At 71.6% G+C, this 57,070-nt stretch carries 50 protein-coding genes and 1 pseudogene (1 of these 51 only partly in view); 26 read left to right on the plus strand and 25 right to left on the minus strand.

What is annotated here, in order from left to right; translation table 11 throughout:
- Both PCC79_RS09295 and PCC79_RS09300 read right to left on the minus strand, forming a co-directional pair.
- A protein-coding gene (locus PCC79_RS09295) for an S-layer homology domain-containing protein (RefSeq protein ID WP_342371657.1) crosses the window boundary here: on the minus strand, positions 1-774 show its beginning. 4,890 nt of this gene lie to the left of the window's left edge; the window shows 774 of its 5,664 coding nt (coding positions 1-774); the start codon lies at positions 772-774; its stop codon lies off the left edge, out of view.
- An 85-nt stretch (positions 775-859) separates the two neighbouring features.
- The gene (locus PCC79_RS09300) at positions 860-3,328 is read right to left on the minus strand and encodes a glycoside hydrolase family 2 TIM barrel-domain containing protein (RefSeq protein WP_342371658.1); all 2,469 of its coding nucleotides are present in this window, start codon (positions 3,326-3,328) and stop codon (positions 860-862) included.
- Between the two features lie 170 nt (positions 3,329-3,498).
- Between PCC79_RS09300 and PCC79_RS09305 the strand changes: the two genes are divergently transcribed.
- Together PCC79_RS09305 and PCC79_RS09310 are read left to right on the plus strand one after the other, a co-directional pair.
- Positions 3,499-4,134, plus strand: coding sequence for an ACT domain-containing protein (locus PCC79_RS09305; RefSeq protein ID WP_342371659.1), 636 nt, complete (start codon positions 3,499-3,501; stop codon positions 4,132-4,134).
- Between the two features lie 563 nt (positions 4,135-4,697).
- Positions 4,698-5,225, plus strand: a complete 528-nt coding sequence (locus PCC79_RS09310) for a DUF2231 domain-containing protein (RefSeq protein ID WP_232547795.1) — start codon at positions 4,698-4,700, stop codon at positions 5,223-5,225.
- A 121-nt stretch (positions 5,226-5,346) separates the two neighbouring features.
- Here PCC79_RS09310 and PCC79_RS09315 read toward each other — a convergent pair whose 3' ends face one another.
- Positions 5,347-5,553, minus strand: coding sequence for a hypothetical protein (locus PCC79_RS09315; RefSeq protein WP_232547794.1), 207 nt, complete (start codon positions 5,551-5,553; stop codon positions 5,347-5,349).
- 28 nt (positions 5,554-5,581) lie between these two features.
- A complete protein-coding gene (gene ligA, locus PCC79_RS09320; protein ID WP_342371660.1) occupies positions 5,582-7,621 on the minus strand; it encodes an NAD-dependent DNA ligase LigA in 2,040 nt (679 codons plus the stop codon).
- A 119-nt stretch (positions 7,622-7,740) separates the two neighbouring features.
- Between ligA and PCC79_RS09325 the strand changes: the two genes are divergently transcribed.
- The 5 genes from PCC79_RS09325 to PCC79_RS09345 all read left to right on the plus strand — a co-directional run bounded on the left by PCC79_RS09325 (position 7,741) and on the right by PCC79_RS09345 (position 13,043).
- On the plus strand, positions 7,741-9,702 hold the full coding sequence (locus tag PCC79_RS09325) for a M6 family metalloprotease domain-containing protein (protein WP_342371661.1): 1,962 nt from the start codon (positions 7,741-7,743) through the stop codon (positions 9,700-9,702).
- Between the two features lie 5 nt (positions 9,703-9,707).
- Positions 9,708-10,424 (plus strand): hypothetical protein, encoded by a 717-nt coding sequence (locus PCC79_RS09330; protein WP_232547791.1) that lies wholly within the window; start codon positions 9,708-9,710, stop codon positions 10,422-10,424.
- Positions 10,421-11,326: an ATP-grasp domain-containing protein gene (locus PCC79_RS09335; RefSeq protein WP_232547790.1), complete on the plus strand. Its 906-nt coding sequence runs from the start codon at positions 10,421-10,423 to the stop codon at positions 11,324-11,326. The genes PCC79_RS09330 and PCC79_RS09335 overlap by 4 nt, the downstream gene beginning before the upstream one ends.
- Before the next feature lie 25 nt (positions 11,327-11,351).
- On the plus strand, positions 11,352-11,678 hold the full coding sequence (locus PCC79_RS09340; protein ID WP_232547789.1) for a hypothetical protein: 327 nt from the start codon (positions 11,352-11,354) through the stop codon (positions 11,676-11,678).
- 141 nt (positions 11,679-11,819) lie between these two features.
- The gene (locus PCC79_RS09345) at positions 11,820-13,043 is read left to right on the plus strand and encodes an S-layer homology domain-containing protein (protein WP_342371662.1); all 1,224 of its coding nucleotides are present in this window, start codon (positions 11,820-11,822) and stop codon (positions 13,041-13,043) included.
- Positions 13,044-13,094: 51 nt separating this feature from the next.
- Here PCC79_RS09345 and PCC79_RS09350 read toward each other — a convergent pair whose 3' ends face one another.
- From PCC79_RS09350 to PCC79_RS09360, 3 genes are read right to left on the minus strand one after another with little or no spacing between them, the layout of a single operon-like run.
- Entirely contained in the window at positions 13,095-14,063 is a 969-nt protein-coding gene (locus PCC79_RS09350) for a methionine synthase vitamin-B12 independent (protein ID WP_232547787.1), read from the minus strand.
- A complete protein-coding gene (mnmA, locus tag PCC79_RS09355) occupies positions 14,063-15,136 on the minus strand; it encodes a tRNA 2-thiouridine(34) synthase MnmA (RefSeq protein ID WP_332836144.1) in 1,074 nt (357 codons plus the stop codon). Before mnmA ends, PCC79_RS09350 begins: the two co-directional genes overlap by 1 nt.
- A gap of 39 nt (positions 15,137-15,175) precedes the next feature.
- The gene (locus PCC79_RS09360; protein WP_232547786.1) at positions 15,176-16,306 is read right to left on the minus strand and encodes a cysteine desulfurase family protein; all 1,131 of its coding nucleotides are present in this window, start codon (positions 16,304-16,306) and stop codon (positions 15,176-15,178) included.
- A 118-nt stretch (positions 16,307-16,424) separates the two neighbouring features.
- Between PCC79_RS09360 and glgX the strand changes: the two genes are divergently transcribed.
- The 6 genes and pseudogenes from glgX to PCC79_RS09390 all read left to right on the plus strand — a co-directional run bounded on the left by glgX (position 16,425) and on the right by PCC79_RS09390 (position 26,076).
- Entirely contained in the window at positions 16,425-18,548 is a 2,124-nt protein-coding gene (glgX, locus tag PCC79_RS09365; RefSeq protein WP_232547785.1) for a glycogen debranching protein GlgX, read from the plus strand.
- A 60-nt stretch (positions 18,549-18,608) separates the two neighbouring features.
- Positions 18,609-20,669: a maltotransferase domain-containing protein gene (locus tag PCC79_RS09370; RefSeq protein ID WP_416046548.1), complete on the plus strand. Its 2,061-nt coding sequence runs from the start codon at positions 18,609-18,611 to the stop codon at positions 20,667-20,669.
- 23 nt (positions 20,670-20,692) lie between these two features.
- Positions 20,693-21,994, plus strand: a complete 1,302-nt coding sequence (locus PCC79_RS09375; RefSeq protein WP_342371663.1) for a phosphotransferase — start codon at positions 20,693-20,695, stop codon at positions 21,992-21,994.
- Positions 21,994-23,877 (plus strand): annotated as a pseudogene (gene glgB, locus PCC79_RS09380) (1,4-alpha-glucan branching protein GlgB); the annotation flags it as partial. The gene PCC79_RS09375 and the pseudogene glgB, both read left to right, overlap by 1 nt.
- A 156-nt stretch (positions 23,878-24,033) precedes the next feature.
- The gene (locus PCC79_RS09385) at positions 24,034-24,828 is read left to right on the plus strand and encodes an NUDIX hydrolase (protein ID WP_342371665.1); all 795 of its coding nucleotides are present in this window, start codon (positions 24,034-24,036) and stop codon (positions 24,826-24,828) included.
- A gap of 156 nt (positions 24,829-24,984) precedes the next feature.
- The gene (locus PCC79_RS09390) at positions 24,985-26,076 is read left to right on the plus strand and encodes a hypothetical protein (protein WP_342371666.1); all 1,092 of its coding nucleotides are present in this window, start codon (positions 24,985-24,987) and stop codon (positions 26,074-26,076) included.
- Here the strand turns inward: PCC79_RS09390 and PCC79_RS09395 are convergent, their stop codons facing one another.
- Complete coding sequence (locus tag PCC79_RS09395; protein ID WP_342371667.1) at positions 26,077-27,060, minus strand: glycosyltransferase family A protein; 984 nt, start codon at positions 27,058-27,060, stop codon at positions 26,077-26,079.
- Positions 27,061-27,440: 380 nt separating this feature from the next.
- On the opposite strand from PCC79_RS09395, the gene rfbF reads away from it, so the two are divergent.
- The 5 genes from rfbF to lhgO are packed head-to-tail and all read left to right on the plus strand — an operon-like array spanning position 27,441 to position 32,332.
- Positions 27,441-28,223, plus strand: a complete 783-nt coding sequence (gene rfbF, locus PCC79_RS09400; RefSeq protein ID WP_232547771.1) for a glucose-1-phosphate cytidylyltransferase — start codon at positions 27,441-27,443, stop codon at positions 28,221-28,223.
- Positions 28,220-29,248, plus strand: coding sequence for an SDR family oxidoreductase (locus PCC79_RS09405; RefSeq protein WP_342371668.1), 1,029 nt, complete (start codon positions 28,220-28,222; stop codon positions 29,246-29,248). The genes rfbF and PCC79_RS09405 overlap by 4 nt, the downstream gene beginning before the upstream one ends.
- Positions 29,245-29,787 carry a dTDP-4-dehydrorhamnose 3,5-epimerase gene (gene rfbC / locus PCC79_RS09410; RefSeq protein ID WP_232547769.1) on the plus strand — a complete coding sequence of 181 codons (543 nt, stop codon included), beginning with the start codon at positions 29,245-29,247 and terminating at the stop codon, positions 29,785-29,787. The genes PCC79_RS09405 and rfbC overlap by 4 nt, the downstream gene beginning before the upstream one ends.
- On the plus strand, positions 29,784-31,112 hold the full coding sequence (locus tag PCC79_RS09415; RefSeq protein ID WP_342371669.1) for an NAD(P)H-dependent oxidoreductase: 1,329 nt from the start codon (positions 29,784-29,786) through the stop codon (positions 31,110-31,112). Before rfbC ends, PCC79_RS09415 begins: the two co-directional genes overlap by 4 nt.
- Positions 31,109-32,332: an L-2-hydroxyglutarate oxidase gene (gene lhgO, locus PCC79_RS09420; protein WP_342371670.1), complete on the plus strand. Its 1,224-nt coding sequence runs from the start codon at positions 31,109-31,111 to the stop codon at positions 32,330-32,332. Before PCC79_RS09415 ends, lhgO begins: the two co-directional genes overlap by 4 nt.
- A 77-nt stretch (positions 32,333-32,409) precedes the next feature.
- Here the strand turns inward: lhgO and PCC79_RS09425 are convergent, their stop codons facing one another.
- The 8 genes from PCC79_RS09425 to PCC79_RS09460 all read right to left on the minus strand — a co-directional run bounded on the left by PCC79_RS09425 (position 32,410) and on the right by PCC79_RS09460 (position 40,649).
- A complete protein-coding gene (locus PCC79_RS09425; RefSeq protein WP_232547766.1) occupies positions 32,410-33,573 on the minus strand; it encodes a glycosyltransferase family 4 protein in 1,164 nt (387 codons plus the stop codon).
- A complete protein-coding gene (locus PCC79_RS09430) occupies positions 33,563-34,894 on the minus strand; it encodes a hypothetical protein (RefSeq protein ID WP_342371671.1) in 1,332 nt (443 codons plus the stop codon). The genes PCC79_RS09425 and PCC79_RS09430 overlap by 11 nt, the downstream gene beginning before the upstream one ends.
- Entirely contained in the window at positions 34,891-35,454 is a 564-nt protein-coding gene (locus PCC79_RS09435) for a glycosyltransferase (protein ID WP_232547764.1), read from the minus strand. The genes PCC79_RS09430 and PCC79_RS09435 overlap by 4 nt, the downstream gene beginning before the upstream one ends.
- Entirely contained in the window at positions 35,451-36,065 is a 615-nt protein-coding gene (locus PCC79_RS09440; protein ID WP_232547763.1) for a UDP-N-acetylglucosamine--LPS N-acetylglucosamine transferase, read from the minus strand. The genes PCC79_RS09435 and PCC79_RS09440 overlap by 4 nt, the downstream gene beginning before the upstream one ends.
- A complete protein-coding gene (locus PCC79_RS09445; RefSeq protein ID WP_232547762.1) occupies positions 36,062-37,051 on the minus strand; it encodes a hypothetical protein in 990 nt (329 codons plus the stop codon). The genes PCC79_RS09440 and PCC79_RS09445 overlap by 4 nt, the downstream gene beginning before the upstream one ends.
- Positions 37,051-38,334, minus strand: coding sequence for an O-antigen ligase family protein (locus PCC79_RS09450; protein ID WP_342371672.1), 1,284 nt, complete (start codon positions 38,332-38,334; stop codon positions 37,051-37,053). Before PCC79_RS09450 ends, PCC79_RS09445 begins: the two co-directional genes overlap by 1 nt.
- Positions 38,331-39,311 carry a glycosyltransferase family 2 protein gene (locus PCC79_RS09455; RefSeq protein WP_342371673.1) on the minus strand — a complete coding sequence of 327 codons (981 nt, stop codon included), beginning with the start codon at positions 39,309-39,311 and terminating at the stop codon, positions 38,331-38,333. The genes PCC79_RS09450 and PCC79_RS09455 overlap by 4 nt, the downstream gene beginning before the upstream one ends.
- 453 nt (positions 39,312-39,764) lie before the next feature.
- Complete coding sequence (locus PCC79_RS09460) at positions 39,765-40,649, minus strand: tetratricopeptide repeat protein (RefSeq protein WP_342371674.1); 885 nt, start codon at positions 40,647-40,649, stop codon at positions 39,765-39,767.
- A gap of 92 nt (positions 40,650-40,741) precedes the next feature.
- Between PCC79_RS09460 and pgm the strand changes: the two genes are divergently transcribed.
- Together pgm and PCC79_RS09470 are read left to right on the plus strand one after the other, a co-directional pair.
- Positions 40,742-42,370: a phosphoglucomutase (alpha-D-glucose-1,6-bisphosphate-dependent) gene (gene pgm / locus PCC79_RS09465; protein WP_342371675.1), complete on the plus strand. Its 1,629-nt coding sequence runs from the start codon at positions 40,742-40,744 to the stop codon at positions 42,368-42,370.
- 998 nt (positions 42,371-43,368) lie between these two features.
- Positions 43,369-44,349, plus strand: a complete 981-nt coding sequence (locus tag PCC79_RS09470; protein ID WP_342371676.1) for an IS3 family transposase — start codon at positions 43,369-43,371, stop codon at positions 44,347-44,349.
- 397 nt (positions 44,350-44,746) lie between these two features.
- On the opposite strand, the gene PCC79_RS09475 is transcribed toward PCC79_RS09470, so the two are convergent.
- Together PCC79_RS09475 and PCC79_RS09480 are read right to left on the minus strand one after the other, a co-directional pair.
- Positions 44,747-45,286, minus strand: coding sequence for a PH domain-containing protein (locus tag PCC79_RS09475; protein WP_342371677.1), 540 nt, complete (start codon positions 45,284-45,286; stop codon positions 44,747-44,749).
- 1 nt (position 45,287) lies between these two features.
- Positions 45,288-45,443, minus strand: a complete 156-nt coding sequence (locus PCC79_RS09480) for a hypothetical protein (RefSeq protein WP_232547756.1) — start codon at positions 45,441-45,443, stop codon at positions 45,288-45,290.
- Between the two features lie 187 nt (positions 45,444-45,630).
- Here PCC79_RS09480 and mce point away from each other — a divergent pair, with 187 nt between their 5' ends.
- From mce to PCC79_RS09495, 3 genes are all read left to right on the plus strand, one after another.
- Positions 45,631-46,083: a methylmalonyl-CoA epimerase gene (mce, locus tag PCC79_RS09485; protein ID WP_342371678.1), complete on the plus strand. Its 453-nt coding sequence runs from the start codon at positions 45,631-45,633 to the stop codon at positions 46,081-46,083.
- 162 nt (positions 46,084-46,245) lie between these two features.
- Positions 46,246-47,388 (plus strand): DivIVA domain-containing protein, encoded by a 1,143-nt coding sequence (locus tag PCC79_RS09490; protein WP_232547754.1) that lies wholly within the window; start codon positions 46,246-46,248, stop codon positions 47,386-47,388.
- 116 nt (positions 47,389-47,504) lie between these two features.
- Positions 47,505-48,722, plus strand: coding sequence for an AI-2E family transporter (locus PCC79_RS09495; RefSeq protein ID WP_232547753.1), 1,218 nt, complete (start codon positions 47,505-47,507; stop codon positions 48,720-48,722).
- Here the strand turns inward: PCC79_RS09495 and nucS are convergent.
- Positions 48,719-49,414, minus strand: coding sequence for an endonuclease NucS (gene nucS, locus PCC79_RS09500; protein ID WP_232547752.1), 696 nt, complete (start codon positions 49,412-49,414; stop codon positions 48,719-48,721). The genes PCC79_RS09495 and nucS overlap by 4 nt on opposite strands.
- Positions 49,415-49,445: 31 nt before the next feature.
- Here nucS and PCC79_RS09505 point away from each other — a divergent pair, with 31 nt between their 5' ends.
- Complete coding sequence (locus PCC79_RS09505; protein WP_232547751.1) at positions 49,446-49,721, plus strand: hypothetical protein; 276 nt, start codon at positions 49,446-49,448, stop codon at positions 49,719-49,721.
- Positions 49,721-50,530, plus strand: a complete 810-nt coding sequence (locus PCC79_RS09510) for an alpha/beta fold hydrolase (protein ID WP_342371679.1) — start codon at positions 49,721-49,723, stop codon at positions 50,528-50,530. Before PCC79_RS09505 ends, PCC79_RS09510 begins: the two co-directional genes overlap by 1 nt.
- Here PCC79_RS09510 and PCC79_RS09515 read toward each other — a convergent pair.
- Positions 50,520-51,281 carry a peptidylprolyl isomerase gene (locus PCC79_RS09515; protein ID WP_342371680.1) on the minus strand — a complete coding sequence of 254 codons (762 nt, stop codon included), beginning with the start codon at positions 51,279-51,281 and terminating at the stop codon, positions 50,520-50,522. The genes PCC79_RS09510 and PCC79_RS09515 overlap by 11 nt on opposite strands.
- Positions 51,282-51,413: 132 nt before the next feature.
- Here PCC79_RS09515 and PCC79_RS09520 point away from each other — a divergent pair, with 132 nt between their 5' ends.
- Positions 51,414-52,085, plus strand: a complete 672-nt coding sequence (locus PCC79_RS09520; RefSeq protein WP_232547748.1) for a cob(I)yrinic acid a,c-diamide adenosyltransferase — start codon at positions 51,414-51,416, stop codon at positions 52,083-52,085.
- A 10-nt stretch (positions 52,086-52,095) separates the two neighbouring features.
- On the opposite strand, the gene PCC79_RS09525 is transcribed toward PCC79_RS09520, so the two are convergent.
- Genes PCC79_RS09525 through atpA form a run of 5 tightly spaced genes read right to left on the minus strand, consistent with a single transcriptional unit; the run spans position 52,096 to position 57,054 of the window.
- Positions 52,096-52,542, minus strand: coding sequence for a DUF2550 domain-containing protein (locus tag PCC79_RS09525; protein ID WP_342371681.1), 447 nt, complete (start codon positions 52,540-52,542; stop codon positions 52,096-52,098).
- 59 nt (positions 52,543-52,601) lie between these two features.
- A complete protein-coding gene (locus tag PCC79_RS09530; protein ID WP_232547746.1) occupies positions 52,602-53,021 on the minus strand; it encodes a F0F1 ATP synthase subunit epsilon in 420 nt (139 codons plus the stop codon).
- Between the two features lies 1 nt (position 53,022).
- Positions 53,023-54,486 carry a F0F1 ATP synthase subunit beta gene (gene atpD / locus PCC79_RS09535; protein ID WP_232547745.1) on the minus strand — a complete coding sequence of 488 codons (1,464 nt, stop codon included), beginning with the start codon at positions 54,484-54,486 and terminating at the stop codon, positions 53,023-53,025.
- A 20-nt stretch (positions 54,487-54,506) separates the two neighbouring features.
- Positions 54,507-55,418, minus strand: coding sequence for a F0F1 ATP synthase subunit gamma (locus PCC79_RS09540; protein ID WP_232547744.1), 912 nt, complete (start codon positions 55,416-55,418; stop codon positions 54,507-54,509).
- Positions 55,419-55,422: 4 nt separating this feature from the next.
- The gene (gene atpA, locus PCC79_RS09545; RefSeq protein ID WP_342371682.1) at positions 55,423-57,054 is read right to left on the minus strand and encodes a F0F1 ATP synthase subunit alpha; all 1,632 of its coding nucleotides are present in this window, start codon (positions 57,052-57,054) and stop codon (positions 55,423-55,425) included.
- Positions 57,055-57,070 lie beyond the last annotated feature (16 nt).

Genomic DNA, 57,070 nt, shown 5'->3' on the forward strand with positions numbered 1-57,070 from the left:
GAGCTGGCCGCGGGCGGTGGACGTGATGGTTTCGTCCGGGGCGTCCCAGGCGGTCGAGATGGAGCGACAGGCGGTGCCGAGGAGGTCGAACACCCCGACGGTGTAGGCCGGGTCGGGGGCCACGGCGCCCCCGCCGACGATGAGCCGGTAGGTCACCGCCGCGGTGAGCGGGGCGACCGCGCCGCGGTTCCATGAGTCGAACCGACGCACGAGCGTGCCGGCCGGATCGTAGACGGACAGTTCGGTGGGCATGCCTGCACCCGGCCGGCCGTAGCGCACCTGGTGCGGGCCGGTGGTGCGCGTGGTGAACGTGAAGCATTCCGGGAGTCCGGTCCGCACTGCCGCCACCGGCAGGGGCGCTGCCCATGCCGCCAGCGGCATCGCGATGCAGGCGTCGGTCTCGGGAAGCGCGTTCGGGGCCCCGGCGTCCGGGGATTCTGCCACCGGGCCAGCCGGGTTCGCGGCATTCTCCGGGGCAGGCTCCGGCGCGACCTCAGGTGCCGGGTCGGGTGCCGGTTCCGCCGGCGGGACGGGGGTGGGTGGGGGGTCGGCGGACGGCTCCGGCCGCAAGAGGGGAGTGGGTTCGGGCGTGGGGTCGGGCGACCGTTCCGGCGTCGCGGCGGGTGGCGCCTCGGGCGTGGCGGTGACGGTGGGCGTCGGCGTGGCCGGGGCGACGGCCGGGTCCCCCACCTCGGCGCGGGCCGCGGGACCGAGGCCGAACACGAGCGCCCACGCGAGAACCAGCGTGACCAACCAACGGAGCGGACGAGCCATGGGAGCACCCCCTGCCGAGGTCCCGCTCTGCCACGGGACGCATCGGTGCAAGGAGTCCGGTTGCCGCCGGCCTGATACGCGGGCGTCAGCGCACGGTGAACTCCGCGACGGCGTCCGGAAGGCCCTCGGCGGTGATGCGGACGCGCACCGTCCCCGGCCCGGTGGTGCGCACGATCGCCTGGGCCCGGCCGTCGTGCGGCGTGCACGTCGTGGCGTCGAACCGTTCCTCGGTGCGCCAGGCACCGGTGCCGAACCCGGCCAGCTCGGCCGGCCCCTCCACGGCGACCGACACGGGACGCCGATCGGTCACGACCACCTCGCCCTGCGCATCGGTGAGCGCGACGGCGACGTAACCGAGGTCATCGGTCCCGTGGAGCTCCGCGCGTTCGGCGTCCGCACGGACCTCCGCCACCGGCCCGGCCGAGCGCAGGGTCGTGCGCCCCACCTCCTGGCCGTCGGTGTGAGCCACCGCCGTCAGCTCCCCGGGCCGCCACACGGTGTCGAAGGACGCCACCAGGGCCCGCTTCTCCCCCACGGCCGCGCGGCCGAGCGATTCACCGTCGAGCAGCAGCTCCACCTCGTCGGCCCGCGCGTACACCTCGACGCGGACGGGCGCGTCCTCGAACCCCGGCCACGACCAGCTCGCCACCGTGTCGCTCCACTGCCAGGCGTTGGGCTGGGGCCGCGTGTGGTGGTAGCGCTCCGGGCGCTGCACCGCCAGGAACGGGCCGTCGGCCAGGCCGAACGCGATCTCGCGGTAGTGCGACACGGTCTTGCGGTACCCCGTGATGTCGATGTCGCCGCACCCGGCCAGCAGGTTCGGGTAGCCCAGCCCGTAGGGGGCGACGGCGCCGTCCTCGGCGTAGGCGTGCCCACCAATGCCGGCCTCGCCCAGGTAGTCCCAGCCGGTCCAGGTGAAATCGCCGATCACCTGGTCGTGGGCCATCACCTGCTCCCAGTTGTGGGCGATCCGGGTCGGGAAGGTCTCCGAGCCGACGCTCACCCGCTGCGGGTGGTGTTCGGCATCGTAGGCGTAGCGGTCCTCGGCGTAGTTGTAGCCCATCACGTCGAGCACGGCCGCCGCCTCGTGGACGGCCGCGTCAGCGTCCGGCGTCGTGGCCGCGGCGTTCTGGCCGGCGGCGAAGTTCTGGCCGTCCTCCCCCGTGCGGTCGGTGAGCCCGCCCATGAACTCGTTCAGCCCGCCCGCCTTGGCGATGAGATCGGCGACGTCGACGAGGAACAGCATCTGGATGCCGTTGGTGACGGGCCGCGTCGGGTCGAGCGCGCGCGTCCGCTCGGCCAGGGCGCGGCCGAGCAGGCGGCCGTCGCGGCGTCCGAGCTCGAGGATCTCGTTGCCGATCGAGTACATCACCACGCTGGGGTGGTTGACCGAGCCCTCGACCATCGATGCCAGATCACGCTCCCACCACGTCGCGAAGTCGCGGCTGGCGTCGAACGGCGTCTTCTCCACCGCCCACATGTCGAACGCCTCGTTCATGACCAGCATGCCGACCTCGTCGCAGGCGTCCAGCAGCACCTGGGACGCCGGGTTGTGCGCGCTGCGGATCGCGTTGAACCCCGCCTCCTTCAGCAGCCGGACGCGGCGCCGCTCGGCCGCGGGGTGGGACGCTGCGCCGAGCAGCCCGTTGTCGTGGTGCAGGCAGGTGCCGCGCAGCTTGAGCGCCTCCCCGTTGAGGCGGAAGCCGCGGTAGGGGTCCACCGACACCGTGCGAACGCCGAACCGCACGGCGAGTTCGTCGGAAACGGCGGCCTGCTCCTCGAGTTCGTCGTCGAGGACGCGGACGATCGCGGTGTGCAGGGCCGGGTCGTCGAGGGACCAGCGGTGCGGATCGCGGATCCACTGGCGCCGGCGCACGACGGCGGGGGTGCCGGGAGCGACCGTGACGGGCTCGGTGACTTCGACCAGAACCGCACCGTCGGGGCCCCGCAGCTCGGTGTGCAGCCGCACCTCGCGGACGGAGCGGGTGTCGTTCACCACGCGCGCGACGACCTCCACCGCGGCCAGGTCGTCGTCCACCTCGGGGGTGGTCACGGTGACCCCGTCCGGGGCGAGGTGGACGCCGCCGGCCACGGTCAGGTGCACCTGGCGGAACAACCCGGCCCCGCTGTACCACCGGCTGTCGAGATGGGTCCGGACGTCGACGCGGAGTTCCTGGGTGTGGCCCGGGCGCAGGTGCGGCGTCAGATCGACGTGGAAGCGCGCGTAGCCGCTCGGCCGGTGGGCCAGCTGGACGTCGTCGAGGTAGACGCGGGCCCCCGCGTAGGCGCCGTCGAAGGTGACGTTGATGAAGCGATCGGCCCAGTCACCGGGCACGTCCAGGCTGCGCAGGTACCGCCACACCCCACCCGGGTAATAGCCGGATGACCCGCCGGAGGGGGCGTCCGGGGTGCGGTCGGCGTCGCGCATGGCATCGTGCGGCAGGCGCACGTCCCGCACCTCGGGTTGCTCGCCGGTGAAGCGGGCGAATGGCCCGGCCGGCGTCGTGACTCGCCAGCCGTCGTTGAGCGGGACGCGGGAGACGGGGTCAGCCATGGTTGCTCCAAGGAGGATCGGCGACGGTGCGGACCACCCGATTCTAGGTGCGAGAGCCGGTGTCGTGAGGTGTCCGGCGACACGCACCGCCGTGTTCCAATCGCGCTACAGGTGCTCGCCGGCACGCCGGGCCGCGGGCGGCGTTGGGATTCATCGGCCACACTGGCGGGGTGTTCCTGCTCCGCGTGATGCTGCCCGACCGCCCCGGTTCGCTGGGGGCGGTCGCCACCGCGCTCGGCGAGGCGCACGCCGACATCAACGCCGTCGAGATCATCGAGAAGGGCGCCGGCCACGTCATCGACGACTTCATGCTGACGCTGCCTCCCGATGCGCGCCCGGAGGCGCTGATCACCGCATGCGTGGGGCTGGCCGATGTCGAGGTGATGTGGGTCTCCTCCTACCCCGACAACTGGGGACTCACGGCCGACACCGACGTCCTGGAGGACATGGTGGCCGAGCCGGACCGCGCCGAGCACGTCCTGCTGCACGCGGCCCCCGTGGTGTTCCATGCCACGTGGGCGGTGCTGGTGGAGCGCTCGGGGGCCGTGGTGGAGGCCACTGCGCTGGCCCCGCCCGAGGCGGTGTTCGACCACGCGCACCTCGGCGACCTGCGGACGCCGCACGTCGCCACCCTGCCCACCGCGTGGATCCCGAACTGGGGGGAGCACACGGTGGCGGTCACCCCGTTTAGAGGCAGTGAGCACTCCATCCTGCTCGGACGCCCCGGGCCGGAGTTCCGGCAGTCCGAGCTGGTCCGGTTGCGTCACCTCGCGATGCTCTCCGACCTGCGGCTGCCCACCCCCTGACCCGGGGGGGTGGCCGGGGGGTGGGCGCCGACACGCTCACTTGTGGCTCAAACTCCGGCTTGGGAGCCGGAGTTTGAGCCACGAGTGAGCGTGTCGTGCCGGGTTCCACGGCCGGTGTGCTGCCAGGGACGCGGACCCCGACCGGGCATCTTCCCAGACGCCGAGGGTCCTCGGCGCCTCAGGACAGCTCAGGTCACGTGCGCACTCTGGTGCCTCCTGACGCAGCCTGGAGGCACGTGGCCGCCCATGGCATCACGTGGCTCGCCTTCGCTCCACCTGGCGCAGCGCAGCTCACGTGGCGGGGTGTGCACGGCCCTCCAGGTGAGCCGCGCTGCGCCACGTGATCCCGGCGTGCGCCACGTGGCCCTGGACCACCTCCGCGGGTCGGTCGATTCACCAACCCTCGCAGTAGAGCGTTCCGAAACCGCAGTGTGAGCCACATGTGTGCATGTCACCGCCGTCGGGGTGATTGATCCCCGGAGGAACCTGACTCCCCACAGGACACCCCAAGGGGGGTTGTCTCAAGGTCCGGCTTGGGCAAGGCTGCCCCGAGGAGGAATGCAATGAATGACACCCTGTTGGGCCGGGCCGCAGCCGCCGTCGAGGACGCCGAGGGCCTGGACGCCCCGGCAACCATCCTGAGAGATGTGGCCCCCAAGCTGCCCCGCCCCCTGCTCGACGTACTCACCGGACGCGCCGTGGGCAGCCCCCTGCACCCCGCCCTGGTGCACTTGCCGATCGGCGCCGCGATCAGCGCGCTGGTCGTGGAACTCGTGGGCGGTGAGACACAGGCGTCGTCGGCGCGCCTCCTGGCGGGGTTGACTGTCGCGTCCGCCGTACCGGCGGCGTGGACAGGGCTCGCCGACTACGCCTCGGCGTACGGCGCGGGTGCGAGACGCGTCGGCGCGGCCCATGCCCTGCTCAACGCGGCGGGCACCACGTTGGCTCTCGCCGCTGTTGCCACCGGCGGGGCAACACGACGCCCCATCCCCACATTGCTGATCGCCGGCAGCGTGGGCGCCTACCTCGCCGGCGGGTTCCTGGGCGGCCACCTCGTGCATGCCCGAGAGCAGACGGCTCCCGGGGCCTGAGCCGACGCGCCGCAGCGCCGGCCCCGGGCTGACACGCACACTTCGGCCCCAAACTCCGGCTCCCAAGCCGGAGTTTGGGGCCGAAGTGTGCGTGTCGCGCTTCTCCCCGGCGCCGCAGCGCTCAGAAGCCGCGCAGCTGGAGGTAGGCGTAGTACCCGAACGCGACGACGGCGGCCAGCACCAGCACCGCGACGAGGATCGCCCACCAACGCTGCCGCTTCTTCTGCCGCGTCGTGGGGACGTCGGCCGGACCCCAGTCGCCGATCCGTGGCATCGCCCGCGGGGAGACGCGGCCGTTGAGGTTCAGGTTGCTATTCAGGCCCTCCACGGCGCCCAGCCTACGCGTCGTCCCACCCTCACGACGCGACGGCGTCCGCGCCGCGGGTGAGCAGGTCGTCGAACTGCTCGGCGGGCAGGATCGGCACCCCGAGAGTCTCGGCCTTGGCGTACTTCGACCCGGTGGTCTCCCCCGCCACCAACACCGACGTCTTCTTCGACACCGACCCCGCGGCCTTCCCGCCGCGGGCGGTGATCGCCTCCTGCGCGGTCTCGCGGGTGTAGCCGGGCACCGCCCCGGTGACCACCACCGTCAGCCCGGCGAGCGTCTGCTCCATTGCTTCCTCCACCGCCACGGTTTCGCTCGCCATCACGCACCCGGCCGCCTGCCACTTGTCGACGATGGCCCGGTGCCAGTCCTCGGCAAACCACTCGGTGATGGACGCGGCGAGCGTCGGCCCGATGCCGTCGACGGCCGACAGCTCCTCGGCGGACGCGGCGCGCAGGGCGTCCACGCTCGGGAAGGCGCGCGCCACGTCGGGTGCCACCCCCTTGCCGATGTGGCGGATCGACAGCGCGACCAGGAACTTCGGCCAGGGCCGCGTCCGGGCCGCCGCGAGGTTCTCCAGCAGCTTGGTGCCGTTGGCGGTCAGCGCGCCGCCCTTGGTGCGGAAGAAGTCCGACCGCAGCAGGTCGTCGGAGGTCAGCGAGAACAGGTCGCCCTCGTCGGCCACCAGCTCGGCCGCGAGGAGGGCGTCCGCCGCCTGCCAGCCGAGGGTCTCGATGTCGAGCGCGGCGCGCGAGGCCACGTGGAACAGGCGCTCGCGCAGCTGGCTGGGGCACGAACGCGTGTTGGGGCAGCGGAGGTCCTTGTCCCCCTCCTTCTCCTCCCGCAGCTCGGTGCCGCAGCTTGGGCAGTGCGTCGGCATGACCCACGCGGGCAGTCCCTCGGGGCGCAGGGGCAGCACGGGGCCGAGGATCTCGGGGATCACGTCGCCGGCCTTGCGCAGGATCACCGTGTCGCCGGGACGCACGTCCTTGCGCTCCACCTCGTGGGCGTTGTGCAGCGTCGCCATCTCCACCGTCGAGCCCGCCACGACCACGGGCTCCATCACCCCGTAGGGCGTGACGCGTCCGGTGCGGCCGGTGTTCACTTCGATGCGGAGCAGCCGGGTGTTGACCTCCTCCGGGGGGTACTTGAACGCGATCGCCCACCGCGGGGCCCGCGAGGTGAACCCCAGCTCCCGCTGGCGGGCGATGTCGTTGACCTTGAGCACCACGCCGTCCATCTCGTGCTCGAGGTCGTGCCGGCGGTGCTCGTAGGTCTCGATGTAGCCCAAGGCCTCGGGCAGGCCGGCGACGACCTCGTTGTGGGGGCTCACGGGCAACCCGTAGCGGCGCAGCAGGTCGTAGCCGTCGGACTGGCGCGGCACGTCAGGCCCCGAGTGCGCACCCAGGCCGTGGCAGTAGAACCGCAGCCGCCGCGACGCCGTGACGCGCGGGTCCTTCTGCCGCAACGACCCAGCGGAGGAGTTCCGCGGGTTGGCGAACGGCGCCCGCCCAGCCTCGAGCAGCGAGGCATTGAGCGCCTCGAAGTCATCGGGCCGCATGTAGACCTCGCCGCGCACCTCGACGAGGTCGGGCGCCTCGTCGCTGAGCCGCGCCGGGATGGCATCGATCGTGCGGGCGTTGGCCGTCACGTCCTCACCAAAGCGCCCGTCACCACGCGTCGCCGCGGTGACCAGCCGGCGGTCGCGGTAGACCAGGTCGAGCGCGAGCCCGTCGATCTTCACCTCGCACAGCAGCTCGGTCGCTCCCCCGAGCCGGCCGTACCAGCGCTCGAGCTCCTCGACCGAGAAGGCGTTGTCCAGACTCATCATCGGCGCCAGGTGCTCCACGGGCGCGAACGTGGCCGACACCGCCCCGCCCACCTGCTGGGTGGGCGAGTCGGGCGTCCGCAGCTCGGGGTGGGCCTCCTCCAGGGCCCCGAGCTCGGCGAAGAGCTGGTCGAACGCGGCGTCGGTGAGCGTGGGACGGTCCAGCACGTAGTACTGGAAGCGCGCCTCGCCGATCTGCTGGGCGAGGTCGGCGTGGCGGGTCCGGAGGGTCGCATCGGTCACGCTGGGCAACCTACCGTGCGCCCCCGACGTTTCGGCGCGGCCACGTATCACCGCGGGGCCCACCGCCTCCTTCGTCACGTCCACCGGAGCACCCGCCCCGGACCCCCGAAGGAGCCACCATGACCGTCCCGCCCACCCCCCGCCGCACCGACACCACCCCCTGGACACCCGACCAGCGCGCCGGCACGTGCGCCATCGCCCCCAGCCCCGAGCTGCGGGAGCGCTGGACGCGCGAGCTCGGCAACCGCGTCCGCCGCCAGCGCGACGACGCCGTCCCGATCGCCTTCGAGGGTGACCCGCACCGCGTCGGCTTCAACGACGGCGTCATCATCCCGCCCGACGCGTTCCCGGCCGGCACCCCCGAGACCACCATCCGCAACGCCGCGGCCGATCGCGCTCCGCTGCGCGGCAGCGTGCGGGCCGCCGTCGTCCTGGTCGACTTCTCCGACAAGCCCATGCAGGCCTCCACCGGTCAGCTCAACGACCTGTTCTTCTCGACCGGCGTGCTGCCCCACGGCAGCGTCACCGAGTACTTCACCGAGGTCACCGGCGGCCTGGTGTCGCTGACCGGTCAGGTCGTCGGGCCCTACCGCATGCCCCACACCCTCGCCTGGTACGCCAACGGCGGCGCCGGCATCGGCCGCAACGGCACCGACTTCCGTTCGCCGATCCTCGCCCAGGACGCCGCCGCGGCGGCGACGGCCGACCTCAACTTCGCGCCGTACGACAACGACGGCAACGGCTACGTGGACGCCTTCGTGGTCGTCCACGCCGGCCGCGGCGCCGAGGAGACGGGCAGCATGGGCGACATTTGGTCGCACAAGTCGACGCTGCCCGCCGAGTACGCCACCGACGGCACCCGCATCTACGGCTACCTCACCATCGGGGAGGACGCCAAGATCGGCGTCTCGGCCCACGAGCTGGGCCACCTGCTGTTCGGTTTTCCCGATCTGTACGACACCGACGGCTCCTCCGAGGGCGTCGGCGAGTGGTGCCTCATGGGTTCGGGCAGCTGGGGCGGCGGTGGCGACATCCCGACCCACCCGGGCGCGTGGTGCAAGGCGCAGCAGGGCTGGGCGCCGGTCACCAACGTCACCACCAACGGCACGCTCACCATCGCATCCGTCGGGTCCGGCGGCGGGGTGTTCCGGTTGTGGCGCGACGGCGCCCCCGGGCAGGAGTACTTTCTCGTCGAGAATCGGCAGCGCACCGGGTACGACCAGAGCCTGCCCGGCGACGGGCTCGTGCTGTGGCACGTCGACGACGCCAAGTCGACCAACCGTGACGAGAACCACTACAAGGTCGGCGTCCTGCAGGCCGACGGGGCCCGCCACCTCGAGACCGGGGCGAACCGTGGCGACGCCGGCGATCCTTTCCCGGGCTCGTCGGGCACGACCACGGTGACCAAGGACAGCTCCCCCGGCACCCGCTCCCACGCCGGGGCGGACACGCTGGTGTCGCTCGCGAACGTCAGCGCCTCCGGCGCCACCATGACCGTCGACGTGACGGTTCGGGAGTTCGTCAAGAACGCCAAGGAGATCCAGAAGGAGGTGAAGGAGTCCCTGAAGGACGGGAAGGAACTCCGCAAGGATGTACTGCCCGACGGCAAGAGCCGCGCGAAGGACATCAAAGATGCCCTCAAGGACGCCAAGGAGGTCGCCAAGGACGCCAAGGACGGCCGCAAGGATCTCAAGGAGATCGCCAAGGATGCCAAGGACCTCCACAAGGACGTCAAGGAGGCCGCCAAGGACGCCAAGGACGGCCGCAAGGAGATCAAGGAGGCCGTCAAGGACATCAAGGAGGCCCGCAAGGAGTTCCGCGAGCTTCCCCCGATCGGCCGACCCCTCGCGGTGAGCGGTGCCGACGACGGCGGCGACCTGGCCGGCCGCGTGGCCGCGCTGGAGGAGGCTGTCGCCACGCTGCTCGGTGAGCTGGCTCCCGAGCCCTGGGAGCCGTTCATCGGCGCGGACCTGCGGCCCGATCTCATCGGCTCCGGCTCACCAGCGGATCCGTCGCTGGAGCAGCGCCTGGCGGCCGGGGACGCCGGCGCCAAGCGCGAGTTCGACGGCGCGGCGGGCTGATCGCCATGCCGACGACGCGACGGCCCCTCGTGACCATCGTGGCGGACGCCGACGACACCGGCGCCAGGGCCACCGCGCAGGCGGTGGCCCTGGCCGCCGGGTGCGGCACGCGTCACACCGTGTGGCTGGTGCCCACCGACGCCCTGGCCCGGGGGCGCTGGCACCACACCGTCGACCCCGACGGCACCCCGCGCACCCACGTCGAGCCCTGGCCGCACCGCCGATCGCTGGCCGACGACCAGGTCGGCGTCGTGTGGTTCCGGTCGCGGTGCCCCGCAGTCACGCCGAGCCACGGCGCCGGAACCGCCGCCGACCGGGCGTACGCGGCGACCGAGCTGGCCGCGCTGTTCAGCAGTTGGCTGCTGGGCCTGGGTGACCGGGTGGTCACCCGGCCCGAGGGCACCAGCCCGGCGGGGGCCGCGTGGGATGCCACGGTGTGGCGCGCCCTGGCCGCCGCCCGGGGCGCGGCCGTGTCCACCGATCCCGCGAGCCGGCGGGTGCTCGTGGCCGGCGACCGAGTCGTGGGCGCGGCCACGGACGCCGAGGCGACCCTCGCGCGCGACCTCGCTGAGCAGGCCGCGTCACGCTGCTTCGAGCTGACGCTCGACGCCCACGGGCGCGTCGTGGACGCCGGCGTCACCCCCGCCCTGACGGGGCCGGGGCACGTGGCGGCGGCGGCGGGCCTGCTGCTCCGACTGGCCGCCCGGGGGGTGGCGGCATGATCTGCTTCCACGGCTATGGCGACGACCCGGCGCTGGCCCGCGCCGTGGCGGCGGCCGAGCGGGCCGGCGTCCACCACGTGGTCGTCGACCAACAGCAGCTCACCGGCGTCGAATTCGAGCTCGCCGACGACGGCACCCACGGCCAGGTGCGCCTGCCGGGCCGGCGCGTCGCCCTGACCGACCTGACCGGGTGCTATGCCCGCCCGCTGGCCCCCCTACCGTCCCCGGACGCCGCGACCGCGGCCCGCGAGGCCGAGCTCGCCGGCCGGATGGTCGCGTGGCTGGACGCCGCCCCGATCACCGTGTTGAACCGGCCCCGCGCCATGCACTCCAACGGCAGCAAGCCGTACCAGGCCCAGCTGATCGCGGCGGCGGGGTTCGCCGTGCCCCGTACCCTGGTGACGACCGACCCCGACGCCGTGCGGGCGTTCGTCGCCGAGGTCGGCCCGGTGGTGTTCAAGTCGGTCAGCGGGGTGCGGTCGGTGGTCCGGGTGCTGGACGAGGCGGCGGCCGAGCGGCTGGAGCAGGTGCGCCACCTGCCCACCCAGTTCCAAGCGCGCGTGCCGGGCGTGGACGTCCGCGTGCACGTCGTGGGTGAGCGCTGCTTCGCGACCCGCATCGAGAGCCCGGCCGTCGACTACCGCTACGCCGAACGGGACGGCCTGACCGCCGAGCTGACGGCCTGCGAGCTGTCGGACGAGCTCGCCGAGCGCTGCGTGCGCCTGGCCGCCGCGTTGGGCCTCGTCCTCGCCGGCATCGACCTCAAGCTGGCCCCGGAGGGTCACGCGACCTGCTTCGAGGTCAACCCCATGCCCGGTTACAGTTTCTTCGAGGCGCACACCGGGCAACCGATCAGCGAGGCCATCGTGCAGCACCTCGCTGACGTCCCGGCCCTGGTCTGATGCGGCGCCCAACCCGGGAGGATCGATGACAGCTCCGATCGAGAACCGCACCCGCCTCCGCGGCACCGTGCTCGGGCGACGGCCGCACCCCGACGTGGCGCGCTGGGACGTCCTCACCCTCGACGCCGCCGCGGCCGAGCCCGTCGACGGCTGGACGGATCTCCTGAGCGGTGCGCGCGGGCAGGTCGAGGTCAACGTCGACGCGTCCGACCTGCCCGAGGGCGATCTCGTGGGCTGGATCTTCGTGGGCGTCGTGCGGGTCGTGGGGAGCGGTGCGATCGCCGCGCTGCCCGCGGCGGCTCCCGGCGCGTCGACCACGCTCTCGCCACCGGACGGACCAATTCTCCACTGATCGGTCGCCACGAGCACAGCAAGTGAAAATGTAAGCCTTTCTGAGGCCGGGGCGGTGCTGTTAGCGTCAGCAGGATCATCCCGCCGGTGAAGGATTCCTGCTCTGCCCCTGCTGCGTCCGGTCGCCCTCGTCCTGGCCACCGTGGCGAGCCTCACGCTCGCCACCTCCACCGCCGCGGCGGCGCCCGCGACCACCCACCCCAGCGCCCCCGCGGACACCGTCACCTTCACCTGGGGAGCCAAGAACGAGCTCACGGTCACCGTGCCCACCCGCAGCACCGACGGGTGCACCGACGTCGTCACCGTTGAGATCCACCCCGCAGGCGGCGGCGACCCCGTCGTGGCCCAGCCGGTCGACACCGACCCGCGCGCGACCGCCTTCACCGGCGCTGTCGGGGCGTGGACGGGCCGGGAGCCGGCCTACGTGGCGGTCGATCGCGCGGCGACGTGCGGCACATCCCACGGCACCCACCCGGGCGCGGCTGCCGAACGCCCCGGCCCGTGGTGGTTCGGTGGCCTGGACGCCAACCCGCGCCTGTCCTCGGCCAAGCTGGCCTGCCCGTCGGGCCTCGAACGGTCGCCGATCCTGCAGACACACGCCGCCTCCCACTTCCACGACTACGTCCTCCCCACGGTCGACCCCCACACGCCGATGCTGGTCGACCACGGCGAGCTGGGCGTCGCCGTGGAGAGTTCCACGAGCCGTGACGGATGGAGTGTCACGCTCGCCACGGCACCCCCCAAGGATTTCTGCGGCAACACTGTTCGCGGGCCTGACCCGTACGTGCCGCCGGCCACCAGCGCCTTCATCGACGTCCGCGCACCGCAGCAGTTCGCCAAGGAGATCGCCTGGATGGCCTCGGCCGGCATCTCGACGGGGTACCGATCCGGCAGCAGCGCGCGCTACCTCCCCCTGGAACCGGTGGAGCGCGGCGCGATGGCCGCCTTCCTCTACCGCGCCGCGGGCAGCCCGGCCTTCACCCCACCGGCCGCGACGCCGTTCGCCGACGTCGCCCCGAACCACCCCTTCTATCGCGAGATCACCTGGCTGTACGCCGAGGGCATCTCCACCGGCTGGGTCGAGAACCGTCGTCGGACCTTCCGCCCCGACGCCTCGATCAAGCGGGACGCCATGGCCGTCTTTCTCTACCGCTGGGCCGGCCGTCCGGCGTTCGACGTGCCGGTGCGCTCCCCGTTCACCGACCTGTCACCCCGCCAGGACTTCTACGCGGAGATGACGTGGCTGGCGTCCACCGGCGTCTCCACGGGCTGGGCCGAGGCCAACGGCACCAGCATGTTCCGCGCCCTGGAGCCCATCCGGCGCGACGCCATGGCGGCCTTCCTCTTCCGCGTCAACGCTCGCTGAACCGTCCAACGACGGACGCGGGCCGCCCAGTGTTCGCGCGACCGCGACGCCTCACCCCCGCAACTCATCGTCGACCCGCCCCGCGGTGACAGCGAGGGCTGAGAACAGCGCCGGCACCTCGCTGGGCGGCCAGCCGGCCAGCCCGCACGAGGGGGTCAGCACGATCCGCTCGGCGGCCACCGGCCCCAGTTCGAGCGGTCGCAGCACCTGCAGCACCCGGCGCGTGAGGGCGTCCGCCGCGGGCGCGACCGGCGGATGCGTCGGCGCGCAGCCGAGCCACAGGTCATGCCCGGCCTCGAGGTGGGGGGCGACGGCGTCCCACGTCGCCGGCGTCAGGTGATTCTGGTCGAGGGCGACGCCGCTGAAACCGGCCCCGCCCGCGCCGAGCACCAGCTCCACGTCGAGACCGGGGGCGCAGCAGTGCAGCACGTCGCCCCCCACCTCGCGCAGCAGCTCGGCGGCCTCGGACCGTTCGACGGACCGGTGGCGGAAGTAGCCCCCCTCCGTGGGCACGGCACCGGCGAGCACGGCCGGCAGCGAGGGCTCGTCCACCTGCAGCACGACCGCCACGCCGGGCAGGCGCCGCTCGATGTCGGCCCGCAGGTCCGCCACACCGGCCGCGAGGGCCTGGGCCACGTCGCGGCGCGCCACCCGATCCCCCAACACCCGCCCGCCGTGGGGCAGCAGCACGGACGCGGCCAGCGTCCACGGCCCCGCGACGGCCACCTTGAGGGGGCCGGTCAGCCCCTGGGCGTTCTCCTCCAGCAGGTCGAGGTCGTCGCGCAGCGCGGCCCGCGCGCGGCGCAGGTCGAGACCGGGCGCTGCGGTGAGGTGCCACGCGCCGGCGACCACGTCGGCGCCGAGGCCGACCGCGATCCCGAGACCCCGCCCGATCATGCCCGCCCACGGCCCACGCGCGGGGAACTCCGGCAGCCACGGCACGCTCACGGACTCCAGCGCGAGCCGGACGCCCGCACCCACATCCACCCCGGGCAGCGACCCGATCGCCGAGGTGCGCATCAGGCCGCCGCCGCGATCGTGGCGGCGCCCACGACGAGATCCCCGTCGTACGTGACGGCGGCCTGGCCGGGAGCGATGCCGAAGGCAGGCTCGTCCAACGTGATCCGGACGCGGTCGGCGTCCGCCTCGATGGTGGCGGCCATGGGCTCGCCGTGCGCGCGCACCTGCACCAGGCCGCGCCACGCGCCCAGCCGGGGCTCGGCCACCGCCCACGTGGGGCGGATGGCCTCGATGTGAGCCACGGCCAGCGCGTCGTGCGGCCCCACGGTGACGGTGTTGGTCACCGGGCTGATGCCCAGCACGTAGCGCGGACGCCCGTCGGGCGCCGGTGTGCCGAGGCGCAGGCCCTTGCGCTGGCCGACGGTGAACTGGTGGTGGCCGTCGTGGCCGCCGACGACCGCGCCGGCGGTGTCAACGATCTGCCCGGGTCGCTCCCCGAGCTCGCGCCGCAGGAATCCGGCGGTGTCGCCGTCGGCGATGAAACAGATGTCGTGGCTGTCGGGCTTCGCGGCCACGCGCAGCCCCAGCGCGGCGGCCTCGGCCCGCACGTCGGCCTTCACCGACCCGTACAGCGGGAACAACGACCGGGCGAGCTGCGCCTGGGTGAGGACGCCGAGCACGTAGCTCTGGTCCTTCGCGGCGTCGGCGGCCCGGTACAGGCGAGTCTCACCACCGGTCGTCTCGAGGCGGGCGTAGTGCCCGGTGGCCACGGCGTCGAAGCCCAGCGCCAGCCCGCGGTCGAGGACGGCGGCGAACTTGATGCGCTCGTTGCAGCGCAGGCAGGGGTTCGGCGTCCGTCCCGCCGCGTACTCGGCGACGAAGTCGGCCACGACGTCGGCGGCGAAGCGCTCCGAGAGGTCCCAGACGTGAAAGGGGATGCCGAGGGTGTCGGCGACCCGCAGCGCGTCGTTGCTGTCCTCCAGCGAGCAGCAGCCCCGGGCGCCGGAGCGATACGTCTGCGGATTGCGGTTCAGGGCCAGGTGGACGCCGGTCACCTCGTGCCCGTCCCCCACGAGACGCGCCGCCGCCACGGAGCTGTCCACCCCGCCCGACATCGCCACCAGTACCTTCACGGTCAGCCAGTGTAGGGACGCCCCGAAGCCGCGCCGCGCTCAGCCCGCGGCGGCGCGGGCGCGGGGAACGAGGTCGCCCAGCGCGGCGAGCAGAGCGGTGACGTCATCGGCCGTGGTCGACGGGCCGAAGGAGAAGCGGAGCGAGGCGGCGGCGTCCGCCTCGGAACGTCCCATGGCCAACAGCACGTCGCTGGGTTGGTGGACGCCGGCCGCGCACGCCGAGCCGGTGGAGCAGTCGAAGCCCTCGGCGTCCAGGAGCAGGAGCAGGTCGTCGGCCCGGCAGCCGGTGACAGTGGCATGGCAGATGGCCGGGCTCACCCGATCCCCACCGTTGACCACGACGCCGTCCAGCGCGGTCAGGCCTCCCACGAGGTCGGCGCGCAGCCGGCCCAGGCGCTCGGCCTCGCCCTGTTGCTCGGCCACCGCCTCCGCCGCCGCCGCCGCGAACCCGGCGGCCAGCGCGACCGGGACGGTTCCCGAGCGCAGTCGCGCCTCCTGGCCCCCGCCGAACGTCACCGGTGCCAGGCGGACGCCGCGCCGCACCACGAGCGCCCCGACGCCGACCGGCCCGCCGATCTTGTGGGCCGAGAGACTCATCGCGTCCAACCCCGACGCCGCGAACACCAGCGGCACGTGGCCCAGCGCCTGCACCGCATCGCTGTGCACCAGCGCTCCGGCGCGGCGTCCGGCGGCCAGGACGGCGTCCAGTGGCTGGAGCGTGCCGGTCTCGTTGTTCACCGCCACGACGGAGACGACGGCCACCGAGGCGTCGAGGGTGGCCAGCGCGCGGGGAGTCACGACGCCGTCGGCGTCCACCGCGAGCCAGTGCGCGCGGTCTGCGCCCAGGGACGCCACGGCCTGCGCCACCGCCGGATGCTCCACCGTGCTGGCCGCCACGCGCGGCCGCCCCAGGGCGGCGCCCGCCGCGGCGCCGCCGAGCACCGCGAGGTTGTCGGCCTCGGTGCCGCCGGAGGTGAACACCACCTCGGTCGGGTGGGCGCCCACCGCGTCGGCGAGCTGCTCGCGGGCGTCCTCGAGCCGCGCACGGGCGCGTCGGCCGGACGCGTGGGTCGAGCTGGGGTTGCCGACGAGCGATGCCGCCGCGGCCCACGCCGCCTCGGCAACCGGCCGCAGGGGGGCGGTCGCGGCGTGATCGAGGTGGCGGCGCATGAGGGGCAGCCTACGGTGCGGCCAGGGCACCGACGTTTCGCTGTGCGGCCCTCCTTTGGCACTATGGATGCCCCGCCCCCGGTCTCCCGCCGAACCGTCGAACCGTCGAAAGAAGTCCATGTCGCGGCCCACGCTGCCCCGCCCGGTCGATTCCGGCACCCTTGGTGCGCACGTCAACGCCGAGGGAACCCGATTCAGCCTGTGGGCACCCCGCGCCCACCGGGTCGAGCTCGTGCTCGTGGACGACCGGCTCCGCCAGGCCAACCTCGATCTCGAGCACGCCGACGACGGCGTGTGGAGCACGTTCGTGCCCGGTGTCGGCGACGGCCAGCGCTACGGCTACCGGGTCCACGGCCCGTGGAGCCCAGAAGACGGCGAGCGCTTCAACCCGGCCAAGCTGCTCCTCGACCCCTACGCCCGCGCGATCACCGGCGGCGTCGACTACTCCGGGCCGATCCTCGACCACACCGCCGAATCCGACTACCTGCCCGACCCGACCGACTCGTTCGGTGCGGTGCCGCTGAGTGTGGTCGTGGCGCCCTCGCCCGCCCCGACGCCGCTGGAGCGGCCCCTGCGCCCCGACGAGCTCGTGGTCTACGAGACCCACCTGAAGGGCTTCACGCAGCTGCACCCCGCCGTCCCCGAGCACCTGCGCGGCACGTACGCCGGGTTCGCCTACCCCGCCGTCGTCGCGCACCTGGTGGAGCTGGGCGTCACCGCCGTGGAGTTCCTGCCGCTGCACCACTTCGTCTCCGAGCCGTTCGCCGTCGGACGCGGGCTGGTGAACTACTGGGGCTACAACACGCTGGGGTTCTTCGCCCCCCACGGCCAGTACTCGAGCTCCGGCACGCTGGGCCAGCAGGTCGCCGAGTTCAAGCAGATGGTCTCCGCCCTGCACGGGGCGGGCATCGCGGTGATCCTCGACGTGGTGTACAACCACACCGCCGAGGGTGGCCACGAGGGGCCGACGCTGTCGTTCCGCGGCATCGACCACGCCGGCTACTACCGCCTCACCGACGACCTGCGCAATGACTACGACGTCACCGGCTGCGGCAATGCCGTCGACACCTCGGTGGGCGGGGTGCTCGACCTGGTGCACGACTCGCTGCGGTACTGGGTGACCGAGATGGGCGTGGACGGCTTCCGGTTCGACCTCTGCACCACGCTGATCCGCGACGAGCTGCACCACGTGCGTCAGGACCACGCGTTCAAGCAGACGTTGGCCGACGACCCGGTCTTCGCCGACACGATCATGCTGTCCGAGCCGTGGGACCTCGGCCCGTACGGCTACCAGGTCGGCCGCTGGGGGCGCGGCTGGGGCGAGTGGAACGACCGGTTCCGCGGCTTCACCCGCGACTTCTGGCGCGGAGCCGTCGGTGGCGTCGAGGAACTCGCCACCCGGCTCGCCGGCTCCGCCGACATCTTCGACCACGACGGACGCCCCGGCACCAGCAGCGTCAACTTCGTGACGGCCCACGACGGCTTCACGATGCGCGACGTGGTCACCTACGACCTCAAGCACAACGAGGCCAACGGCGAGCGCAACCGCGACGGCACCGACGACAACCGCTCGTGGAACCACGGCTACGAGGGCGAGACCGACGACCGCGCGATCATCGCCGCGCGGCACCGCACCGCCCGCAACCTGATGGCCACCCTGGTGCTGAGCGTCGGCACGCCGATGGTGCTGGCCGGTGACGAGATGGGCCGCACCCAGGGCGGCAACAACAACGCGTACTGCCAAGACACCCCGGTCTCGTGGGTGAACTGGCGCTCGGCCGGTGAGTGGGCCGACCAGACCGAGCTGACGGCGACCCTGCTGCGGCTGCGCGCAGCGCACCCGGTGCTGCGCCCGGCGGCGTTCCGCCGGCGCAGTGAGGTGACCGACGCCGAGGGCCACGGCCTGGGCCGGTGGGAGTCGGCCTGGTTCTCCGAACACGGCACGGAGATGTCCATCGAGCAGTGGCACGACCATGGCCGGCGCTGCCTCGGCATGTATGTGAGCGACGCCCACGAGGCGTTCTTCATCTTCTTCCACGCCGGCCACGAGCCCGTCCCGGTGACGCTCCCGGGCGCACCGTGGGCGTCCGGCTATCGCGTGGAGGCCCACACCGGCGAGCCGGGAGAGCTGCCGACGACCCGCCTCTCCCCGGGCCGCACCGTCGAGGTGCCGGGCCGCACCGTGGTCGTCTTCAACGCCACCGTGCCCCGCCGCGCCCGCCGCGCCACGCGAGCCGGCTGAGCTGGGCCCGGACGCGGCCGCGGCTGCGCGCGGACAGGTGGGTGCAGTAGTTTGGCCCCTGTGACGCAGACCCCTCAGCCCCAGCCCGCACCGGCTCGCGCCGGCTCCCCGAAGGCCGCTCACCCCGGGCGTGTCGCTGTCGACCTGACCCCCACCCGCACCGTCCCCCGCGGGTTCGGCCGCATCCCGGTGACGAAGGTGTCCCCCGTCATCGAGGGGGGTGCCTACCCCGCCAAGGCGGTGGTCGGCGAGGCCGTCCCCATCCGCGCCAAGGTGTTCCGCGAGGGCCACGACGCCGTCAACGCCTCGGTGGTGCTCACCGACCCGGACGGCAACGAGACCCGCCACCCCATGAAGCCCGTGGCGCCCCGCGGCCTCGATCCGTGGGAGGCCTGGGTGCGCTTCGACACCGAGGGGCCCTGGACGTTCCGCGTCGAGGGCTGGTCGGACCCGTGGGGAACGTGGCTGCACAACGCCGAGACCAAGCTGCCCGCCGGCGTGGACGTCGAGCTGGTGTGCCTCGAGGGCCGCGACCTGATGGAGCGCACCGCCCGGGCCGCCGAGCAGGCCGGGGAACCGGTGGAGGCGTCCATCCTGCGGGCCACCGCCCAGCTCATGATTCCCCAGCGACCCGTCGCGGACCTGCTGGACGTCGCCGCGGGCTCCGGCCTCGCCCGCGCCATGGAACTGCACGGGCCGCGTGAGCTCGTCTCCCCCACCGCCGACTTCCCGGTGTTCGTCGATCGCAAGCGGGCCCTGTTCTCCTCGTGGTATGAGTTCTTCCCCCGCTCGGAGGGAGCGACGTGGGATGCCGACAGCGGTACGTGGACCTCGGGCACCTTCGACAGCTGCCACGCCCGCCTCGAAGAAATCGCCGCGATGGGGTTCGACGTCGTGTATTTCCCGCCCATCCACCCCATCGGTGAGGCGTTCAGGAAGGGCAGGAACAACACCCTCGAACCCACGGACGTCGACCCGGGCTCGCCCTGGGCGGTCGGTGGCGCGGCGGGGGGCCACGACGCGATCCACCCCGACCTCGGCGACTTCGAGAGCTTCGACCGCCTCGTGGCGAAGGCGAACGAGCTGGGCCTCGAGATCGCCCTCGACTTCGCCCTGCAGGCCTCGCCCGACCACCCGTGGGTGACGGAGCACCCCGAGTGGTTCACCACACGGCTGGACGGCACGATCGCGTACGCGGAGAACCCGCCGAAGAAGTACCAGGACATCTACCCCATCAACTTCGACAACGACCCCGAGGGCATCTACAACGAGGTCCTGCGGATCCTGAAGCTGTGGATGGGCCACGGCGTCCGGATCTTCCGCGTCGACAACCCGCACACCAAGCCGGTCGAGTTCTGGGGCTGGGTGTTCGAACAGATCCGCGCCACCGACCCCGATGTGCTGTTCTTCGCGGAAGCCTTCACCAAGCCCGAGATGATGCACGCCCTCGGCAAGGTCGGGTTCCACATGAGCTACACCTACTTCACCTGGCGCGTGACGAAGGAGGAGCTCGAGGAGTATCTCGGTGAGCTGAGCCGGGACATGGACGCCTTCTACCGGCCCAACTTCTTCGTCAACACCCCCGACATCAACCCGTTCCACCTGCAGACGGGCAACCCGGCGATCTTCGCCATCCGGGCCATCCTCGCCGCCACGCTGTCCCCGTCGTGGGGTGTGTACTCCGGCTTCGAGCTCTTCGAGCACGCCGCGCTCGCGCCCGGGCGCGAGGAGTACCTCGACTCGGAGAAGTTCGAGTACCGCCCGCGCGACTACGCGGCCGAGCCGAACCTCAACATGCTCCTGGGGACGCTCAACGCCATTCGGCGGGCCCACCCCGCGCTGCAGCAGCTGCGGCAGATCGACTTCCACTTCGCGCCCCACGAACGGCTGCTCGTGTTCAGCAAGACCGACGGCGACGACCGGGTCATCGTGCTCGTCTCGCTGGACCCGGACAACACCGTGGAGTCGGAGGTGCAGCTCGACCTGACGACGCTGGGTCTGGCGGCCGACGCGCCGTTGCGCGTCCGCGACGAGCTCACCGGGGCGACGTTCACCTGGGGGGCGCGCAACTACGTGCGCCTGACGCCGGCGCAGCCGGCCCACATCCTGGCCGTGCTCTGAGCACCGCCCGTCGGAGAGGAACCATGACCGCGCTTCACGACGCCTGGACCGCCCACCTCGAGACCGTCCGCTGGTTCGGCGGCAAGGGCTCGGGAGCACGGGTGGTCCACCTCGAGCCGCTGGCGTGGTGGACGCCGCCGGACGCTGACCCCGCCGTCCGCAGCGAGATCGCCACGCTGGAGGATCCCCGGGGCCGCACGGAGCACTACCAGTTCCTCGTCGCCCACCACGGCGGGGCCGCTCCCGACGGTGCGACCGTGCTGGGCGCCGACCCCGACACCGGGGCGGCCATCACCGACGCGACGACCGACCTCGTCGCGCTGGCCGCGTTCGTGGCCGCCACGGCCCCCGACTTCGCGGGTGTGCCCGTCGGCGTGTGGGCCGGGGAACAGTCCAACACCACGCTCACGCTCGGCGACACCGACCTGTACAAGCTGTTCCGCAAGGTCGAGCCCGGGCCGAACCTCGACACCGAGGTGCTGGTCGCGCTCAGCGGCGGGGCCGTGCCGGAGGTCCGCCACCGCCTCGTCGGTGACTGGCCGGCCGGCACCCTCACCGACCTCGGGAACATCTGCGAGCGCATCGCGGGCGCCACGGATGGCTGGGTGCTCGCCACCCGCGCCTGCGCCGACGAGCGGGACTTCGCCGACGAGGCCCACGCCCTGGGCGTCGCGCTGCGGGCCGTCCACGACCAGTTGCGCGACGCGTTCGGCGAGCAGACGGCCTCCGGTGACGTGCTCGCCGGCGTCATGGGCGAGCGCCTGGACGCCGCGCTGGATGCTGCGCCTCAGCTCGCGGAGCACGCGGACGCCCTGCGCGCACGCTTCGACGCGCTGCGCGGCAGCGAACTGCGCACGCAGCGCGTCCACGGCGACTTCCACCTCGGGCAGACGCTGGCCAGCCCCGCCGGCTGGACGATCATCGACTTCGAGGGCGAACCGGCGAAGACCGCGGCCGAGCGTCGCGCCTTCGACTCGGTGTGGCGCGACGTGGCCGGCATGACACGCTCCTTCGACTACGCCCGCTCCGCCCACGCCGACCCGTCCGGGCCAGGTGCCACACGATGGGCAGATCGGGCCCGGGAGGGGTTCCTCCAGGGCTACTGTGAGGGCACCACCCAGGCGGCGGTGCTCACGGCGTACGAGACGGACAAGGCGGTCTACGAAGTGCTGTACGAACTGCGCAATCGACCCGACTGGGTCGACATCCCCCTGCGCGCCGTCAGCGACACGGGCTCCGGCCACCACCCGGCCACCCACCACCCGAGCATGACCGACCACAGGAACACCGAGCACAGCAACACCGAGCAGAGCAAGGAGCGATGATGGCGCACGATCCCTTCGGCGGATTGACCGGCCGGGACCTGGAGGGGTTCCACAACGGCGGCGACACGGAGCTCTGGAGGCGGCTCGGCGCGCACGTCGTCACGCTCCACGACGACGAGCGCGGTGAGGTCACCGGCACGCGTTTCGCCGTGTGGGCGCCGAACGCGCGCGAGGTGCGCATCAACGCGGACTTCAACTGGTGGACCGGCGATGCCATGCAGCTCGTGCCCGGCTCCGGCGTGTGGTCGCTGTTCGTCGAGGGCGTCGGTGAGGGGACGCTGTACAAATACAACATCCTCGGTGCCGACGGTCAGTGGCACGAGAAGGTCGACCCGATGGCGTTCTTCGCCGAACAGGCGCCGGCGAACTCCTCCATCGTCTACGCCTCCCGATTCGGGTGGGGTGACGACGCCTGGATGGACGAGCGTCGTGCGAAGAACCAGCAGCACGAGCCGATGAGCATCTACGAGGTGCACCTGGGCGGCTGGCGCAAGGGCAAGACGTACCTGGAGCTCGCCGAGGAACTCGTGGAGTACGTCCAGTGGCAGGGCTTCACCCACGTGGAGTTCCTGCCGGTCACCGAGCACCCGTTCGAGCCCAGCTGGGGCTACCAGGTGACGAACTACTTCGCGCCGCAGAGCCGCCTCGGCAAGCCCGACGAGTTCCGCTACCTGGTCGACCGGCTCCACCAGGCGGGCATCGGCGTCATCCTCGACTGGGTGCCCGGCCACTTCCCCAAGGACGCCTGGGCGCTCGGCCGCTTCGACGGCACCGCCCTGTACGAGCACGCCGACCCGCGCCAGGGCGAGCACAAGGACTGGGGCACCTACATCTTCAACTACGGCCGCAACGAGGTGAAGAGCTTCCTGGTCTCCAACGCGCTCTACTGGGTGCAGGAGTTCCACATCGACGCCCTGCGGGTCGACGCCGTGGCGTCCATGCTGTACCTCGACTACAGCCGCGAGGCCGACGAGTGGGTGCCGAACGAGTTCGGCGGCAACCACAACCTGGAGGCCATCGACTTCCTGCGCTACGTGAACCGCCACCTGTACGAGCGCGTCCCCGGCGTCCAGCTCATCGCGGAGGAGTCGACCAGCTTCGCCGGTGTCACCCAGCCCACCAACCTCGGCGGCCTCGGGTTCGGCTTCAAGTGGAACATGGGCTGGATGAACGACTCCCTGCGCTACCTCGCGCTGGAGCCGATCTACCGCCAGTGGCACCACCACGAGATGACGTTCGCAATGGTGTACCAGTACACCGAGAACTTCATCCTGCCGATCAGCCACGACGAGGTCGTGCACGGCAAGGGCTCGATGATCAACAAGATCCCCCAGGACGCCTGGCGCCAGTTCGCCACCCTGCGCGCCTTCTACTCCTTCATGTGGGCCTTCCCGGGCAAGCAGTTGCTGTTCATGGGCCAGGAGTTCGGCCAGCGCAGCGAGTTCAACGAGGCCGTCAGCCTCGAATGGTGGGTCTCGGACCTGTGGGGTCACCAGGGCCTGCAGCGCCTCGTGAAGGACCTCAACGAGCTCTACGTCGCGCACCCCGCGTTGTGGCAGCTGGACGCCGACCCCGCCGGTTTCCGGTGGATCAACGCCGACGACGCCAGCCGCAACACGTTCAGCTGGGTGCGCCGCGACGCCGACGGTCAGCAGATCGCCGTCATCGTCAACTTCAGCTCCGAGCCGTGGTACGACTACGAGATCGGTCTGCCCGAGCTCGGGCGATGGACCGAGGTGTTCAACTCCGATGCGGACGTGTACGACGGCTCGGGCATCGGCAACATGGGCGAGGTCATCGCCACGCCGGGCCAGTGGGAGAACTTCCCCGCCGCCGCCTCGGTGCAGGTGCCCCCGCTCGCGGCCGTGTTCCTGCGCTACGACGGACCCGTCGACGAGAAGCCGGCCGCGGCCAGCGAACCCGTGGTCGAGTCCTCCTCGGCGGGCGGCGGCACGGGCGAGCTCTCGGCGGTGGACGCGCTGTCGGCGTCCGGCCCGATCACGCCCGCCACCGACGCCGACGTGGAGCCGACGGCCTAGGTGGAGCCGCCGCAGGTGATGGTGTGGCTCCTGCGTGAGGGATCCGAGGGGATCCTCACGTGGGAGCCGACCGACGACCGCGCCGGGCTCGAACGCGGCCTGGCGAAGGCCGTGCAGGAGGGCTTCGGCGTCGCGCAGCTGCACCGCCTGAGCGCCAAGGTCGACCCGTCGGACGCCGTCGGACGCCGGGCGCTGCACCGGCAGGGGTTCCGCCTGGAGGGCCGGCTCCGCGGCGCCGTCCCCCACCCCGACCAGACGTTCGGCGACGCGGTTCTCTACGCCCGGCTCGCCGACGACACCACGCAGGGCCGCGACGGCTTCACCGCCGTGATGAACACCGTCACCCCCCGCAAGAGACTGATCGCCCACGCGCTGGTGACGGACGCCGCCGGCAACGTGCTGCTGTGCGCCACATCGTTCAAACCCGACTGGGAGTTGCCCGGCGGCATCGTGGAGCCGTTCGAGTCCCCCGTCACCGGGTTGCGCCGCGAGATGGCCGAGGAGATGGGGTGGGCGCCGACCGTCCACGGCCCCCTCGTCGTGGACTGGCTGCGTCCCTACCTGGGCTGGGAGGACGCCGTGGAACTCGTCTTCGCCACCGAACCGGTGGCCGAGGCCGAGCGCGGGTTGGCGACACCGGACGGGGTCGAGATCTTGGCGCTGCACTGGGTACCACCGGCCGTCCTGGACGCCCACATGACCCCCTTCGGTGCCGCCCGCGCCCGCTCGGCGCTCCGCGCGCTGGCCGAGGGCACGACGCTCTACACCGAGGGCGGCGAGCTCCTCGGGCCCTGAGGGCGGGCCGGGGCGGGCGGGGCAACCGACCGCGCGTCCGGCGTCCGGGTTGGGCCACCGAGGCAGCCTCGGTAGACTGAGGGCTTCCCCCACCCGTTTCGTCCACCGTTCGAGCCAAGGGGATCCACCATCTTCGACCGCACGCCGCTGTTGGGCATGGCCGTCCTGCTTCTCGCACTGGGCGGCTGCGCCGTGACGCCGCCACCGGCACCCACGCCCGACGTTGAGCCTCCCGAGCCGACCCCGTCGGCCACGGCGACGCCGACCCCGACCCCCGAGCCGCCGCAGGACGGCGTCTTCCCCACGCGGATCTTCGCCGACGACTCGCCCTTCTACCAGACGCTGCCGGACGACACCCCGGTGGCCGAGTACTCCGACGAGCTCATCAGCGGCGTGGTGCGGATGACGCAGGAGTACTACGGTTCCCCGAGCAACCCGACCGTGGACATGAACTACCACCGCTACGCGCTGCCCATGTATCTCGCCACGAACGACGATCCGATCGCCGAGTTCACGGGCTACAACTGCCAGGACAAGTCCGACGGCTGGGACGACACGCTGATCGGCACGCACCTGGCCGACGTGCACATCCCTGCCGACGCAGTGCCGGATGACTCGACCGACCGCTCCATGGTCATCTACAACGTCGACACCGACCGGCTGACCGAGACGTGGGTGACGGCCAAGGAGGACGACGGCACGTGGTCGGCGTGCTGGGGCGGCAGCATCGAGGACGCGAGCACCTCCCTCGGCCAGTTCGACCGGCCCTACGGCGTCGCGGCGGCGGGCGTGTCCTACGCGGCGTTCCAGATCCGCCCCGAGGAACTCCAGCGCGGGTACATCGACCACGTCATCGGCATCGCGCTGCCCGAGGTGAAGGCGGACGTCTACTCGTGGCCGGCCAACCGGACCGACGGCACCGTGCACGGCCTCGCGATCGCGGAGGGCCAGCTCCTGCGCCTGCCCGCCGATCTCAACCTCGACGACTACAACCTCTCCCCCCTGGCCCGCACCATCGCCCGGGCAGCGCAGGAGTACGGGATCATGGTGGTCGACGTCGCCGGGTCGGTGACGTTCATGGCCCAGCACGAGATCTCGGCCGCCCCGGGCGCCTACGACGACCTGTTCCGCGACAGTTCGCCCCGCTCCGAGCTGGCGGGCCAGGAGGGTGAGGATCCCTTCCCCATCGACCAGCTCGAAGTGCTGCCCCGCGACTACCGGGCACCCGGGACCCGCGAGGACGACTGACTAGTTGACGCGCTGGCCGCGCAGGTCGGGGTGTGTCCGGCGCCAGCGCTGCCCGCGCGCCGCGACGACCCGGCTGGCCAGTGGCCCCGGCAGCTGCGCCAGCACCGCCAGGCGCAGGGCCTCGAGGCTCGGACGATCGCGCAGCGCGGCGCGGGCAGCCCGACGAGCCACGCCCGCGTCCCCCAGGCCGATCGCGGCCCGCGCGAGACGCACGTTCAGGATCGCTCGGGCCGACTCGACGTCGGCCACCCCCTCATAGGCGCCGGATTCCAGCGCGTGGGCCAGGGCGCGGCTGGAGCCGCACAACTGGCGCACCAGGCCGGTCGAGGTGTCGGCGGCCGGGTGGAGGCGGTAGTCGACGAGACGCTCGGCGACGTGGTGGCCGGCGGCGTCGTGGCCGCACAGCTCCAGGACGATGTGCAGGTCGAACGCCGTCGCGGTGTCCTCCGGCACGGCATTCCAGTCGACGAGATCACGGCGGAAGACGGTGGCGTTGAGTGGCACGACGCCACGGATGGCGTACGGCGCGAGCGGCCGGATCAGACCGGCGGGCACGTAGGCCAACTGCTTGGAGGCGTCGATGCGCTCCTGGGCGCCGTCGAGGTGCTCCCCCGCGGGCCCCACGAAGCGCATGTCGGAGAACGCGAGCACCAACTGGTCGTCGGCCAGCAGCGGCGGCATGACGCGCGCGAGGAACTCGGGGTGCCAGGTGTCGTCGTCGTCGAGCTTGGCGGCGAACGGCGTCCGTGCCGCGCCGAAGCCCTCGACCGCGTTGCGCATGAGCCCGATGTTCTCCGGACGACCCACGTAGGTGAAGCGCGAGTCCTCCAATTCACCGATCATGGTCTTCACCTCAGGGTCATTGGCGTTGTCACAGACCAGGACGACGAAGTCCGTGTAGGTCTGCGCGCGGAGCGAGCCCAGCGCGATCCGGAGCAGATCGGGCCGGCGGTAGGTGGGAACCACGACGGTGAGCTGAGGCATGGCGACTTCCTGTCCAAAAGATGGTGACCCCGCCATCGTAACCCGCAATAGCGTCGCGGAACCGGAATGGCCACGACATTTTCACCTCCGTCACCCCCGTGGGTGACAAGGGCGCGACCCACCCCCGGGCGGGTGACATCCCCAGCCCATTGCTCGAGGATTCCGCATCCTTTCCCGAGTCCCCCGAGGGGGTGACTTTGCCGCGCAACCACGCTCCAACCATGATCCAGACGCCTCTTTGATGTGGAAATGGCACCCCGGTGGGAGTAGTGTCCGTGATGAGATCGAATGCGACGACGAGCCGCCGCAAATGACAGTTTCTGGGGGGAAACAATGGTCCACAACACCCATCCTGCGCGCCCGGACGCCGAGGGGGCGTCGTGAAGGCCGTGATCCTCGCCGGGGGCCTCGGGACCCGGCTGAGCGAGGAAACCGGCACGCGCCCCAAGCCCATGGTCGAGGTGGGCGGCCTGCCCATCCTCTTCCACATCATGTCCACCTATGCCAGCCACGGCATTGAGGACTTCATCGTGTGCGCCGGCTACCGCCGCGAAGTCATCACCGACTGGTTCTCCAACTACCAGATGCGGTGCTCGGACGTGACGTTCGACCTGCAGACCGGGGAGCGCACCGTGCACCGCACGCACGCCCTCCCGTGGCGGGTGACGGTGGTCGACACCGGCCCGGCCACCATGACGGGCGGGCGCCTGAAGCGCGTCCGCGACCACATCGGCGATGAGACGTTCTGTTTCACGTACGGCGACGGCGTCAGTGACGTGGACGTCACCGCGACGATCGCCTCCCACCGTGAGCGGGGCGGGCTGGCGACGATGACCGTCGTCCAGCCGCCCGGGCGCTTCGGGGCGATTGCGCTTGCCGAGGGCGAGACCCGCATCGACAGCTTCCGCGAGAAGCCGGACGGCGACGGCGCGTGGGTGAACGGCGGCTACTTCGTCTGCGAGCCCGGGGTCATCGACTACATCGACGGCGACGCCACCGTCTGGGAGGCCGAGCCGCTGCAGCGCCTCGCGTCCGACGGGCAGCTCAACGCCTACCGCCACCGGGGCTTCTGGCAGCCGATGGACACCCTGCACGACCGCACCAAACTCGAAACGCTCTGGAACGAGGGCCGCGCGCCCTGGAAGGTGGAACTCGCCTCATGAAGATCCTCATCACCGGCACTGACGGCTACCTCGGCTGCCTGCTCGCCCCGCTGCTGGCCGCCGACGGCCACGAGATCGTCGCCGTCGACACCGGCTTCTACCGCAACGGTTGGCTCTACAACGGCCTCGCCTCGATCCCGCAGACGCTGTCGAAGGACATGCGCCACCTGACCGAGGCCGACTTCGAGGGCGTCGACGCCGTCGTCGCCATGGCCGAGCTGTCCAACGACCCCGTGGGTGACCTGGTGGGGCCGATCACCTTCGACATCAACCACAAGGGGTCGGTGCACGTCGCCGAGACCGCCAAGCGAGCCGGCGTCGAGCGCTTCGTCTACATGAGCTCCTGCTCGGTGTACGGCGTGGCCGACGGGGAGGTCGACGAGACCTCGGCCGTCAACCCGCAGACCGCGTACGGCGAGTGCAAGCACCTCACCGAGCTGGACCTCTGGAAGCTGGCCGACGACTCCTTCCACCCCACCGCGATGCGCAACGCGACGGCCTTCGGCGCGTCGCCCCGCCAGCGCTTTGACATCGTGCTCAACAACCTCTCCGGCCTCGCGTGGGTCGAGAAGAAGATCGCGATGACGTCGGACGGGACGCCGTGGCGTCCGATGGTGCACGCCCTCGACATCGCCAAGGCCATCCGGCTGGCCCTGGCCGCGCCCGTGGAGAAGGTGCACGCGGAGGCCTTCAACGTGGGCAGTTTCGCCAACAACTACACGGTGCGTCAGATCGCCGAGACCGTGGCGGACGAGTTCCCCGGCTGCGAGCTCAGCTTCGGGGCTCCGGGCCAGGACAACCGCAGCTACAAGGTGCGCTTCGACAAGATCGAGGAGACCCTCGGCTTCTCGTGCGACTGGGATCTGGCGCGCGGCGCGAAGCAGCTGCACCAGGTCTTCGAGGCGATCCAGCTGGACGCCGACACGTTCTACGGCCGCGGACACACCCGGCTGAAGCAGATCCGCTGGCTGCTCGAGACCGGCCAGGTGGACGCCCAACTCTTCTGGAAGCAGGTTTCCGCATGAAGTTCACCCCCACCGAGGTCGAGGGCTGCTGGATCATCGATCTGGAGCCCCACTCCGACGACCGCGGGTTCTTCGCCCGCTCCTACTGCGCCGACGAGTTCGCCGAGCACGGCATCCACGACACGCCCGTGCAGGCGAACACGTCGTTCAACCACGCCAAGGGCACGATGCGCGGCATGCACCGCCAGATCGCGCCGGCGTCCGAGGGCAAGCTCGTCCGCTGCACGGCCGGCCGCCTGACCGACTGCTGCCTCGACCTGCGTGAGGACAGCCCGACGTTCGGCAAGCACGTCATGGTCGAGCTCTCCGCCGAGAACCACCGCGCCCTGTGGGTGCCGCCCTACTGCGGGCACGGGTTCGTCACGCACGAGGACAACACCGAGGCCACCTACATGGTGACCGGCCGGTACTCCCCCGAGCACGAGCGCGGCAGCCGCTACGACGACCCGGCGTTCGGGCTGCAGTGGCCCGAGGAGATCGTGGTCGTCTCCGACAAGGACGCCAGCTGGCCGGACTGGGACGGGAAGCCGATCCGATGATCATCACCGACACCTTGTTGGCCCGGCGCCAGGCCGAGGGCCGGCCGGTGCGCGTCGGCGTGGTCGGCCCGGGCTTCATGGCCCGCGGCATGATGAACCACATCCACCACACCACGCCCGGCATGGAGATCGCGGCCGTGTTCGCGCGGTCGGTCGACAAGGCACACGCGGCACTCGAGTACGCCGGCTACGCCAAGGGCGAGACCACGGACGCCGACAACGCGGCCGGTATCGACCAGGCCGTGGCCGCCGGCCAGGTGGCGGTGACCGACGACTTCACCGCGCTCACCGCCGCCGACAGCGTCGACGTCGTGGTGGACGCCACCGGTCACGTCGAGTTCGGCGCCCACCTGGCCCTGTCCGCGATCGAGAACGGCAAGCACCTCGTCCTGCTCAACGCGGAGGTCGACGCCACGATCGGCACCGTGCTGGCCCGGCGCGCCGCGGCGGCCGGGGTGGTCTACTCGGGCATGGACGGCGATCAGCCGGGCGTCCAGATGAACCTCATCCGGTTCGTCCGCGGCCTCGGCCTCACCCCGGTGGTGGCCGGCAACATCAAGGGCTTGCAGGATCGCTTCCGCAACCCCACCACCCAGGAGGGCTTCGCCCGCAAGTGGGGGCAGGACCCGCACATGGTCACCAGCTTCGCCGACGGCAGCAAGGTCAACGTCGAGCAGGCGCTCGTCGCCAACGCGGCCGACCTGTCGGTGCACCGGCGCGGCTGCCTCGGGCGTGACTTCCCCGGCCACGTGGACGACCTGACCACCGAGTACGACGTCGAGGAGTTGCGCGCCCTCGGTGGCGCCGTCGACTACGTCGTGGGCACCAAGCCCGGCCCGGGCGTCTACGTGCTCGCCACGCACGACGACCCCAAGCAGCAGCACTACCTCAACCTCTACAAGCTCGGCGAGGGGCCGCTGTACAGCTTCTACACGCCCTATCACCTGTGCCACTTCGAGGTGCCGGCCACGATCGCCCGCGCCGCGCTGCTCGGTGACAGCTGCATCGCGCCGCTGCTGGACGACCACGGCCCCCGCGTCGAGGTCGTCACCGTGGCCAAGCGCGACCTCAAGGCCGGCGAGACGCTGGACCGGATCGGCGGCTACACCTACTACGGCGAGTGCGAGAAGGCGTCCGTGCAGCGCGCCGAACGCCTGCTGCCGCTCGGCCTGGCCGAGGGCTGCGTCCTCACCCGCGACATCGCGACCGACGAGGTCATCTCCTACGCCGACGTGACCGTGCCCCAGGGGCGGTTGTCGGACGCGCTGCGCGCCGAGCAGGACGCCGCCGCGTCCCCGGTCGCAGCCGGGGAGGGAGACCGATGACGCAGCGACCGTACGACTTCTGCGTCATCGGGGGCGGCATCGTCGGTCTGGCGACCGCGCTCACGCTGCTCCAGCGGCGTCCGGGCAGCAGCCTGGTCGTCCTGGAGAAGGAGGACCGCGTCGCCGCCCACCAGACGGGGCACAACAGCGGCGTGATCCACGCGGGCATCTACTACACCCCGGGCAGCATGAAGGCGCGCTTCTGCAAGGAGGGCGCGGCCTGGACGCGCCGCTTCTGCGACGAACACGGCATCGCCTACCGCAACACCGGCAAGTTGATCGTCGCGACCAACGACGTCGAGGTGACCCGGCTGGACGCGCTGTACGAGCGCGCCCGCACGAACGGCCTCGACGTCGAACTGCTCGACGCGGCGGAGATTCGGCGCCGCGAGCCGAACGTGGTGGGCCGCAAGGCCATCTTCCTGCGCGACACGGGCATCGTCGACTACCGCGCGGTCTGCCGGCAGATGGCGACCGAGATCGAGCGGCTCGGCGGGGAGATCCGGCTCGGGACGCGCGTCAGCGGCATCCACGAGTCCCTCTCCGAGGTGGGCGTGACCACCGGCACCGGGGACGCGGCCCACACGCTGTACGCCACGCGTCTTGTGGTGTGCGGCGGCATCCAGGCCGACCGGCTCGCCGCGATGGCCGGGCTGGAGCCGGACTTCCAGATGGTGCCGTTCCGCGGCGAGTACTACCGGCTGCGGCCCGAGCTCAACGACATCGTCGGCACGCTCATCTACCCGGTGCCCGACCCCGACCTGCCGTTCCTGGGCGTGCACCTCACGCTCATGATGGACGGCGGGGTGACGGTCGGCCCCAACGCCGTGATGGGCTTCGCCCGCGAGGGCTACCCCAAGCTGTCGGTGAACGCCCGCGACCTCGTGTCGTTCGCCCGGTTCCCCGGGTTCTGGAAGCTCGTGCCCGGCGTGCTGCGCACGGGCCTGGCCGAGCAGTGGGACTCGCTGTACAAGCCGGGTTACCTCAAGCGCGTGCAGAAGTACTGCCCACAGGTGACCCTGGCCGATCTCCGGCCCGAGCCGGCCGGCATCCGCGCCCAAGCGGTCAATGCCGACGGCACGATGATCGAGGACTTCCGCTTCCTGCAGACCGACCGGATGCTCCACGTGGTCAACGCACCCTCCCCCGCGGCCACCTCGGCCATGCCGATCGCCGCCCACCTGGCCGACCAGGTGCTGGGCGGGGCCACGGCCGACTGACAGCCACCCCTGCCCCGGCGTTTCCGGCCCCGCGTCCTCACGGACCGGGGCCGGTTCGCTTCCTCGGGTGGGAACGCTCAGGACGCCTCGCGCGCCGGGGAGGCCCCGGCCCGGACGTCGTCGGCTCCGAACAGGGTGGCGTAGGCGTCCACCATACGGTCGAGGGTGAACAGCGACGCCCGTTCCAGACCCCCGCGGACCAGCTGGGCGCGCAGCTCCGGCGAACCGGCCAGGCGGTCGAGCGCCCGGGCCCACCCGGCCACGTCGTCGCAGTCGACGTAGAGGGCCGCGTCGCCCATGATCTCGCGGTTGAACGGCTTGTCGCTCGCCACGACCGGCAGGCCCTGCGCGGCGGCCTCGATCAGCACCAGCGGCAGCCCCTCGAGCCGGCTCGGCAGGACGAAGGCCGTGGCGGCCGCGTACAGCCGCGCCAGCTCGTCCCGGTCGACCATGCCGCGGAACTCCACGGGCGCGTCCAGCTCGGACGCCAGCGCGCGCAGGTCGGCCTCCTCCTCGCCATCGCCGCACACGACCACGGTGGCGGGCACCTGCAGGCGGGCGGCCGCGCGCACGAGGGTGTCGACGTTCTTGAGCGCGACGAGGCGCGCCGCGCAGATGAAGCGCGGCCGCTCCTGCGTCAGCCCGTCGATGCCGGCGGCGTCGGGCAGCCGGATGCCGTTCTGGATCACGGTCGAGCGCGACGCGACGGCCGCACCGAGGTGGGCGAAGGAGTCCCGCACCGTCTGCCCGCAGTGGACGACGTCGGTGATCACCCCGGTGCGGCACCCCAGCCAGAGGGCGACCTGCTTGGGCCGGCCCAGGGTCTCCGCGAGCATGTGGATCACCACCGTCCGGCGCCGCACGCCGGCCAGGCGCGCGGCGGTGAGCGCGAGCACGGCGGTCATCACCGCGTGCGCGACGACGACGTCGGGCGCGTCGGCCCGCCACCGCGACACGAGAACTCCCAGCAGGCGGGCCGCGCCGCGCAGCCGTGCGAAGGCACCACCAGACGTGGCACCGGGTGACGGCGCCAGGGTGCGGTCCAGGGTGGCGCCGTGCTCGGCCAGGCACACCACCTGCGAGGCGACCCCGCGGGAGGGCAGGCCGTCGTGCAGGGCCAACGCCACCTCCCGCATGCCCCCGGGCCGGCCGTGGGGCAGGACGTGCACGATGCGCAGACCGGCCGCCGCCGGGCGCGGCGTTCCCACGCCCGCGCCACCCTGTTCTGGTTCAGCCGACACGGAGAGCTCCTTCAGGTTCGTTGACGGCGGCGGCCTGCTCGGCACGACAGGCTCGCACCAGCAGCCAACCCCAGCCGCACGCGATCAGCACCATGGTGACGGCCAGCCCGGTCGCCGCGCCGAGAGCACCGTTCAGGGCCCCGAGCGCGACGATGGCGACGATGACGGGCACGAACAGCAGCCGCAGCCGGATCTGGTCGCCCAGGCGGCCGAGCGCACGCAGCGCCACGCCCTGGCAGGCAGTGAGCGCTCCGAGCGCCGCGTAGACGGCGAGCAGCGGCACGAGGACGCGCGCCTGGCCCCAATCCTCACCCACCAGCACCGCGACCACCGAGGGGGGCAGCAGCGCCACGCCAAGGCCGAGGGCCAGCGCGAAGCCGGCGATGACCGCGCCGAGGCGGTGCGCCAGCCGCGCGATCTGGGCGGCCCTGTGCCCCGCGGCGACGCGGCGCACCAACCCGGGCTGGGTCACCGAGATCAGGCCGTTGGTGATGACGTTGACCGGGGCCAGTGGGATCTGCGCCTTGCGCAGGAGGCCCGCCTGGCCTGCTCCCGCCAGCATCGAGATGAGCAGGAAGGACGCCTCAGCTGTCACCTGCGTGAGCCCGAAGTCCACGAGCAGTTGGCGGGTGAGGCGGGGGTGGCGTCCGAACCAGGGACGCAGCCCGGCGAGGCGGGGTGCGACGCCGTTGAGCAGCATGCCGATGGCCGTGCCGGGCACCGTCGCCACGACCCACGCAGCCAGCAGGCCGGCCGGGGTCAACGGCCAGACGCCGGCATGGGCGGCGGCCAGCAGGGCGAGGAGGCCCAACGTCCAGGCGGTGCTGTTGGCACACGCGTTCACTGGCCGGCCGGTGCCGTAGGCGATCGCTCGCTGGAGCTCTTGGGCGACGAGCAGCACGGTGCCGCCGCCGAGGACGCCGGCCAGTGCCGCCGCCGTGGCTGCACTGGCGCCGGCGACGAGCAGGACGCCGAAGAGGATCCCGAAGACCGCGGGCGCCACGAGGAGGCCGGTCAGCAGTGCGGCGGACGTGGCGTCCGCCACCGCTGCCCGATGATCCTGCGGGGCGTCGGCGGAGTGGCGCAGGATCAGCGGGTCACCGAACAGGGCGCGCGAGAGCCCGACGAGGACGAGGCCGCCGAGCAGCGTGGCCGACATCAGCCCGAACTCGGGCAGGGAGAGCGTCCGGGCCGCGAACACGCTCAGGGCCAGATTGCCCAGGCTGGACATGCCGGTGTCGAGGATCGCCGACGAGCGGCGGCCCCAGCGCAGCAGCGTCTCCCCTCGCCCGGCGTCGTGGCCCGGAGCGGCGTCGGTCACGCCCGCGCCCCGGCTCCGGTCATGGCACGTCGCGGCCGGGCGGTGCGGCGCGGAACGAGGTCGTCCACGATCTGCTCCACGGCGCTCACAGCGGCCGCCGTGGCGGCGGCGTTCCGGTGCACGGACGCGACGCCGGGGTCGTCCAGGATCGCGTCGAGGTGGGCGATGAAGGTTTCCTCGTCCTCGCTGAGCAGCACCGCGCCCTTGGCGGCGAGGTAGCGGGCGAAGCGCTGCTGGTGTCCGTCCACGTGCTCACCGAGCGCGGGGTTGCGGGGCACGCACACGGGAACCCGGCCCTGGCCGCGGGCCTCGAAGATCGTCGCGGGGCCGCCGTGGGTGATGACCACGTCGGCCTCCCCCATGAAGCGGACGAGTTCGTCGTAGGGGATGAAGGCGGAGCCGCCGGCCACCAGGGGTGCGGGCGAGTTCCCGTGCTGCACGACGCAGAGCTCGGCCAGCCCCGGGCGGTCCGCGACGTAGCGGTCCAACCAGGCGATGGGCCGGGCGAACAGGTGCATGTCCGTGCCGATGGTCAGCAGGATGCGGATCGGAGGGGTCACAGCAGTGGTCCAATCAGTCGGGCGTGGGGATAGACGTCCAGCTGCTCCTCGAGCTGGACGCAGAAGACGGACGAGATGGAGCGGCACAGCCGGCCGCTGAGGGTGGCGGAGTCCACGCGGTCGATGACCTCGATGTAGACGCGCGGGATGCGGAGCAGGAAGCCCGCGACGAAGAACGACACCGCGACCGCCGCACCCGTGCTGAGGATCACATCGGGACGCCGCTCGCGCAGCACGCGGAAGGCCAGGAAGAAGTTGCGGACCGCGTTGCGGGCGTGGCGCGTGGTCGGGTAGTGCGCCCAGACGACGTCCTCCTCGGCGAGCCGGGCGCGACTGTCCGGCAGGTCGAACGTGACCCACCGGCGGTCGTGCTTGGCCCACCACTCCCGCATGGTCATGAAGTGGGCCAGGTGGCCACCGCTGGAGCAGACGAACAGCAGATCACGCCGGTCGTGCTCGTGGAGCGCCGCGTCACCGTCATCGTCCAGCACCGCCCGGGCGGGGGCGATGGCCTCGAGGGCGAGTTCGGCGCGCACTGCGCTCGGCAGGTGGGTGGGGATGGACAGGTCCGGCGCGCCGAGGTCGGCCGGGGTGATCTCGAGAGCGGTCATGCCGCCACCTCCTGGGTCAGACCACGGGACGCGCCACCGCGGCGGCCCCGGACGAGGACGAGGGCGGTGCGGCCCCCGAGCGCCTGGAGGACGGCGGCCCGCTCCTCGACGTCGGCCTCCGTGGTGCGGCCGGCCTCCCCGACCAGGACGACCAGGCTGGGGCGCCGGGAGGAACGCTCGACGTTTCCTCCCTCGGGCAGCACCGTCACGTCCCCACGGCCGGCCACCCGGTGGCTGAGCCGCTCGGTGAAGCCCGCGGTGACCGCGGTGCCGGACAGATCGGCCGTCATGAGGCGTCCGCCGGAGTCCCCGGCGAGCGCCCGGAGCCAGGCGGTGACGTCCTGCTCGTCCAGTGAGCCGTCGGGCGTCACCCCGACGGTGCGGGGGTAGATCTCCACGTCGTCGGAACTGAGGACGGCGTAGCGGGGGTCCAACAGCGGACGCCGCACGGCTCCCCACAGGATGACCAGGACGATGCCGCCCAACAGGGCCGCCACGCCCGCCATCACGGCGTTGCGGACCAGCGACGCGCTGACCTCGGGCTCGCCCGTCCACAGCACGCTGGCCAGCAGCATGGGGTCGTTGCGCTCGATGACGCTGGTGACGACCGCCGCGAGGCGGCGCTCCGCCTGCTCCGCGTCGTCTCCCTCGGCGGTGACCTGGAGCACGTCGTTCTGGGTGCCGAGCGTCACGGTGAGGTGCTCGCGCAGCTCTCGGGCATCGGTGCCGTCGGCGAGGCTGACGGCGGCCGGCGTGAGAACGGCGTCGCTCAGCACCACCTGGGCCTGATTGCCCAGGAACCGGTCCGGAGACACCGCCCGCTCGGTCACCTGGGTGTCGAGGGGGCGGACGACGAGGTGGCTGGTCGCCTCGTACGAGCGGTTGGAGTTGAGCAGGGCGAGCGCGGCCAGGGCCACGATGAGGATGCCGGCGAGCAGCCACGGCAGCTTGCGTCGGACGAGCGACAAGGCGTAGGCGAGGTGCACTAGTTTCCCTTTCGACTGAGGATGGCAGAACCCGCGACGAGGACGACCCACGTGACATTCGTGAAGCCGACCACTTCGGTCGCGTTGTACGACAAGAGCACCACCACGAGCGCGAGCAGCCAGCCGACCGGTGCGGTCGGCTCGGCCAGGAACTGCGGGAGGGTGCGGAACAGGAGGGAACCCACGAACACCAACGCGAGCACCAGGCCGACGATGCCGATCTGGGCCGCCAGGTCGAGGTAGCCGTTGTGGGCGTGGTGGAAGGGCACGTCGTAGTGCATGGCCCAGAAGCGCTGGGTCGTGGGGCTGCCCGCGATCCAGAGCGCGTCCCAGCCGTACCCCGTGACGGGTCGCTCGGCGATGGCGAAGCGCACGACGTTCCAGATGGGCACGCGCCCGGTGAGGGAGGGGTCGCGTCCCAGGAGTTCGAGGATCGCACCGAAACCGGTGGACAGCAGGTACGCCATGGGGGCGACCACCACGGCCGTCACGGTGAGTGGAACGCCGTACGGACGCCGCGTCCGCGACAGGGCGACGAGGAACCCGCCGACGGCGACCCCCAGCAGCGCCATCGACAGCGCGGTCTTGCTGGTGGTGGCGAGGATGGTGGCCAGGGCCGCGAGCGTGGTGAGGGCGGGCACGAGCCGGGCGCGACGGTCCTGCCACACGGCCACGGTGTGGGCTCCGGCGGCGAGCAGCCCGAAGACGGCCCAGTAGCCGAGCAGGTTCTTGTCCTCCACCAAACCGCGCAGCGCACCGGCGTGCAGGTCGGTGTGGATCGCCGTGCCCGGGGAGACGATGCGGGCCGTCCAGTGCAACGCCAGAACCACGGTGACGGCGCGTGACACCACGGTGAGCAGATCGCCCAGGTTGCGGCCGACCGCGATGAACAGGCCGAAGACGACCCACAGCGTCAGGTAGGCCACCCCGAGCAGGGAGCGGGCCGGTTCCACCGACCAGCTCACCGAGAGCGCCAACCACAGCAGGTACGGCACCAGCGAGACCGGCACCCACACGTGACGCAGGTGGGGACGCCGGCCGATGAGCGCGCCGCCGACCGCCAGCACGCCGAGGCCCCACATCAGGTGGTCGGGTTGGAGGGGCAGCGCCACGTCCACACCGAGCTGCCACCACTTCAGCGGCAGCAGGGAGCAGAACACGAGCAGGGCGGTGGCGACGGGGTCGGAGAGCAGGCGCGGGGTACCGGCCGGGGCCGAGGTGCGGGGGGCTGGCGCCGACGCCGCCGTCGCGCCGCCGGTGCGGGGCCCCAGGAGGGTGGTCACGCCGCCCCCCGGCCCAGGCGCAGCGTCAGCGGGCGGGCGAGGAAGCGAGCGACGTCCCGCAGCCGGGGGCGTCCGGTGAGCGCGACGGCCGCGATGGCGAGGTGGGCGGCCAGGCCGGCGCGTCCCTGCGCGGCGCCGCGGGCCACCTCGGTCAGCACCAGGGCCGAGAAGGCGCGCGGCCCGAGATCCTCGGCGCGGTCGAGCGCCCAGGCCAGCGAGACGCGCCAGCGGTTGCCCTGGCTGCGGGACGCGCGGCGCGGGCGGGCGTCCACGTCGACGAGCGGGTCGAGAACCACGTCGAACCGGGCGCCGTGCTTCTCGAGCTCGAGCATCCAGTCCCACTCCTCGTGGGTGCGCAGGTGGGTCGGCATGGGGCAGGTGGCGGCCAGCGCGCGCGGCAGCAGGATGCGGGGGGTGGGCAACATGCCCTCCCCGGCGCGGTCGCGGACGAAGAGGTACTCGCCCACGGTCTCCCCCGGCCGGGGGGCGCGCAGGGGCCAGGTGTGCGTGGCGCGTCCGGTGTGCCACACGGTGCCGGTGCCGAGGACGGTGCGTGCGGCGTCGGGTCGGCTCGCCAGGGCCGCCAGCTGACGCTCGAGCTTGGCCGGCCGCCAGGTGTCGTCGTCGTCGAGGAAGGCGATCCAGGCGCCCTTGGCCGCGCGGACGCCGGCGTTGCGGGCCCCCCCCGCACCGACGTTCTCCGGCAGCACGAGCAGCCGGAACCGGGGGTCGTCGACGTCGCGGACGCCCTCCTCCGTCACCGGGTCGGGGCCGTCGACGACCAGCAGCACCTCCCACGGTGAGCGGGTCTGCCCGAGCGCGGACCGGACGGCCGCGAGGGCGAGCTCCGGACGGCCGCGCGTGGGAATCACCACGCTGACGCTCCAGGGGTCGCCGGTGTGTTCGGCGGTGTCCTGCCGTGGATCCACCGGGTCTGCGGGTCGCACGGGCACAGCGTCGGCCGGGATGTCGCGCATTCGGGGATCCGTTCTCGGGGGAAATTCAACAACCGAGGCGAGATTAGGAAGGAATTGAAATCTGGACCATCCCCCGCGCGGGTGACGCGCCCCTCCCGCGGCTTCGCAGGCGAGGCCGCTCCACGCCTACCAGGCCTGCGACAAGGCCATTCGTGGAGGGTCTCCCATTCCGCCGGCTGACATTGTCACCCCGGTGAGGGACAGGGAAAAGGCGTGCGGCTGACCACGCGGGTAACCGATTGCCGTTGCCCGTCCCCTGCTGGGGTGACACCCGGAAAGGGGACCCCGGCCCCCCTTGCGGGCGACACAAAGATGAGGGGGGAACGCCGTGTGCGATCCGGCGGGGGGCACCCCGGGCGGACGGGAAATCGCCACCCCGCCGGGAGCGAAGCCCGGCCTCACACCGTGGGACCGGACACCTCAGGGGGAACGGGGCACCTCAGCAGGCGTGGCTCAGAAGAGCGCGGACGTCAGGTCGCGCCGCGCCTTGAGCACAGCCGGATCGGTGCCGCCGACGGTCTCGAACAGCTCGAGCAGACGGGTGCGCACGGTGTCGCGCTGCTCCCCCGTCGACGCACGCACCAACTCGATGAGACGACCGAAGGCGGCAGCGACGTCGCCGTTGGCCACCTCCAGATCGGCCACGGCCAACGCAGCCTCGACGTCGTTGGGATCGGCGTTGAGCCGCTCGACCACCCCGGCGGCGTCCACCTCCTGGATGCGCACCAGCAGGCGCGCCTGGGCCCGACCGGCCGAGGCCTCCGCGTCCGCCGGGTTGGCCGCCAGCAGACGGTCGAACTCCGCCACGGCGCCCGCGAAGTCGCCGGCAGCCAGCTTGGCGTCGGCGGCCTCGAAGCGCGGGTCGGGGCCGGCCGTCTCCTCACCCGCGGCGGGCGCCAGGGGCTGGGCATGACCGGTGAGGCCGTTGGCGGCGGCGACCTGCAGCAACTGGTCGATGGCGGCCTTGGCGTCGGCGGCGTCCGCCGTGCCCTGGAACAGGGGGGCGAGCTGCCCGCCCACCACGCCGACGACCATCGGCACCGCCTGGATGCCGAGCGCCTGAGCGATGCCGGACGCGGCGTCCACGTCGACGCGCACCAGCAGATAGGCGCCACCGGCCTCGTTGGCCAAGGTGTCGAGGACGTCGCTGAGCGCTTGGGCGTTGGCCCGCGGCGAGGTGAACTCCACGACCAGCGGGTGCTTCATCGACAGGCCGAGCACGGACTCGAAGGTGCGGTCGTCGGCGGTGGTCACGTAGGTGGCGCCGGCGGGCGCGGGGGGCGCGGGCTTGAGCGTGGACAGGTCCATGGCACCACCGGCGAACGGGAGAGACGTCATGCCTGCCATTGTTCCACCCGGACGCCGACCGCCCGGAATCGGGTTCGCCCAACCGCGGGCGGGGGGCCGCGCGAGGGGGCATGATGGGGCCCATGGTGCACGAACGAGCAGGACACGTCGCCGAACCCGGCGACCTCACCGACATCGACGCGCTGATTGCGGCCTACTACGACCTGGTCCCCGACCCGGCCAACCCCGACCAGCAGGTGGTGTTCGGCACGTCCGGGCACCGGGGGTCGAGCCTGAAGTCGGCCTTCAACGAGGCCCACATCGCGGCGACGACGCAGGCGATCGTGGAGTACCGCGCATCCCAGGGGGTGACCGGCCCGCTGTTCATCGGCAAGGACACCCACGGGCTGAGCCTGCCGGCGTGGAAGACGGCGCTGGAGGTGCTGCACGCGGCCGGGGTCGACGTGCGCGCCGAGCGCGAGGACGAGTACACCCCCACCCCGGCGGTGTCGCGGGCGATCATCGTCTACAACCGCGATCACGACGGCCCCCGCGCCGACGGCATCGTCGTCACCCCCTCCCACAACCCGCCCACCGACGGCGGCTTCAAGTACAACCCGCCGCACGGCGGCCCGGCCGACTCCGACGCGACCAAGGTCATCGCCGCCCGGGCGAACGAGCTGTTGGCGGGCGCGGCGTCGGCCAAGCGGACGCCCTACGAGCGGATCGCGTCAGAGATCACGCGGCACGACTACCGGACGCCCTACTGCGACGATTTCGCCACCATCATCGACCTGGACGCCATCCGCAACGCGGGGCTCTCCATCGGCGCCGACCCGATGGGTGGGGCGTCCGTGCAGTACTGGGAGTACATCGCGGACAAGCTCGACCTCGGGCTGTCGGTGGTGAACCCCACGGTCGACCCGGCCTGGCCGTTCATGACGCTGGACTGGGACGGCAAGATCCGCATGGACTGCTCCAGCCCGTACGCCATGGCCTCCCTCATCGGCAACCGGGACGCCTACGACCTCTCCACCGGCAACGACGCGGACGCCGACCGGCACGGCATCGTGACCCCGGACGCCGGCCTGATGAATCCCAACCACTACCTGGCCGTGGCGATCCAGTACCTGTTCAGCCACCGCGACGGGTGGGGGCCGGACACCGGGATCGGCAAGACGCTCGTGTCGAGCTCGATGATCGACAACGTCGCCCGCAAGCTCGGCAAACGCCTGGTGGAGGTTCCCGTGGGGTTCAAGTGGTTCGTGCCGGGCCTCTCGGACGGCACGATCGGCTTCGGCGGCGAGGAGTCCGCGGGGGCGTCCTTCCTGACGCTGAAGGGCGAAACGTGGACGACGGACAAGGACGGGCTGCTGCTCGACCTGCTCGCCTCGGAGATCTTGGCCGTCACCGGCAAGACGCCGAGCGAGCACTACCGCGAGCTGGAGGCGGAGTTCGGCTCCACCGCCTACGCACGCGTGGACGCCCCGGCCAACCGGGAGCAGAAGGCCAAGCTCGGGCAGCTCTCGCCGGCGGATGTGACCGCGACCGAGCTGGCCGGTGAGGAGATCACGGCCAAGCTCACCGAGGCGCCCGGCAACGGTGCGGCCATCGGTGGGCTGAAGGTCGTGACCGAGAGCGCCTGGTTCGCCGCGCGGCCGTCCGGCACGGAGGACGTCTACAAAATCTACGCCGAGTCCTTCAAGGGCGCCGACCACCTCGCGCAGGTGCAGAAGGAGGCCAAGGAGGTCGTGGACGCCGTGCTGAACTGACGGCATCGCCGCAGGTCAGCGGCGAGGGCCCGGGCGATCCGCCCGGGCCCTTGCTGCGTCACGGCCCGGGTCGCCAACCCATGCACAAGCCCGCGTTCTCGACGCCGCAGACCCGATTTCCGTCGACAACCCATGCTCACGTCGGGCTTCTCAACGCTACAGGCCCCAATCCTGTCGACAACCCATGCACAACCCGTCCGTTCGACGCCGCAGGCGCGATCTGCGTCGAGGAGGCGCGCGGGGCGACGTTCTCGGCCCGAATCTCAGCCGTGATGGAGGTGCGGTCTTGTGCAGGGTTTTCGGTCCCGATCCATTTCCGAGCCGCGTGACCCTCAATGCGATTTCACCTCACCTCAACCTTGCCGCGCCGCAGGGTACCCGCCACCCTGCCGTTCTCGGCGCCCCCCTGGCGCTCTTTCCGCCTCCCTGCCTGCGGTCCACCACCCTGCCGTTGCACCCTGCGTGTCAGCCTGTTGTGGGACAGCGGGGTGGTGGAGAGGATTGATGATGGATAACGATGATGTTCCGTTCCGGCCGTCTCGTTCGAGCAAGTTCACCCCGCAGCAGCGTTGGGCGTTGTTGTTGGAGTATGACCAGTGTCTGGAACGAGGGAGTCGGGTGGCGTTTTGTCGGCGAATCGGGGTGTCGTCGTACACGATGAACTCGTGGGTGCAGCAGCGGGCGGCTGGGTTGATCACGGAGCCTGACCCGGCTCGTTCGCGTGGGGATCGGAGGGGCGTGTTGACGTATGAGGAGCGGCAGGAGCTGGAACGGCTCCGCCGGCAGAATGAACGCCTCAAGGTGGAGTTGGAGCAGTCCAGAGCGGCTGCTGACATCTTGGGAAAAGCTGCCGCGTTCTTGGAGGGGTTGGCCAAGAACGCGGATCAGAACCAGACCCAACCGGAGCCTCCACCGGTGCCGGGCCGGCCGGCGTGGCTGGCCGATTCCGATACCTCGAGTTTGCCCTCGATACCGCCACGTCCCTCGAAGGGGTTGGGGTGAGCGTGGTCCAGGCATGTCGCTGGCTCGGGGTGTCGCGGTCCACGCTGTATCGGTATCGCAACCCGAACCCGGCTGGTGGGGTGGTGGTGCCGCACGCGGAGCGGAACTATCCCCAGCGGCTCGCCCCTGCCGAGACTGAAGCTGTCGTGGCTAGGTTGAACGCTGAGGACGTGGCCGACATGTCGATCAGGGAAGGGTTCTACCATCTGCTCGATCGCGGGGAGTACCTGTGCTCGCTGGCCACGATGCACCGGATCATGCGGCGAGCCGGGCAGTCCACCGATCGTCGTCGACAACGGACCCGGACCGGTGTCAGGGGCCGGCGTCATGCGCCACGCCTGCACGCGACCGCGCCCCGGCAGGTGTGGTGTTGGGACATCACCAACGTGCAGGGCCCGGGACGGATCTGGTTCAAGCTGTATGTCGCGATCGATCTGTACTCCCGCTACGTGGTCGCGCACCGGGTCGAACACCACGAACGGCCCGACCTGGCCAAAGACATGTTCCAAAAGGCGTTCACCGACCAACACTGCGTTCCTGCGGTCATCCACGCCGACAACGGCTCCCCGATGCGTGCCGGCACCCTCACCGACATGTTCAGGTTGTTGCACATCACCACGTCCCACTCCCGGCCCCGAGTGTCCAACGACAACCCGTTCGCTGAAGCCGTCTTCAAAACCGTGAAGTACGACCTCGCCTACCCCGGCCGGTTCGACACCATCGACCAGGCCCAAGCCTGGTTCACCGCCTTCTTCGACCACTACAACAACCACCATCACCACGCAGGCCTGGCCGGTCACACCCCCGCCCGCGTCCATGACGGCACCTGGCCCACCACCCACGACCTGTGGACCACCACCAAAACCGCTTACGCCGCCAAACACCCCACCCGCCACCCCAAACCCCCGAAAACCCCCACACCCCCAGACCACGTCTGGATCAACCAACCCCCAACCCAACTGTCCCAAACAGCTTGATTCATTCCGTGCAACGCTGGGGAGGTGGGCTTCGAGCAGGGGGGCGACAGGAACAGTAGGGAGGCGGCGGAAACGACAGGGAGCCGGTGCTCCCAGCAGGGCCGCGGGGCCAGCAGGCCAAGGACACGAGGGTGGACAGGAAGGAACCTGCGCGAACGGCTGGGCCGCGGGGCGAGCAAAGGCAGGGATCAGGCGCGAACGTCAGGTGCTGTGAGCCAGGGGGCGCCTGCAACGTCGGGCGGATCCGTAAGCCGACCAGGGACGCCAGCGCGCAGCGTCCGCTGGGCATCGTCGCGTGCTCAAGGGCCCGCGGGACCCGAGCTCAGGCGCGTCCCGCTCGGGGCTCACGCGGTGATGACCGGGTGCAACGCGGCCTGCTCCGCCCACCCCGGACACGTCAGACGTCGGCCCAGTAGTCGTCCCGGCTCATGCGCGCGCGCAGACCGGCGCGCTGGATGATGCGCTGGATCTCGCGGTCACGGGTCTCGATCTGAGGGACGAAGGTGATCTCCTTCAACCCCTGGTCCTGCGCCGCGGACTCGAAGACGAAGTGGCCGTAACCGAACAGTTGGCCCCAGAAGGTCTGGCGCACGGAGATGTCGAGGATGCGCGCGATGGGCATCGTGGCCATGTGCTGGTCGAAGATGCCGTGCACACGGAAGACGCGCATGTTGGTGATGACGAAGCGGTCCATGAACTCGGCGTGCAGCCGATAGAACCCGTAGCCGCCGACGCCGAGGCCCGCCGCCAGGCCGAGCCACCAGCCATGACCCAGCAGGGGCATGAGGAGGAGCAGCCCCATCGCGCCGAACACGATGAGCGTCGGCACCACCCGGGTGATCGGGTGCTTGACGACCTCGTCGACGATGAACTCCCCCTCCTCGGTGAGGAGGCGGCGCTGCGTGCGCGGCGAGGTGTAGGCCGCGAACAGCGCCATGTCAGCGAAGGAGCTCGTTGAAGAACCGGCCGATCGCGTCGAAGATCCCGAAGATGGCCTTGACGAACTCCGCAGCCGCCTCCGGTCGGGTGTACAGGTAGAAGATCAGGAACATGACGATCAGCGCACTCACGATCGTCCTGATGATCTTGCTCATGGGGCCTCCAGGGGGAAGACTGGCTGACGACACACGTGCAGGGGACCGTGCCATTGTGCCCCCTGCCGGCCCCCCGTGCACAGCCAACGCGCCGTGACCCGCGGCGTCCGCCACCCAGAGCCCGGGAGTGTGGCGAAGTCCTGCCGAACGCCCGCCGGCCGTAACGGCCCGTGGCAGGCTGTCAGTCATGGACAATTCGGATCTCTTCGTCTGCATCGACCACGTCGGTTACGCCGTTCCCGACCTCGACGAGGCCATCAAGCTCCACTGCGACACCTTCGGCTGGCGCGTGCTCCACCGCGAGACCAACGAGGAGCAGGGCGTCGAGGAGGCGATGCTGGGCACCGGCGAGCAGGGCGCGCAGAATGCGCAGATCCAGCTCCTGGCCCCGCTCAACGACTCCTCGACCATCGCCAAGTGGCTCGAGCGCAACGGCGGACGCGGCGGCGTCCAGCAGGTCGCCTACCGCGTGGAGGACATCGACGCCGTCTCGGCGACCCTGCGGGAGCGCGGCGTCACGCTGCTCTACGACGCGCCCAAGATCGGCACGGGCGGCTCGCGCATCCAGTTCGCTCACCCCAAGAGCACCGGGGGCATCCTGCTCGAGATCGTCGAGCCCCCGGCCGCCGCCGCCCACTGATCGCCAGCCGCTGATCGGCCACCCACAAAGTGCCCCCGGGCACTCCCCCTTCGACACGCGCCGCCGGGCCACCGTCCGGCGGCGCGCGTGTCGGGCCGCCTTGTCGGTCGCGGTCGGTAGCATCGGAACAGACACCCCGAGCTTCCCCCGAGAGGACGACCGATGACGCAGGATCCCGAAGGCAGCGGCCTCGACCTGTTCGACGAGAACGCCAGCGCCGTGCGCGGCTTCCCCAACGCGATGCTGGGTTACGACAAGAAGGCGGTGGATGACTACATCCGCGACATCGAGCGGCAGCTGTCGATCGCCAAGCACCAGCTCCGCGAGGTGCAGCGCGAGCTCACCGCCGCGAACCTCCGCGTCGACGACACCGACTTCAGCCGCCTCGGCACCCACACCGCCCAACTCCTCAAGGCCGCGGAGGCCCAGGCGGGCGATCTCGTCCAGCGCGCCGAGCTGCGGGCCGAGCGTCTGCTCGGTGATGCGCGCGCCGAGGCCGAGCGGGTGCAGCGCGAGGCGTCCCAGCACGCCCAAGCGGCCCGACAGGAGGGCATCGACTCCCTCCGGAGCCTGCGCAGCGACCTCGAGCGTCAGACGACGGTGGAGCTGGACGCCGCCCGCAGTGAGGCGGCGGGCCTGCGGGAGGCTGCCGACACCCATCGCGCCACGGTCATCGAGGACGCGCAGCGGCGCGCCGAGTCCCTGCTCGCCGAGGCGCGGGCCGATGCCGATGCCGTGCGCCAGAGCGCCGAGCGCGAGGCCGCCGACCTGCGGGCCGCCCTGGCCCAGGAGCGCGAGGAGGCCCTCACCGCGCTGGCCGCGGAGCACCGGGCCCAGAACGAGGCACTCGCCCAGGCCGCCGATGCGGCGACCAGCCACTCCCAGGAACTGCTGGCTGCGCTGGCCGACGCTGCCGACCAACTCCGCGGCCGCCAGCAGGCCGCGCTGGCCGAGGCCGAGAACACGAAGCTGGCGGCCCTCGACGAGGCCCGGGCGATCCTGAACCAGGCCCAGGTCGACGCCGAGGCCCGGCTGGCCGACACGGATTCCGAGCTCGTCGCCCGCAACGACCAGCTCAAGCGCGAGTTGCGCACGCTTCGGCAGCGCAAGCAGGCGCTGCTGACCCAGCTGACCCAGCTGTCCAGCCTCGCCACCGAGACCACCAGCGAGTTCCCGGAGGACGAGCACACCGGCCCGGTGCTCGCCGCGTTGGCGGGGCTGACCGACCCGTCGGCCGGCGACGAGACGCCGGACGAGCGGCCGGCGTCCTTTGACGAGGCCGTCTCCGGACACGAGGAGCAGTGACGCGCGACCCAGCGGATCGCCCCCCCGACCCGCTTCCGACCACCTCGCGCAGCGCGGACGCCCCCGCGAGCGGCGACCCGTCCCCGCTCGCGCCCGCCCCGGCTGTGCCACCGGGCGTGACGGCGCCGGCCCCGATCGCGGGGGCGGACGCCGTCGCCCCGGAGGGTGCGGCGTCCCCCGGCGTCGCGGCGCCCACCGAAGCGCGTCGGTGGCGTCGGTGGTTGCGCCGCTTCACCGCAGCGACCCCGCCCGAGGTTGACCGGTACGATCCGTTGGCCGACGAGCCGGCGTCCCCCCGATCGAACCTGCTGGACAAGTCGCCGTTCGCGATCGGCTTCTTCGCCACCCTGGGTGGTCTGCTCGCGTTCGCCCTGGTGGCCACGCTCGGCGCGCTGCAGTGGGTGTTGCTCCTCGTGATTCTCGCGCTCTACCTGGCGCTCGGCCTCAACCCCGGCGTGGAGTGGCTGCACCGCCACGGCGTCCCGCGCCCGATGGCGGTCACCCTGGTTGCCCTGCTGCTCGTGGCCTTCATCGTTCTCGGCGCCTGGGCCGTGCTGCCCGTGGTGACCCAACAGGTCAATGCGCTGGCGCAGAACATGCCCAGTTATCTGGAGGACCTGCGCGCCAACGGGGCGTTCGCCGACATCGACGCACGCTTCGGCATCGTCGATCGCATCAGCGAGACCGTGCTCTCCGGGGCGTGGATCGAGGGCGTCTTCGGCGGCCTCCTCGGGGCCGGGCTGGCCATCGCGAACGTCGTCGTGAGTCTCGTCATCACCCTGGTGCTCACCCTCTACTTCCTCGCCTCGCTGCCTGCGATCAAGGCGGCCATCTACGAGCTGGCGCCCGCGTCGAAGCGTCCCCGGGTGCGCTACCTCGCCAACCAGGTCTTCGTGCGCATCGGTGGGTACATCCGCGGGCTGTTCATCGTCGTCGGGTGCGCCACGCTGGCGGCCTTCCTCTTCCTGAACATCGTGGGCCTGGGCTCGCTCTCGCTGGCGCTGGCCGTGGTCGTGATGGTCTGCGCGTTCATCCCGATCGTGGGCCCGTCGACGTCCATGGTGATCGTGTCGATCGTCGCCTATTCCGTCTCACCGGCGATCGGTCTGGCCACCCTGGTCTTCTTCCTCATCTACCTACAGGTGGACGCCTACCTGCTGCAGCCCCGCATCTTCCAGCACTCGGTGCAGGTGCCCGGCGCGTTGGTGGTGCTGGCCGCGCTGAGCGGGGGCGTCCTGTTCGGCATCGCAGGCGCGCTGATCGCGATTCCCACCGCGGCGTCGTTGTTGCTGCTGTACCGCGAGGTGCTGATCCCCGAGCTGGACCGCCGCTAGAACAGCCGGTCCTCCGCGTGGTCGATGCCGCGCAGCGCGTCGTAGTCGACCGTCACGCACGTGATGTTGCGGGCCGCGGCCATGACGCGAGCCTGCGGCTTGATCTGCTGGGCGGCGAACACACCTTGGACGGGCCGCAGGTGCGGGTCGGCGTTCATGAGCTCCAGATAGCGGGCGAGCTGCTCGACGCCGTCGATCTCACCGCGCCGCTTCACCTCCACGGCCACGTGGGCACCGGTGTCGTCCCGGAACAGCAGGTCGACCGGGCCCACGGCCGTCGGGTACTCGCGGCGCACCAACGTCCACCCCGCCCCGAACGTCTCGGGATTCTCGGCCAGGAGCGCCTGCAGGTGGGCCTCCACGCCGTCCTTGACCAGCCCGGGGTCGAGGCCCAGCTCGTGGGTGCTGTCGTGCAGGATCTCCTCGATCGCGATGACGAGCTTGTCGCCCGTGGTGTTCGCCACCTCCCAGACGGCGTTCAGGCCGGCCTCAGCGTCCATGGCGGGGTCGGGATCGCGCGTCGTGAGGCGGCAGGGCGGGCTCATCCAGTTCAGCGGCTTGTAGGCGCGGTCATCGGCATGGATGGACACCGACCCGTCCGCCTTGAGCAGGATGAGTCGGTTCGCCACGGGCAGGTGGGCGGAGAGCCGGCCGGCGTAGTCGACGCGGCACCGGGCGATCAGCAGACGCACCACGACAGCGTACCGGCCTATGCTGGCAGCCATGGCCCGCCGACCGAGCAAGCACCTGCGCCCCGCGCGGCCGCTGTCGGCAGCGGGTTTCGCCCGCACGGAGTCGCGGCGGGACGGCCGCTGGCAGGTGCAGTCCCTCCCCGCAGACCGGTCGGTGAAGCCGTACGTGTGCCCCGGCTGCAGCCACGCCATCGCCCCGGGCCAGGCCCACGTGGTGGTGTGGCCGGTCGAGCCGCCGCTGGGCCAAACGAGCGCGGTCGACTCCCGCCGGCACTGGCACGGCGCCTGTTGGGCCCGGCGGCACTGATGGAACTCCACGTCACCCACGTCGGGTCCGGGACGCCGCGCGTCGCCTTCCTCCACGGCCTGCTTGGCCGCGGCAAGAACTGGGCGACCGTCGCCAAGGGGCTCTCCGACCGGTGGCCCGCCCTCCTCTACGACCTGCCCAACCACGGCCGCAGCCCGTGGACCGACGACCTCGCGTATCCGGCCCAGGCGGACGCGGTGGCCGCCGATCTGCGCGCCCGGGGCCTGGTCGACGGCTCACTGGTGCTGGTGGGGCACTCCATGGGCGGCAAGGTGGCGATGGCGCTGGCCCTGCGCCATCCGGAGCTGCTGCGCGGGCTGGTGGTGGTCGACATCGCCCCCGACCATTCGGAGAGCGGGTACGGCTTCCGTAGGTATGTGGACGCCCTGCGCGGCGTCGACCTGGACGCACTGGAACGGCGCACGGACGCCGACGCGCAGCTCGCGTCGGCGGTGACGGCGCCGGCCACGCGGGCGTTCCTGCTGCAGAACCTCCATCGCGACGGTGGACGCTGGCGCTGGCTGCCGAACCTCGACCTGATCCGCGATCAGATCGCCGAGATCAGCGCGTGGCCGTCCGACCTCGGCGAACCGTGGGACGGGCCGACGCTGTGGCTGCGGGGCGGCGACTCCGACTATGTGCGCGATGAGCACCTGGATCCCATGCGAGCGCTGTTCCCCCGCGCGCGACTCGTCACGATCAAGAACGCGGCGCACTGGGTGCATGCCGACCAGCCCGACGCGGTGACCCAGACTCTGGCGATGTTCCTGGCCGGGCTGGACGCCGACGACCCCGAGGTCAGCCGCTGACGACCGAGGTGATCTCGGTGGGAGCGTTCGGCACGCCGTCGCCCGCGCCGCGGGCCGCATCGTGCCCCTGTTCGGCGATGTTGGCCACCACGTCGACCGATGCCTGATCCAGGTGCCCGAAGATCGTGTAGGCGGGCGGCAAGGTGGAGTCCTCGTAGACGATGAAGAACTGCGAGCCGTTGGTGTTCGCCCCCGCGTTCGCCATGGCGAGCGTGCCGGCCGTGTACTCCCCGTAGCCGGCGGCGTCCCGCGGAATGGCGTCGAGCTCGTCGGCGAAGGTGTAGCCCGGCCCGCCACGCCCGGTGCCGGACGGGTCGCCGCACTGCAGCACGAAGAACCCCTGCGTGACGAGTCGGTGGCACGAGGTGCCCTCGTAGTAACCCTGGGCGGCCAGGCTCTCGAAGGACGCCACGGCGCAGGGCGCCGCCGCGCGGTCAAGGGTGAGAGTGAGGGGCTGCCCACCCAGCGACAGCGTCACCGTGGAGGTGCCGGAGGCGGGTACGGCCTGGCCGTCCGGGAGATCGACGGCGCGGGCCGGCGAACCGGAGGGCAGGTAGGTGCACGTCACCGTGCCGGCGGGCGCAGCGGTGTCACCCGACGTGGTGGCCGTCGTCGGCGTCGTGGTGGCTGCCGACGTGGTCGCGCCCGTGGGGGCCGCGTCCGTCGGCGCGGCCGCCGGGGTGGTGGCGCAGCCGGTGGCCAGCGCCGCGGCCGCGAGCAGTGTGAGGGGGAGGCGGGAGCGAGAGATCACCGCTCCACTGTGCCACACGATCACGGTGCCCCATCATCGCAGTGCCATCGACCGTCGGGCCGACCGCTCGGGGACGCCCACGGGACGGGGTCGGACCACCCGGGGGCAGCGTGGGGGCCTAGGGTGGTGACCATGGTGAACCTCACGCGGATCTACACCCGGACCGGTGACGCGGGCCACACCCGGCTCTCCGACATGAGCGAGGTGCCGAAGACGGACGCCCGCGTCGAGGCCTACGGCGCGGTGGACGAGGCGAACAGCATTCTGGGCGTCGCGCTCACCACCGCGGGGGTGCCTCGCGCGATGGCGGATGCGCTCGCCGCGATCCAGAACGAGCTCTTCGACGTGGGCGCCGACCTGTCCAACCCGGTGGTGCCCGACCCGGCGTGGCCGCCGCTGCGCATCGAACAGGCCTCGATCGACCGTCTGGAGGAGTGGTGCGACACCTTCGGTGAGCCGCTGCCCGACCTGGTGTCGTTCATCCTGCCCGGGGGGACCCCCGCCGGGGCCCACCTGCACGTGGCGCGCACCGTGGTGCGCCGCGCCGAGCGGGCCGGGTGGGCGGCGGCGCAGGAACACGGACTCGCCCCGGAGCACGGCGGGGTGAACCCGCTGGCGCTGACTTATCTCAACCGGCTCAGCGACCTGCTGTTCATCCTGGCTCGCGCGGTGAACAGCGACGCCGGCGATGTCTTGTGGGTGCCGGGCAAGGACCGCGCCCCCGTCGGTGCCCGTGCCGAGCGGCAGCGGGCCCGCATCGAGCGCGCTGGTGGGAACAAGGCGGACGCCGACACGGGCGCCTGAGCCGGGGAGGTCAAGCCCCGCGCAGACCACCCCCGGGGGCGGCGGCCTCGGCCCAGCTGAGGAAGGCCGTCAGGTGGTCACGGTCCATCGCGATCTGCGTGCCACCGTGCCGCCCACCCAGGTCGACGACGATCGAATCCGGCAACAGGTCGCGCTTCTCGTGCGCCGTCGCGGGATGGACGCGGACCACCTCGATCTCGTCGCGGCCGAGCTCGACCCGAGGCCGGATGGCGAGGCTGTAGGTGCGGTACCACGACAGGCGGTTGGCGCTGTAGCGCGCCGTGCCCAGCATCCAACCGGAGCCCCGGGGGTGCGGGCCGCGGCGCAGCGCGCAGTCGAACACCCGTCCGCGACTGGAGAGCCACCGACGCCGGGCGAACAGGCCGACGACGGGCACCACGATTGCCGCCAGGACGACGAGCAGGGCGATCTCGGTCAGGATGACCCAGTCGCCCATGTGTGCCCCTCCAGGCTGTCGTCAACGCCGCTCGGCCGCCAGGGCCGGGCCGCTGCGGATCAGTGGCGCCCCGCCATGCGGTGCGCGGCCTTCACCTGGGCCGTCGCGCGGTCGAAGTGGTGTTTGGTCGTCTCGTCGTTGTGACCAGCCTCGAGGTTCTTCGTCGCCTCGGCGAGCTCGACTTCGGCGTCCGCGAGGGTGATCTCCTGGGCCATCTTCGCATAACCGCTGAGGATGGCGACGCGGTTGCCGGCGACGGACAGGAACCCGCCGTCCAGCGCCACGATCTCGCGGTTGCCCTCGCTCGACAGCACTTCGGCGGCCGACGGGACGAGCACCGCGAGCAACGGCTCGTGGTTGGGGAGGATGCCGATGTCACCCTCCGTCGTCCGGGCGATCACGGACTCGGCCTCACCCTCCCAGATGACGCCGTCCGCGCTCACCACCTCGACGCGCAGCAGGCTGTCCGGCAACGCCATGTCAGCCCTCCTTCTGGATGCGGTCCCAGTTCTCCATGACCATGTCCATGCCGCCGACGTTGAAGAACGCCTGCTCGGCCACGTGGTCGACCTCGCCGTCGCAGATCATCGTGAACGACTCGATGGTGTCGGCCAGCGGCACCGTGGAGCCCTCGATCTGCGTGAACTTGGTCGCCATGTAGGTGTTCTGGCTGAGGAACTGCTGGATGCGCCGGGCGCGTCCGACGACGATCTTGTCCTCCTCGGAGAGCTCGTCGACACCCAGGATGGCGATGATGTCCTGCAGTTCCTTGTTGCGCTGGAGGATCTGCTTGACGCGGGTCGCCGTGTCGTAGTGCTGCTGACCCACGAACTGCGGGTCGAGGATGCGCGAGGTCGACGTCAGCGGGTCCACGGCCGGGTAGAGGCCACGGCTGGCGATGTCACGGCTGAGCTCCGTGGTGGCGTCCAGGTGGGCGAACGTCGTGGCCGGAGCCGGGTCGGTGTAGTCGTCGGCCGGCACGTAGATTGCCTGCATCGAGGTGATGGAGTGGCCACGGGTCGAGGTGATGCGCTCCTGCAGCTGGCCCATCTCGTCGGCCAGGTTGGGCTGGTAACCCACGGCGGACGGCATGCGGCCCAGCAGCGTGGACACCTCGGAGCCCGCCTGGGTGAACCGGAAGATGTTGTCGATGAACAGCAGCACGTCCTGGTTCTCGACGTCGCGGAAGTACTCGGCCATGGTCAGCGCCGACAGGGCGACGCGCAGACGCGTGCCCGGCGGCTCGTCCATCTGGCCGAACACGAGGGCAGTGTCCTTCATGACGCCGGCCTCGATCATCTCGTGGATGAGGTCGTTGCCCTCGCGGGTGCGCTCCCCCACACCGGCGAACACCGAGGTGCCGCCGAAGTTGTGGGCGATGCGGTAGATCATCTCCTGGATGAGCACCGTCTTGCCGACGCCCGCGCCGCCGAACAGGCCGATCTTGCCGCCCTGCACGTAGGGCGTCAGGAGGTCGAGCACCTTGATGCCGGTCTCCAGCATCTCGGTCTTGCTCTCGAGCTGGTCGAACTTCGGGGCCTGGCGGTGGATCGGCCAGCGCTCGGCGATCTCGACGCCGGACGCCGCGAGATCCTCGTTCAGGCAGTCACCGGTCACATTCCAGACGCGGCCCTTCGTGACGTCGCCGACGGGCACCGAGATCGGGGCGCCGGTGTCGACCACCTCGGTGCCGCGGCGCATGCCGTCGGTGGGCTTCAGCGAGATGGCGCGCACGATGTTGTCGCCAACGTGGAGGGCGACCTCGGCGGTCACCTCGCGGTCGAGCTCGCCGGCGTCCGTGATGCGGATGCGCAGGGCGTTGAGGATGTCGGGCATCTGGTCGGCGGGGAACTCGACGTCCACCACCGGACCGATGACGCGGGCCACGCGGCCGACGCCGGCAGCGCCCCGGGCCTCGGTCGGGTTCTCAGCAGTCAGGGTCATGTCTTCTCGCTTCCTCGGTCCTAGCTCGACTCGGCCAGCGCGCTGGCGCCGCCGACGATCTCGGTGATTTCCTGGGTGATCTCGGCCTGACGCGCCTGGTTGGCCTGGCGGGTCAGGGTCTCGATGAGTTGGTTGGCGTTGTCCGTGGCCGACTTCATGGCCCGCTGCTGGCTGGCCAGCTGCGAGGCTGCCGACTGCAGCAGGTAGAACCACACCCGGCTGCGAATGTAGAGCGGCATCAGCGAGTCCAGCACCGTCTCCGGGTCGGGCTCGAAGCTGTACTGCGGGGTGTACTCCACCGTCGGCGTCGCATCGGTGGCGGACGCCTTCACGACCTCGAGCGGGAGGAGGCGACGGACGGTGGGCGTCTGCGTCAGCATCGACTCCATGCGCGTGTACACGGCATGGATCTCGTCGACGCCCCCCTCCTCGTAGGGCTTGAGGAAGTCGGCCATCAACCGGTCGGCGATCTCGTGCGCGTGCGCGTAGGTGGGCGAGTCGGAGAAGCCCTCCCACGTCGCCACCATGGGGAGGCTGCGGAACGTGTTGTACTGGATGATCTTGCGGCCAACCGCGTAGCGGTACACCTCGATGCCCTGGGACTCCAGCCGCTTGCGCATGCGGGCGGCCGCCTTGATGACGTTGGAGCTGTAGGCCCCATTCATGCCCCGGTCCGACGTGATCATGAGCAGCGCGACGCGCCGCACCTGGGGCACGGGGTTGATGAGCGGGTGATCGATCTGACCGGGCAGGGCCACGGCCGCGGCCGCCACCGCGGAGGTCAGCTCCTGGGTGTACGGCGCGGCCCGCCGGGCCGACTGTTGCGCGCGGATGACCTTGGACGCGGCGATCAGCTCCATGGCCTGGGTGATCTTCTTCGTCGAGGTGACCGACTGACGCCGCTGCCGCAGCTCCCTGAGACTGGCTGCCATGCGCTCAGCCCTCGACCACGATCTGCTCGGACTCCAAGGAGTCCTCCTCGATGGCGCGTGCGTGCTGCTCGTCGTCGGTCACGCCGTGTCGATCGGCGTGGAACTGCTGCTTGACGACGGCGATCTCCCGCGTCACGGCTGCGGCCGTGTCGTCGTCCCACACGTTCGTCTCGGCGAGGGTCGCGATGATCGGCGTGTTCAGGCGCAGGTGCTCCAGGAGCTCCTGCTCGAAGCGCAGCACGTCGGAGACCTCGATGTCGTCGAAGTGGCCGTTCGTGCCCGCCCACACGCTGACGACCTGCTCGGCCACCGGGTACGGGGAGTACTGCGGCTGGCGCAGCAGCTCGGTGAGCCGCGCCCCGCGCTCGAGCTGGCGACGCGAGGCGGCGTCCAGGTCGGACGCGAACATGGCGAACGCCTGCATGTCGCGGTACTGGGCCAGGCCGATCTTCAGGGTGCCGGCGGTGTTCTTCATCGCCTTCACCTGCGCGGCACCGCCGACGCGGGACACCGAGATGCCCACGTCGATGGCCGGACGCTGGTTGGCGTTGAACAGGTCGGACTGCAGGAAGATCTGGCCGTCGGTGATCGAGATCACGTTGGTCGGGATGTAGGCCGACACGTCGTTGGCCTTCGTCTCGATGATCGGCAGGCCGGTCATCGAGCCGCCGCCGAGCTCGTCGGAGAGCTTCGCGCAGCGCTCCAGCAGACGGCTGTGGAGGTAGAAGACGTCGCCGGGGTACGCCTCGCGGCCGGGCGGACGGCGCAGCAGCAGCGACATGGCGCGGTACGCCTCGGCCTGCTTGGTGAGGTCGTCGAAGATGATCAGGACGTGCTTGCCGGCGTACATCCAGTGCTGGCCGATGGCCGAGCCCGCGTACGGGGCGATGTACTTGAAGCCCGCGGGGTCGGACGCCGGGGCGTGCACGATCGTCGTGTAGTCCATCGCGCCCGCGTCCTCGAGCGTCTTGCGGAGGGCCGCGATGGTGGAGCCCTTCTGACCGATCGCCACGTAGATGCAGCGCACCTGCTTGGTCGGGTCACCCGACGCCCAGTTCGCGCGCTGGTTGATGATCGTGTCGACCGCGATGGCGGTCTTGCCCGTCTTGCGGTCGCCGATGATCAGCTGGCGCTGGCCGCGGCCGATCGGGATCATCGCATCGATGGCCTTGATGCCGGTCTGCAACGGCTCGCGGACCTCCTGGCGATCCATGACGCCGGCGGCCTGCAGCTCCAGGACGCGGCGCCCCTCGACGTCGGCGATGTCGCCGAGGCCGTCGATCGGGTTGCCCATCGCGTCGATGGTGCGGCCCAGGTAGCCCTCGCCCACGGGGATGCTGAGCACCTCGCCCGTGCGCCGCACCGTCGAGCCCTCCTCGATGCCCTCGGAGTCGCCGAGCACGACGACGCCGATCTCGCGGACGTCGAGGTTCTGGGCGATGCCCAGGGTGCCGTTGGCGAACTCCAGCAGCTCGTTGGCCATCGCCGACGGCAGGCCCTCGACGCGGGCGATGCCGTCGCCGGACGTCGTGACGACGCCGATCTCCTCGCGGGTCGCGACGTCGGGGGTGTAGTTCTGGACGAACCGGTCGAGCGCGGCCCGGATCTCGTCGGGCCGGATCGTGAGTTCCGCCATGGCTTGGTGTCCTTCG

Source organism: Propioniciclava soli, assembly GCF_038502305.1.
Lineage (GTDB): Bacteria > Actinomycetota > Actinomycetes > Propionibacteriales > Propionibacteriaceae > Propioniciclava > Propioniciclava soli.

Excerpts from the sequence above, each read along its gene's own strand:
- PCC79_RS09375 (WP_342371663.1), top strand. The coding sequence starts at position 20,693 with ATGACCGCGCTTCACGACGCCTGGACCGCCCACCTCGAGACCGTCCGC.
- PCC79_RS09475 (WP_342371677.1), bottom strand. The coding sequence starts at position 45,286 with ATGGCGCTGTTCGCGGCCTACACCTCGCCGCGCACGCAGCGCCGCCTC.
- PCC79_RS09525 (WP_342371681.1), bottom strand. The coding sequence starts at position 52,542 with ATGGGCGACTGGGTCATCCTGACCGAGATCGCCCTGCTCGTCGTCCTG.
- PCC79_RS09360 (WP_232547786.1), bottom strand. The coding sequence starts at position 16,306 with ATGCGCCGCCACCTCGATCACGCCGCGACCGCCCCCCTGCGGCCGGTT.
- PCC79_RS09415 (WP_342371669.1), top strand. The coding sequence starts at position 29,784 with ATGATCATCACCGACACCTTGTTGGCCCGGCGCCAGGCCGAGGGCCGG.
- PCC79_RS09300 (WP_342371658.1), bottom strand. The coding sequence starts at position 3,328 with ATGGCTGACCCCGTCTCCCGCGTCCCGCTCAACGACGGCTGGCGAGTC.
- PCC79_RS09340 (WP_232547789.1), top strand. The coding sequence starts at position 11,352 with ATGACAGCTCCGATCGAGAACCGCACCCGCCTCCGCGGCACCGTGCTC.
- PCC79_RS09530 (WP_232547746.1), bottom strand. The coding sequence starts at position 53,021 with ATGGCGTTGCCGGACAGCCTGCTGCGCGTCGAGGTGGTGAGCGCGGAC.
- lhgO (WP_342371670.1), top strand. The coding sequence starts at position 31,109 with ATGACGCAGCGACCGTACGACTTCTGCGTCATCGGGGGCGGCATCGTC.
- PCC79_RS09520 (WP_232547748.1), top strand. The coding sequence starts at position 51,414 with ATGGTGAACCTCACGCGGATCTACACCCGGACCGGTGACGCGGGCCAC.
- PCC79_RS09480 (WP_232547756.1), bottom strand. The coding sequence starts at position 45,443 with ATGAGCAAGATCATCAGGACGATCGTGAGTGCGCTGATCGTCATGTTC.
- PCC79_RS09540 (WP_232547744.1), bottom strand. The coding sequence starts at position 55,418 with ATGGCAGCCAGTCTCAGGGAGCTGCGGCAGCGGCGTCAGTCGGTCACC.
- rfbC (WP_232547769.1), top strand. The coding sequence starts at position 29,245 with ATGAAGTTCACCCCCACCGAGGTCGAGGGCTGCTGGATCATCGATCTG.
- PCC79_RS09325 (WP_342371661.1), top strand. The coding sequence starts at position 7,741 with ATGACCGTCCCGCCCACCCCCCGCCGCACCGACACCACCCCCTGGACA.
- PCC79_RS09330 (WP_232547791.1), top strand. The coding sequence starts at position 9,708 with ATGCCGACGACGCGACGGCCCCTCGTGACCATCGTGGCGGACGCCGAC.
- PCC79_RS09405 (WP_342371668.1), top strand. The coding sequence starts at position 28,220 with ATGAAGATCCTCATCACCGGCACTGACGGCTACCTCGGCTGCCTGCTC.
- PCC79_RS09455 (WP_342371673.1), bottom strand. The coding sequence starts at position 39,311 with ATGCGCGACATCCCGGCCGACGCTGTGCCCGTGCGACCCGCAGACCCG.
- atpA (WP_342371682.1), bottom strand. The coding sequence starts at position 57,054 with ATGGCGGAACTCACGATCCGGCCCGACGAGATCCGGGCCGCGCTCGAC.
- PCC79_RS09490 (WP_232547754.1), top strand. The coding sequence starts at position 46,246 with ATGACGCAGGATCCCGAAGGCAGCGGCCTCGACCTGTTCGACGAGAAC.
- PCC79_RS09310 (WP_232547795.1), top strand. The coding sequence starts at position 4,698 with ATGAATGACACCCTGTTGGGCCGGGCCGCAGCCGCCGTCGAGGACGCC.
- PCC79_RS09505 (WP_232547751.1), top strand. The coding sequence starts at position 49,446 with ATGGCCCGCCGACCGAGCAAGCACCTGCGCCCCGCGCGGCCGCTGTCG.
- mce (WP_342371678.1), top strand. The coding sequence starts at position 45,631 with ATGGACAATTCGGATCTCTTCGTCTGCATCGACCACGTCGGTTACGCC.
- PCC79_RS09440 (WP_232547763.1), bottom strand. The coding sequence starts at position 36,065 with ATGACCGCTCTCGAGATCACCCCGGCCGACCTCGGCGCGCCGGACCTG.
- PCC79_RS09510 (WP_342371679.1), top strand. The coding sequence starts at position 49,721 with ATGGAACTCCACGTCACCCACGTCGGGTCCGGGACGCCGCGCGTCGCC.
- pgm (WP_342371675.1), top strand. The coding sequence starts at position 40,742 with ATGGTGCACGAACGAGCAGGACACGTCGCCGAACCCGGCGACCTCACC.
- PCC79_RS09350 (WP_232547787.1), bottom strand. The coding sequence starts at position 14,063 with ATGCGCACCTCGGCGATCGGGTCGCTGCCCGGGGTGGATGTGGGTGCG.
- PCC79_RS09335 (WP_232547790.1), top strand. The coding sequence starts at position 10,421 with ATGATCTGCTTCCACGGCTATGGCGACGACCCGGCGCTGGCCCGCGCC.
- PCC79_RS09390 (WP_342371666.1), top strand. The coding sequence starts at position 24,985 with ATGGCCGTCCTGCTTCTCGCACTGGGCGGCTGCGCCGTGACGCCGCCA.
- PCC79_RS09460 (WP_342371674.1), bottom strand. The coding sequence starts at position 40,649 with ATGACGTCTCTCCCGTTCGCCGGTGGTGCCATGGACCTGTCCACGCTC.
- atpD (WP_232547745.1), bottom strand. The coding sequence starts at position 54,486 with ATGACCCTGACTGCTGAGAACCCGACCGAGGCCCGGGGCGCTGCCGGC.
- PCC79_RS09395 (WP_342371667.1), bottom strand. The coding sequence starts at position 27,060 with ATGCCTCAGCTCACCGTCGTGGTTCCCACCTACCGCCGGCCCGATCTG.
- glgX (WP_232547785.1), top strand. The coding sequence starts at position 16,425 with ATGTCGCGGCCCACGCTGCCCCGCCCGGTCGATTCCGGCACCCTTGGT.